Here is a 44,942-nt window from a genome sequence, read left to right as displayed (position 1 = left end):
GATAACTACCCCTACACAAAAACACTCTTCCCCACCACCACGCTGTCCGCATCTGTCCGGGGCCTCCGCGACCGCGGGCACCCCCCCCCCGGCCGTGGCGGCCGAGGCCGCCGTCGCCGGGACGGAGGTGCGGCCGGTGCCGTCCGTCCGCCGGCCCGCTCCCGCCACCGTGAACGTCCCCATGGAGGTCTCGCCCGCCCTCCGCGAGGCCGGAGGGCAGCCCGCCGGGCCGGCCGCTCCGCAGATCACCGTTCCGGCCGGCTCGCGGCTGGTGAGCGAGATCGAGCGCGAGGCGTCCCGCCAGGTCGGCGCGGGAGGCCCTGACGTGCGGGCCGTGCTCCCCGACACCCGGGACGCCCGCCCCCTGACGCTGAAGAACCCATCGGCCGCCCTGTCCCGCTCCCTCGCCGACACCCTCACCGGCGCCCTCGGCGCAGGGCGAGGCGGCACGGCGGGAGGCGGCGCAGGGGGAGGCGGCGCAGGCGCGAGGTCGCCCGAGCGGCCCGCTCAGGGCGGGGCGTTCGGCGGGGCGTCCGTGCGGACGGAGGCGGCGCGGGGTCGTGCCGCTGCGGCGGCGCCCGGGCTGACGTACCGGCTGTGCGTGGAGAGCGCCGAGGTGCCCGTGTCCTGCTCGGCCGTCCGGCCCGTGGCGGTGCCGGCGGCGGCCGACGTGACCGGCGACGGCGTTCCCGACCTGGCCGCCGACCTGGTGCCCGCCGTCCGCCCCCAGGAGGGCGCCGTGGGAGTCGGGTTCGCCGTGCGGCGGCTGCCCGGGGCCGCGGAGAAGCTCAGGGCGCGCGTGTGGGCGGAGTACGACGGGCGCGTGTCGGTCGGGTTCGACGGGCTGCGGAAGGGGGCGTCCCTGTCGGCCGCCGACCGCGGGACGTTCACGGTCGACCTGTCCGGCAAGCGGGTACGGGCCGAGGTGAAGCGCACGGACCCGGGCGCCTCCGCGGCCGTCATGGCCGGTCTGACCGGCCGTACCGCGGTCAGCCTCACCCAGACGCCCGCCACCGGGAGCCTCACCGTCGACGCCACGCTCGCCACCCCCGCGCTGGAGGTCACCGCGTCCGCCGTCGCCCGGGTGGACGCGGTGGCCGTGGACCGCAGCAGGTACATCCGCGCCGTGCTCGACCGCATGCCCACCCGCGCCCGGGTCGAGCTGACCCGGCGCGACGGCGCCGCCCGGGTGCGTTTCGCCGGGTCGAGCCCGGCCGGGCGGGCCGAGCTGCGCGGCTACACCTACAGCGACGGCCGCCTGTCCCGGGCGATGAGCGCCGAGCTGCGCGACGTCCCGCCGGCCCTGACCGCCGCGTACGAGACCGGCCAGGGACGCCACGCGCTGGAGGTGACCTCCGGCGGGGGGCGGGCGGGAGCGGCGAAGCTGGTGTACTTCGACCGGGCCTCCGCCGGGACCGTGCTGCGGGCCGAGCTCGACGGACTGCCGGCCAGGGTGCGCCTGGAGACCGACCCGGCCGCGCACCGGGTCACCCAGACCTCCGGCTCGGCCATCGGCAGGCTCGCGGTGGTGCTCCAGCGGGGCGGCGGCGCGGTGTCCAGCCCGCGCGGCGGCCACGTCACCATGATCAAGGATGGGGCCGCGCTGGGCGTATCGGCGCTGCTGTCCAAGGTGTCCGGGCTCGACGTGACGTACGGGGCCACCCCGCGTGCCACGCTGAAGGCCGCCCCGGGAGGGTCGTTCGTCGCCGCGGCGAGCCTCGACGGCGCGCGGCTGGCCCGGTTGGAGCTGTCCAACACCCCCGGCGACGTGGACGTGACCCTCGCGCCGGCCGCCCGCAAGGCCGTCTACCGGGGGGCGGGCGTGATCCGCGAGGCCCGGGTCGCCTACACCGACCTGAAGCAGGGCCCGACCGTCGACGCCACCGTGTCGGGGACGCGCGGCGAGGTGGCGGCGTCCTGGACGTTGGGGGAGCGGTCCGAGGTCGAGGTCACGGGCACGTCCCGGCTGCCCCGAATCCGGCTGTACGCCACCCGGGGCCCCCTCGGGGGCTCGGCCGAGGCCGGCGACGGGGACGACGTGCGGGCGGAGATCGCGGGTGCGGGGCGGCGCGTGCGGCTGGTGGCCGACACCGCCGGCCGTACCCTCGCCTGGACGTCCGACCGGTCCGTCGGCTCCGTCGCCGCGCTGGCCCGCGCCCGGGTGGACGGCCGCTACGTCAGGGCCTCCGCCCGCGTCACCGGCGTACCGGCCCGCTTCGACGCCTCCTGGGACGCCGGGGCGTACCGCTTCCGCGGCGTGTCCGGGCCGGTGAAGTCGGCGGAGCTGGCCGTCACCAACCACGACGGCGTCCGCGTGCCCACCGGGCCGCACCTGGCGGCCCACTACGACCAGGCCACCGGCGACCTCGACGCGAGCGTGCGGGTCACGGGGCTGAGGGACGTGGACTTCACCCCGGAGGAGGCCGGGTTCACGGCCGGGTTCGGGGCGGCGCGGCAGCGGCTGGCGCTCGACGCCGACGTCACGCGGGGTGACCTGCGGTTCGGGCTGCTGGGGCACGTCGGCCCCCTCCCGGGACGGCTGTCCGTCACGTCCGCGAACGGCGTGATCACCTACACCGGCGGCCCGGCGGGCTCCCGCGAGGGCGCCGGTGGCGCCGGCACGGGCGGGGGGCTGGACCTGCGGGCGCGGGCGTGGGCGGGCAAGGCGGGCGCTCTGCGCGCCATGGCCGCCGCCCCGGCCGTCACCGGCGGCGTCTCGCTGGTCGACGGCCGCTGCGAACCCGGCACGCCCGGTTGCCAGGAGGGGGCGTTCTGCGTCGCCGGGCGCGGCTGCTTCGGAGTCCAGGCGTACGTGGACCTGAACGGGCTGCCGGACCGCGTCACCGTGGACCCGGCCAGGAGGGCGCTCACGTTCGACGGGTTCCGGCCGCGGGGCGGCGGCCTCGACGTCTACCTCGCCAGCACGGTCCTCGCGCCCGTCCCCGTGCAGGCGCGGGCCACGCTCACCGGCCTGCCGCGCACCGTCACGAGCATGGCGGTCGGGCCGTTCGAGGTGGGTGGGCACGGGGTCGTACGGGCCGCGTACCGGGTGCGGCCGGCCGCGACGCTCGGGTCGCTCACCGTTCACGCCGAGGCGGGCGGCGTCCGCGGGCGGCTGGCGGTCGAGCCGGTGCCCGCGGCGCTGGACGTCCAGGGCACGTACGGGGCGCGCACCCGCGTGCGCGTCACCGACTCCGCGCCGGTCAAGCGGCTCAGCGCGGCGGTCACCGTGCCGGGGGCGGGCAGCGGCGAGCTCGATCTCAGTGACGTGCCGGCCGTCTTCGGGCTGGACACCGACGCGTCCGGCGGTCCCCTCCGCGTCCCCGCCCTCACCTACAAGGCCCTCCCCGCGCCCGGAGCCGGAACAGGCCGGGGCGCGGGTGGCAAGACGGGAGACGCCGCGGGCAAGGGGCTGAACGCCCTCGACGGGCGGCTGGCCGTGGAGGGCGGGCTCGTCGACCCGAGCGGGCGGCTCGGCGGCGTGGTGCTCTCCGTCACCGACCTGGCCGCCGGCACCACCATCCGTCCCGGCCCCGGCGGCCAGGGCGCCGACCTCGTGTCGAGGCCCGTGCCGACCGGACGGCTCGCGGTGCGCGCCGGGCTCACCATCGACCCGGTCGCCCGCCAGCGCCTCGCCGTCGCCAAGGACGTCCCGTACACGACCGGCTTCCTGTCCTACCAGGTCAGCGGCGAGTTCGGGCTGGAGCGCAGCGTTGTCCAGGACGTCTCCATCGCGGCGCGCCGCGTGTCGTGGCTGCGGGTGCGGCCGGGCCGGGTCCCGTTCGGGCTGAAGGCGCCGGCCGCGGCCGGCTATCTCGCGCCGGGCTTCGAGGGCGCGTACGGCCGGCTGGACCTCGCCGCCAAGGGCGTGGACCTGCGGCCCGACGTGCGGCTGGACGTGCGCCTGAGCCGCAAGCTCGGCGCGGACGTCTTCCGCGACTCGGTGCGGCTGGGCCGGACGACCTCCCTGGCGCTGCGCCGCTACGACCAGCGGATGCGGCGCATCGGCGCCCGGCAGTCGATCAGCGCCGCCGGGGTACGGCTGGCCTGCCTGACCGTGGACGCCCGGCCGGGGTTCGCCGAGGGGCGGGACGGGAACACCATCACGCTGCGCGGCGCGGACGGGCCGCAGATGGTGTCGCTGCTCGACCCGGGCGGCCAGGTGCCGGACTACGCGGTGGACCTGCTGACGCACTTCATGTCGCCGTTCCCGGACGCCGGCTGGAAGGTGGCCGGCGTCAAGGCCGGCCGCTGCGCCGCCCCCTCCGCCAGGCCGGACAGCCGCTGACCCGACCCCGGGCACTCGCCGCCCCCGGCCGGACAGCCGCCGACCGGCCCCGGTCGCGCGCCGATCAGGCGCGGGCGGCGGACTCGGTGAGGGAGCGGGTCAGGCGGCTCAGCGTCCGGTGCAGGTCGGCCAGCTCGTCCGGCCCCATCCCCGACGCCTCCATGATGCGCCGGGGCAGCGGCTCGGCCCGCGCCCGCAGCAGCGTGCCCTCGGGCGTGAGCCGTACCAGCACCGACCGCTCGTCGCCCGGGTCGCGCTCGCGGCGCACGAGCCCGGCCGCCTCCAGGCGCTTGAGGAGCGGCGACAGCGTGCCGGAGTCGAGCCGCAGCGCGACCCCGAGGTCCTTGACCGACACCTGCCCCCGCTCCCAGAGCACGAGCATCACGAGGTACTGCGGGTAGGTCAGCCCGAGCGCCGCCAGCTCACGCCGGTAGACCGCGTCGAGCGCGCGCGAGGCGGCGTGCACGGCGAAGCACGCCTGGTCGTCGAGGCGGAGAGTGTCCATGATCCCATGCTATCCGATTTGACGGTCGCCAATTCAATTGTGCACAATCGAGTTGTAATCAATCTATAGGGAGCGCAGCCATGAGCGTCCTGTACACAGCCATCGCCACCGCCAGCGGCCGCGAGGGCCGTGCCGTCACCTCCGACGGCAGGCTCGACGTGACCCTCGCCCCGCCGAAGGAGTTGGGCGGCACCGGCGCCGGCACCAACCCCGAGCAACTCTTCGCCGCGGGGTACGCCGCCTGCTTCGCCAGCGCCCTCGGCCTCGTGGCCAGGCGCGCCAAGGCCGACGTGTCGGAGGCGTCCGTCACCGCCGAGGTCGGCATCGGCCCGAACGGCGACGGCGGCTTCGCGCTGTCGGTCGTGCTCCGGGTCGAGCTGCCCGACCACCTGCAGGGGGAGCAGGGGCGCGCCCTGGTGGAGGCCGCCCACCAGGTGTGCCCGTACTCCAACGCCACCCGCGGCAACATCCCGGTCGAGCTCGTCGTCGAGTGACCCGGCGAGCGGGCGGCCTTTCGGGCCCCCGGCGGGAGCGGGTCGGGGGCGCGGGCGGCCTCGGGGCGGGGCGCCGGATCAGACCAGGGCGTCGCCCAGCCGGATGACGGTCAGGCCCGGCCGCCGCACCAGCTCGCGCACCGTCCAGATCTCCTCGTCGACCACCGACCCGTCCGGCCGCATCCGGGCCCCCACCCGGAGCGCCGGCCGTCCCGTGTCGTCGCGTACGAGCTGCGCCCGCGCCTCGGTGTCGTCCGTGAACAGCAGCAGGAAGTCACTCGGGTCCGCCGGTGCCTCCATGGCCAGGCCGGGGTGGAGGCGGGGGTGCGCGATCTTCACCAGGTGATCGTTCATTCGGCCGCACCTACCCGGGAAGCGCCCGGGGACGCTTTCACCGCCCATGGGATAGCGCTTACCAGCCCATGTGCGGTGAAATGACATCGACCTTGTCCCCAGGTTCCACAGGTTGGAGATCTTCGTGGCCCTGTTCGACCTGCCGCTTGAGCAGCTCCGCACGTACCGCCCCGAGCGTGACGAGCCCGCCGACTTCGCGGAGTTCTGGACGCGCACGCTGGAGGAGGCCCAGGGCTTCGACCTCGCCCCCGAGTTCACGCGCTACGACCTGCCGTTCGCCTCCGTGGACGTGTACGACGTGTCGTTCGCCGGCTGGGGCGGCCACCGGATCAGCGGCTGGTTCATCGCCCCGCGCGACGCCGAGGGCCCGATTCCCTGCGTGATGCACTACATCGGCTACACCGGCGGGCGCGGCTTCCCGCACGACCACCTCATGTGGCCGGCCGCCGGGTACGCGGTGTTCGTCATGGAGACCCGCGGCCACGGCGGCGCCAGCGTCGGGCACCCGGGCTCCACCGGCGACCCCCACGGCGCCACGCACCCGCACGCCCCCGGCATGATGACCAAGGGCATCCTCGACCCGGAGGAGTACTACTACCGGCGGGTCTTCACCGACGCCGTGCGCGCCGTCGAGGTGGCCGCCACGCACCCGGCCGTGGACGAGAACCGGATCATCGTCTCGGGCGGCAGCCAGGGCGGCGGCATCGCCCAGGCCGCGGCCGCCATGTGCCCGTCGCTCGCGGGGGCGCTCATCGACGTGCCGTTCCTGACGCACTTCCGCCGGGCCGTCGAGATCACCGACCGTGACCCGTACCAGGAGATCGTGCGTTTCCTCGCCAGCCGCCGCGGCGACGAGGAGCAGGTCTTCCGCACCCTGGCCTACTTCGACGGCCTCCACTTCGCAGCCCGCGGTCAGGTCCCCGTCCTGTACTCGGTGGCGCTGATGGACGACGTCTGCCCGCCGTCCACGGTCTTCGCCGCCTACAACCACTGGCAGGGCCCCAAGGAGATCACGGTCTGGCCGTGGAACGGGCATGAGGGCGGCCAGGGCTACCAGCGCGAGGAGCAGCTCCGGTACGTCCACAAGCTGCTGGCCGGCTCCTGAGTCACCCTCCTCGAACGCCGACGGCCCGGTACGGGAACGTACCGGGCCGGCCGGGGCGGGGTCCGGGCATGGCCGGACCCGCGAGAGGTCAGGTGGTGGTCTGATCGGTCACCAGGAACGACACGGCGCCCTTCTCGTCGGCCCCCGCGTCCAGCGACTTGTCGTCGAGCACGGTCGCCGCGACCGGGTCGAGGTAGACGCGCGCCCCCTGCTCCTCGACGACCGCGTCGGTCGGCTCGGGCTGGCTGGCCAGCGAAAGGGTGAGCGTGCCCGTGTCCTGCCCCTGCGACGCGATGCGGACGCCGCTCTGCGAGGGCTCCGGCGCGGAGGCCGTGAGGTCGCGGATGGCCTGGGCAGCGTTTTCTGTCAGGGTGAGCACTAGGCCCCTCCTTGTGGTTGACGTGCAGGAATGTCGTGCCATGCCCGCTTGTTCTGTGCCCAACCCTCCTTTCCCATGATTTTTCAGGATGTGGGGATGAGTCGGCGCTAAGGTATGACTCAATATCCGATCTGGTCATAGGTGGTCAGCATGGCCGTGGCGTTCACCGCCGAGGACAGGGAGCGCATCACCGCCTCCCTCCTCGACACCGCGGAGGAGCTCTTCGCGACCCAGGGGCTGAAGAAGACGTCGCTGGAGGAGCTCGTCGCGCCCTCCGGCATCGCCAAGGGCAGCTTCTACGCGTTCTACGACTCGAAGGAGGCCCTGTACAAGGACGTGATGATCCGCAGGGCCCCGCTCATCGGCGGGCGGCTGGCCGGGGCGCTGAGCAGGCCGCCGAGCACCGAGGCGGTGGCAGCGCTCATCCGGGCGGCGACCGAGGTGCTGACCGGAGACCCCTTCTACCGGCGGCTGCTTACCCACCCCGACGAGCTGGAGGCGGTCGCCCGCCGGGTGGGGCCCGCGGAGATCGCCCAGGTCACCCCGCACCTGGTGCAGCCGCTGATCCGCTACTTCGCCAAGGGCCAGGCCGACGGGGTGATCGTGCCCGGCGTGGCGCCCGAGATCCTCGTGGGCGTCGTCCGCACGGCGGGGCTCGTCGTCCTGAACCGCGACCGGTTCGGCGCCGACTACCAGCAGGTGCTGGACGCCACCATCGACGCGCTGGCGAGGGGACTCACCGCATGAGCGTGCTGAAGAGATACGCCAGGGCCGCCGGCATGACCGACGAGGCCTGGAAGCGCCACGCCAACCCGTGGAGCGTCTGGACCAGGTTCGCGGCCATCCCGCTCATGATCCTGGCCGTCTGGAGCCGGGCGTGGGTCGGCTGGTGGTGCCTGGCCGGGGTGGCGCTGGTCGTCGTGTGGCTGGCGGCCAACCCGCACGTCTTCCCGGCCGTCGAGCGGCCCGAGAGCTGGGCCGCCAAGGGCATCTACGGCGAGAAACTGTGGCTGTACGACAGGTCGCTGGTCGACGGCGACCACCGGAGGGTGCAGCGGCTGCTGATCGCCGTCGGGGCCACCGGGTTCGCCCTGCTGGTCTGGGGACTGGTCGCGCTGGAGGGCTGGCCGACGGTCTTCGGCGCCACGCTGATGGTGCTCGGCCAGCTCTGGCGCATCGACCGCCTCGGACAGCTGTACGAGCGGCACCGCGCCGCCGGCTGACCGTCAGAGCAGGTAGCGCAGCCACAGGTACGGCGTCGCCAGCGCGACCGTGGCGACCATCACGACCAGGCCGTACCTGGTGAACCGCCAGAAGCTGATCGGGGTCCCGTTGCGGGCGGCGATGCCGATCACCACGACGTTGGCGGCCGCGCCGACGGCGGTGGCGTTGCCGCCGAGGTCGGCGCCGAGCGCGAGCGCCCACCACAGCGCCTGCGCATGGTCGCCGCCTCCGGCGGCCTGGACGAGCTGCTCGACGATGGGGCTCATGGTGGCGACGTACGGGATGTTGTCCACGATGGCCGACAGCCCAGCCGAGCCCCACAGCATCGCCATGACGGTGGCCTCCGGCCGCCCCTCGGCCGCGCCGGCCGCCGCCCGCGCCACCTCGCCGATGACGCCGGTGTGCACCAGCGCGCCGACCATGACGAACAGCCCGGCGAAGAACACCAGCGTCGGCCACTCGACCTCGGCGATGGCCTCCTCCGTGGTGATCTCCGTGAGGGCGACCAGCGCCCCGGCGCCGAGCAGCGCCACGACCGAGGGCTCGTAGTGCAGCACCGGGTGCAGCACGAACGCCGCCATCACCAGCGCGAGCACGGTCAGGCTCTGCCACAGCAGCCGCCGGTCGGCGATGGCCTCCCGCTCGTTCAGCGCCATGATCTCGGCGGCCCGGTCGGGGTCGTACCGGAACGCGCCGCGGAACAGCACCCGGCACAGCAGCGCGAACACCACCACCAGCACCACGACCAGCGGCGTCAGGTGGACGAGGAAGTCGTTGAAGGTCAGACCGGCCCGGCTGGCGATGATGATGTTCGGCGGGTCGCCGATGAGCGTGGCGGTGCCGCCGATGTTGGAGGCCAAGGCCTCGGCGATGAGGTACGGCGCCACCGGCAGCGCCAGCCGCTCGCACACCAGGAACGTCACGGGCGCGACGAGCAGCACCGTCGTCACGTTGTCGAGCAGCGCCGACGCCGACGCGGTGATCACCACGAGCAGCACCATGAGCCGGTACGGCCGCCCCCGGGCGCGCTTGGCGGCCCAGATGGCGAGGTACTCGAACACCCCGGTCCGCTTCAGCACCCCCACGATGATCATCATGCCGAGGAGCAGGAAGACGACGTTCCAGTCGATGCCGGTGCGCTCGGAGAAGAACGCCGGCCCGGCGGCGGTGGCGTGGATCAGCAGCATGATCGCCGCCCCGCCCAGCGCCGCGGCCACGCGGTGCACCTTCTCCGTCGCGATCAGCGCGTACGCGCCGAGGAAGGCGGCGACCGCCAGCCACGCGGTGAGGGTCACTGCTCGACCAGCCGGTCCACCAGCGCCTGGAGGGTCACGGCGCCCCGCAGCCCGTCCGCGTCGACGACGGCCACGAGCGGGCTGTGCGTGCGCGCCATGAGCGCGGCCAGCTCCAGCACCGTCGCGTCCGGGTCGGCCACGGGCAGCTCGCGCGGCCGGGGCGGCATCGCCTCGCGCACCGTACGGCCGGCGATCGAGCGCATGAACCCGTCGGCGTGCGCCTCGTCCACCACCCGCGCCAGCGCCGGGTCGTCGATGCAGTAGCCCGGCACGGCCAGGCGCAGCACCTGGGTGCCCGGCAGGATGCCGGCCGGCAGGCCGAGCTCGTCCACCACGATCAGGCCCGGCAGGTCGTGCTCCGCCAGCAGCCGGGCGGCGTCTGCCACCGGGGTGCCGAGGCCCACGGTCGGGAAGTCGGCGACGAGGTCACGGGCACGCATGGCGGCTCTCCGGGGCACGACGACAGGACCGCCGACCAGCCTTCCCGGCACACCGGGGATCAACCTACCCGGTCCTCGGCGGTGATCCAAGAAGTGAGTTTCGGGCGCCCGTCCTGGGCGGGGCCGGGGGCGGCGGTGGGGACCGGTTTGACCCTCACGTCACGGGAGCCCCTAATGTCGCGCCGCCCGCGACGCCGCCGGGTCCGCGCCGGGGGAGGAGCGGGGCGGTGCGTCACAGCGCTGAGATGAGTGGCGTGGCGGGTGCCGCATGGACGGGAGGAGAGCTCGGCGTGGAGAGATGGCGATCCCGACGGACCTGGGGAGACCGCGGTGACAGGCGCAGGGGGGGAGGACGCCGGTGACCGAGGTGATCTGTCCCGGGTGCGGGCTGGCGGCTCCGGCCGGCGGAGGGGCGCGGCCTGACGGGTACGGGGCGTCGGCGGAGTGCTGGGGGCGTTACGGAGAGCTGCTGGCGCGCTCGTACGGCATCGCCGGCTACCGGCCCGTCCACCAGCTCGTCGTGGACGCGTACGTGGCGCAGCACCCCGGAGGTGACGGCCGGCGCGAGGTCCAGCGCATGGCCTTGTGCCTGATGACGCTGTGCCTGTTCGTCGAGGACGGCGCCGACCCCCGCCAGGGCCCGGCGTTGCACAAGCGGATGATGACCGGCCGCCCCGACTACTTCCACTGGCTGGAACCTCCACGGCTGCACGGCCTGATGACCGCCGCCGACGTGCTCACCGCCCGGGACCCGGCCGAGCACGGGCGCCTCGTCCGGGCGTGGGGCCGCGACCTGTGGCGGGCCTGGGAACCCCACCACGCCACGATCCGCGCCTGGAACGCCCGCGCCCTGACCTGACCAGGCCCCCGCGCTCGGCCGCGTTCCCGCTCGGTCTCGTTCGCGCGTTCGCCGGGTCCCCGCAGGCGGGCGTGGGAGCGGTTGGCCCGCTTCTGGGACTCGGGCTTGTTCTTGCCCTTGTACGGGGTGCGCACCGCACCTTTGGCTCCCTGATACGCCTTGCCTGTGGCGTCGCACTGTTCGGCGCCTCCACCTCTCCCGCTGTGAGCAGCCGACTGGAGACCTGAACCTCTTTGCGGTCGAGCAGTTCCCACCCCGTCCGCGCTTGCTGCCCTGTCGGGATGGCAGGACGGCCGCGCACGAACCGGCCCTTGCCCTGGTGGGTGATGATCCGATCACGATCGCGAAGGACACCGAGGGTCTTGACGACAGTCGGCCGCGCCATGCCGAACTCGGCCATGAGCTGTGTTCACTCGGCAGGGGAGCCTGGTGCGTATTCGCCGGACTCGATGCGCTTCGCTAGTTCCGCGATCAGTTGCACCTACTTGGGAGGCGTGTATTCACATGACATCGGAGCCCCACATTCAACATGCCTGTCCAGCCAAGCGGGCTATCAGCGCATGTTGCTAGCGTAGCCTCCCGTTCGGCGAGGAAGCCGTAACCGCGGGAGCGCTGAGCCCGTCACTCCAGCTCTCCGATCGCCGCCACCGCGTGCCCACCACCGCCTTTGCAGGCCCAGAGCGCTGCCCCGCCTACGTGTGCCGGATGCAACCCGAAGGAGTGTGCCGGGCAGGTCGGCCAGGCCTTCCCATCCTGCTCGGCGATCACCGCTTGGGCCAGGCCGGCGATCAGCACGAGGGTGGCCACCGGTTCATGCTCTGCGTCAGCACGCAGTCCGTGGCTGGAGTATCGCCCCTTGTACTCGACGCGCAGGTAGCCGTGCTCGTCCCACTCCGGACTGTCGAAGCCGAGGCGTCCGGCGACACCGGTCACATCCATGTCGCCCTGCACGGCGAGTACCGCGTCATCCAGCACCTTGTTGCTCGTCATCTCCCTAAGCCTGCCGCACTTCCAGTGGTTGGCACCGGCCTTTCCTCATCCTGCAGTCGCAGCCTCGTGGCCGGCCAACGGGCAAGGAGAACGGATGCATCGGTGCCTGGCAGGCCGCACGGCAGCCTTACAACGGCCTCGACCAAGAGCCCCTGGCGAACGAGAATGACAAGAGCGCAGCGGGGTCTTGATCAAAGGAGAGGCCGCCGGTGTGGTGCAGGCCATCCTCGGGCTGGCGCCGTCCACCCGTGCATCGGATCCTCACCAGACATCGCCTGCACCGCCTGGCATGGTTGGACCGGCCTACCGGCCCACATGATCCGCCGCTACGAACGCGACCGGCCCGGCGAGCTCGTGCACGTGGACGTGGACGTGGACGTCAAGAAGCTCGGCCGTATCCCCGCGTCGCCCACAGCGAGATCCACCCTGATGAGAAGGCCACCACCTGCGCCGCCTTCCTACGCCGCGCAGCCGCCTGCTTCACCACCGTGGGCATCCCCACCATCGAACGCGCGCTGACCGACAACGCCCTGGCCTGCCGCCGCAGCACCATCTGGCGCCAAGCCCTGGCCGCCCGCACTCGGGGGCCGGCCCCCCTGATCACCCGAGTCGACAACGCTGCGGGTCACTACAGCTGGCCCGAGGGGCGAGCAGGCTTGATCTCGGCGATGGCGTCCGGTGAGGGCCGGCCCGCCTCGCCCAGGCGGGCCGGCGTCGACTGGCGGCGGATGCCGGGAGGCCGCCCGCCGACGTTGCTGCCGCCCCTCCCTCGCCGACTACGCCACCCTCGCGATTTGACCTTGCCCAAAGGGCAAGCCGCAGGATCGTTCCTGACGAGATGATGAGGAGCGCGAGCATGGAGTTGCTGACCATCGGGACGTTCGCGCGGGCGTCCCGCCTGTCACCCAAGGCCCTGCGGCTCTATGACGAGCTGGGGCTGCTGACGCCCGCGCGCGTCGATCCCTTGACCGGCTACCGGCTCTATGACCCGGCGCAGCTCGAACGCGCGCGCCTGGTGGCGTGGCTGCGCCGCCTCGGCATGCCACTGGCGCGCATCCGGGAGGTGTGCGAGCTGGAGCCCGAGGCGGCTGCCCAGCGGGTCCGCGCCTTCTGGGCCGAGGTCGAGGCCGACACCGCCTCGCGACGTGACCTGGCCACGTTCCTCATCGACCACCTGTCACGAAGGGACACCAGAATGCCCGGCACCAGCATGACCATCCGCTACGCCGCCCTGAACCCCTCGACATGGGCGAGGCCCTCGCCGCCGGAGATCTCCTCAACATGCTCGAGGACGCCGTCGAGCAGGCCAACCGGGCCGTCCACGATGCCGCTGGTTCTGAGACGTCCGGCACCACCCTCACCGCGATGCTGTGGACCGGCTCCCAGCTCGCTCTCGTCCACATCGGGGACTCCCGTGCCTACCTTCTGCGCGGCGCCGAGTTCTTCCAGATCACCACCGATCACACCATCGTCCAGTCCATGGTCGACCAGGGCCGCCTCACCGCCGAGGAGGCGACCACCCATCCCCAGCGGTCGCTGCTCCTGCGCGCCCTGTCGGGCGCCGGTCAGGTCGCGCCCGACATCCGCCTCCACGACTGCTCTTGGTCCGTCTCGGACGGCGTGAGCGCGTCAGTCGCGGGCCGTGACGATCATCCGGCCGTCGTCCTCGCGCACGTGGTAGCCGGCCTCGACGAGGATCGTCCGTAACGCGAGCCGCACCGCGCCCCGGATCAGGCGGTAACGGGCCGCGTGCTCCTCGCCGGGCGCGGCGTCCGGCTCCCACGAGACGACCACGCCGCGGCCCGGCTCGTGCCACACCCGCAGGCCGCCGTCGCCGTCCGCGTCGTGGCGTTCCACGGCGAAACCCGCTTCCGAGAGCCGCCGGCGAACCCGGCTCTCCAGCATGGCGGCGTCGATGGGCGGGGGGCTCACGACGATCATGTTCCCGCCGTGGGTGCGTCCATGCCTGGCCGCCCGGTCACGCATACACCTGTCCGCATCGGCTAGAGGATCTTCCGGACACCGCCGACGACAGACGAGGAGCCGGATCGATGACCTCCGCGACCGTGGCGTCCCCCGGGGCGTCCTCCGAGCCCGGCGGGATCGCCGGCTGGGCCATGGGTCTCATGGACGCGCTCGGCGCCCCGGGCGCCGGGCTCGTCGTGGCGCTGGAGCACGTCTTCCCGCCGCTGCCGAGCGAGGTCATCCTGCCGCTGGCCGGCTTCTCGGCGGGCAAGGGCCGGATGGCGCTGTGGGAGGTGCTGGTCTGGACGACGCTCGGCGCGGTGGCGGGGGCGCTGGCCCTGTACGGGCTGGGCGCGCTGCTCGGGCGTGAGCGCGTCCACGCCCTGGCCGCCAAGGTGCCGCTGGTCAAGCCGTCGGACGTCGAGAAGGCCGAGGACTGGTTCGCCCGGCACGGCCGCAGGACGGTGCTGTTCGGGCGGATGGTGCCGGTCTTCCGCAGCCTCATCTCCGTGCCGGCCGGGCTGGAGCGCATGCCGCTGGCCACGTTCTCCGCGCTGACCGCGCTCGGCAGCCTGGTCTGGAACACCCTGCTCGTGATGGCGGGCTATCTGCTGGGCGACAACTGGTCGCGGGTGCAGGAGTACGTCGGGGCCGGCACCAACGTCCTGCTCGGCCTCGCCGTGGCGGCGATCCTGGTGTGGGCGGGCCGCCGCATCCGCGAGAGGCGCGGGGAGCGGGACGGCGACAGGAACAGGCCGTCGTCCGGCAAGCCCTCCTGAGTCAACGGATCGTCCCGGGTTCGTGGATCGCCGCGAGCCGCTGAGGAAGCCTGACCCGCCGGGGAGGTTGGTCCGAACGAGGGGACGGCCGCCATGGGCGAGGCTTTGCCGCCGCGCGGGCGACCCTGCCGGGGGACTCTGGCTACGTTGAGAGGTGTTCCGCGCCGCATGGGCGATTCCCGGGAACCCCGTCGACGCTCCGTCCGGTCCGGACCATCCGGACCACCGACACCCACGGAGTGATCCACGATGCTGAAGCACCTGCTCGTCGCCGCCGCCGTGGTGGCCGGCGCCGTCGCCGTCTCGGGCGCCGTGTCCGCGACCTCCGCTCAGACAAGCGGAAACACCACCGTCGTCGTGCCGTCGCCGACCTCGACCGGGTACTGACGAGGACAAGGGCCCGGCCGGCTGGTGAAGCGGTCGCGCCGGGCGATCTCACGGGGCGGGTCGCACCTGCCAGGGCGCGATCCGCCCCGCCACGCCGTCAGAGGCCGGCCGTCAGAGCCCGTACGTCTCCAGCAGGCGCAGCCAGATCTCGCTGACCGTCGGGAACGACGGCACGGCATGCCACAGCCGCTCCAGCGGCACCTCGCCCGTGACCGCGATGGTCGCCGCGTGCAGCAGCTCGGCCACTCCCGGCCCGGCGAACGTCACCCCGAGCAGCACCCGGCGGTCCTCGTCCACCACGGCCTTGGCCCGCCCCCGGTAGCCGTCGCCGAGCAGGTAGGCGCCCGACACCGAGCCCAGGTCGTACTCCACGGTCCGGATCCGGAAGCCTGCCTCCCGCGCGGCGGCCTCGGTGTGGCCGACCGAGCAGATCTGCGGATCGGTGAAGACCACCTGCGGCGCGCCGCGGCCGTCGGCCGTGTCGCGCAGCGCCGGCAGGTCGTCGGGCTCGCCCTTGGCGCGGGCGGCGATGACGTCGCCGCAGACCCGCGCCTGGTACTTGCCCATGTGGGTGAGCAGGTTGCGGCCGTTGGCGTCGCCGACCGCGTACAGCCAGCCGCCCTCGACGCCGGTGGCGCGCATGCTGTCGTCGACCTCGACGTACCGGCCCGGTTCGAGGCCCACGGTGTCGAGGCCGATCCGGGAGGTGGCCGGCTTGCGGCCGGTCGCGACGAGCAGCTCGTCGGCCTCCAGGGGCGGCCCGTCGGGCAGCCGGATCGTGACCTTGCCGCCGGGCTCCGGCCGCTCGACCGCGACGGCGCCGGTGCCGAAGCGCACGTCGATCCCCGCGTCGGCGAACGAGGCGGCCAGCAGCTCGCCGGCGAACGGCTCCATCCGGGGCAGCAGCCGGTCGCCGCGCACCAGCATCGTGGTCTGCCGGGCGCCGAGGCCGTGCATGGCCTGGGCCATCTCGCAGGCCACCACGCCGCCGCCGATGACGGCCAGCCGCTCGGGCACGGACGTGGCCGCGGTCACCTCGTGGCTGGTCCAGGGACCGGCCTCGCGCAGCCCGGGCACCGGCGGGACGGCCGCGGTGCTGCCGGCGGCCAGCACCACCGCGTGGCGCGCGGTCACAGTCCGCTCGGAGCCGTCGGGGGCGGTGACCCGCACGCGGCGCGGCCCGTCGAGCCTCCCGGTGCCGCGCAGGAACGTGGCCGGCACCCCGTTCAGCCACTCCACCTGCCCGGAGTCGTTGTAGTGCGCCACCGCCTCGTCGCGCCGGGCCAGCACCTTGCCCGCCTCGATGGGGCCGATCGTCAGGCCGGGCACGCGTGCCGCCTCGGCGGCCAGCTCCACGGGGCGCAGCAGGGCCTTGCTCGGGATGCACGCCCAGTAGGAGCACTCGCCGCCGAGCAGACGCTCCTCCACGACGGCGGCCGTGAGCCCGCCGCGCACGGCCCGCGCCGCCACGTTCTCCCCGGCGGGCCCCCCGCCGATCACGATCACGTCGAACTCGTCGCCCACGTCCGCCTCCCGAGACTCACCTCATACCGACTCCACCAGCCTCTCAGAACCGAGCACCGCCGGGGCACGGCGGGGCGTCGCGCGCCCCGGGCGGCAGATCCCGTCCGCCCCCCCGGCCTGTCCGCGCGATGGAGGGACGGCAACGCGCGGGGAGGGGCACGGCGCCCCGTTCGGAGGGGGCGTGGTGGCGCCCGCGGGGGAGGGGCCGACGAAACGCGCCCCGACGAGATCCGCCCCCGACGAGATCCGCCCCCGGCGAGAAGCCGAGCCGGTGAAAGGCCCGGTCAGGTGGTCTCGCCGGCGGCGCGCCGGGTGAGCGACGTGATCAGGGGCTGCACGAGCTTGGCCGCGAGCGGCCCGAAGGCCGCCAGGATCAGCACGTACGCGGCGGCCAGCGGCCCGAGGTCCGGGTGGACGCCGGCCGCCACCGCCAGACCCGCGATGACGATGTTGAACTCGCCCCGGGGGATGAGCGCGATGCCGGCCCGGGCCTGACCGGCGCGGGCGATGCCCGCCCGGCGGGCCGCGTACATGCCCGTCAGCAGCTTGGTGGCCATGCTGACCACGGCCAGCAGCGCCGCCAGGCCCGCCACCGGGAGGATCTTGGCCGGGTCGGTCTGGAGGCCGAAGAAGACGAAGAACACGGCGGCGAACAGGTCGCGCAGCGGCTCCAGCAGCGCCCGCGCGTCGTGGGCGAGCTGCCCGGACAGGGCGATGCCCACGAGGAACGCACCGACGGCCGCCGACACCTGGAGCTGCTGGGCCAGCCCGGCCACGAGCAGCGCCAGCCCGACGACCTTGAGCAGTAACACCTCGGAGTTGGGGCTGGAGACGAACGCCTCGATGAAACGGCCGAAGCGCAGCGCCACCAGGAGCACCACGCTGACCGTGGCCAGCGCGATCGCGACGGTGAGCGCCCCGCTCAGCAGGCTCAGCCCGGCCAGCAGGGCCGTCAGCACCGGCAGGTAGAGGGCCATCGTCAGGTCCTCGAACACCAGCAGCGACAGGACCGTCGGCGTCTCGCGGTTTCCGATCCAGCCCAGGTCCGACAGGACCTTGGCGGTGATGCCGGAGGAGGTGGCGTACGTGACGCCGGCCATGGCGACCGCCGCGACCGGACCCCAGCCGAGCAGCAGCGCGCAGATCGCGCCCGGCGCGGCGTTGAGCACCAGATCCACGAGCCCGGCCCGGGCGTTGCTCCGCAGGCTGGTGACGAGTTCGTCGGCGTTGTACTCCAGCCCGAGCGTGAGCAGCAGCAGGACGACGCCCAGCTCCGCTCCGGCGGAGATGAAGTCCTCGCTGGTGGCGAGGGGGAGGACGCCGCCGGTGCCGAAGGCCAGCCCGGCGATCAGGTAGAGGGGGATGGGGGAGATGCCGGCCCGCAGGGCGAGGGCGCCGAGCACGCCGAGACCCAGCAGGACCGCACCGATCTCGAGCAGGAGGATGGCGGTATCGTGCACCCGCTGCCCTACCCGTGAGCCAGGATGTCGGCCACCTCGGCGGTGCTGTCCGCGCCGCCCACGACCACGACGATGTCGTTGGCGGCGAGGACGAAGTCGGGGCCGGGGCTGGTGACGACCTGCGGCCCGCGCACCACGGCGACGACGGAGGCGCCGGTGCGGGTGCGCACGCGGGCGTCGCCCATGGGCCGCCCGGTGTACGGGGACGTGGACGGCACGGGGAGCTGGACGCTGACCAGGCCCTCGACCTGCTGGTGGAGCTGGTTGAGCCGCTGCACGATGCGGGGCGCGCCGAGCAGCTCGACCAGCGCCTCGGCCTCCTCGTCGTTCAGCTTGACCGTCTCGCAGGCCCGGTCCGGGTCACCCTTGTCGTAGATCACCAGGTCGCGGCGGCCGCTGCGGTGGGAGATCACCGCCACTCGCCTGCCGCCCTGTGTCGTGAACTCGTGCCGCAGTCCGATGCCCGGCAGCGCCGTCTGCTCGACCTCCACCCGTCTCCCCGCTCGTCCGGTCCGCTGATGACACGGAGACCGTACCATTTGGCGGCTTCCGTGCTAGATGTGCGAATCAAGCCGGGGTCACAGGAGAGCGAGCGCCTGGCGGGCGATCTCCCACTCCTCGTCCGTCGGGACGACGAGCACCGCCGTCGCGGACCCGTCCGCCGACACGAACCGCTCCCCGGAGGCGTCCGCGGCGTTGCGCTCCTCGTCCAGGGCCAGGCCGAAGCGGTCCATCCCGGCCAGCGCCCCGGCCCGCGTGGCGGCGTCGTGCTCGCCGACGCCGCCGGTGAACACGACCGCGTCCACCCGGCCGAGCACCGCGCAGTAGGCGCCGACGTACTTGCGGATCCGCCGCGTGTAGATCTCCAGGGCCAGGCGGGCCCGCCCGCCGCCGCCGGCGGCGCGCCGCCGCACCTCCCGCATGTCGCCGGACCCGGCCAGGGCGAGCAGGCCGCCCTCGCGGCTCAGCGCCTCCTCGGCCTCCTCGACGTCCAGCCCGCGCGCCCGCTTGAGGTAGCCCAGGAGCGCGGGGTCCACGTCGCCGGAGCGGGTGCCCATGACCAGGCCCTCCAGCGGCGTCAGCCCCATGGAGGTGTCGACGCTGCGCCCGCCCTCGATCGCGGTGGCGCTCGCGCCGTTGCCGAGGTGCAGCACGATCAGGTTCGTCTCCTCCGGTGACCGGCCCAGCAGCGCGGCCGCCCGCCGCGACACGTACGCGCACGACGTCCCGTGGAAGCCGAACCGCCGCACCCCCCACTCCCCGGGCACCGCGTACGTGTACGCCTCCGGCGGCAGTGTCCGGTGGAAGGCCGTGTCGAACACGGCCACCTGCGGCACGCCCGGGAAGGCGTCGCGCGCCACCCGCACGCCGGCCAGGTTCACCGGGTTGTGCAGCGGGGCGAGCGGCGCCAGCTCCTCGATGGCGGCCATCACCTCGTCGTCGACCAGCACCGCCTCCCGGAAGCGGGTCCCGCCGTGCACGACCCGGTGCCCGACCGCGACCGGGTCGAGCTCCGGGCCGGCCTTGCCGAACGCCTCCAGGACGGCCGCCAGGGCCTCCGCGTGCCCGGGGAACGCCCGCTCGGACTCGTACGGGCGGCCCCGGCCGGCGTCCGCGTGGTGGGTCAGCCGCCCCTCCTCCTCGCCGATCCGCTCGACCAGGCCCCGGGCCGCGCGCTCGCGGGACTCGACGTCGATCAGCTCGTACTTGATGGAGGAGGAGCCGGTGTTCAGGACGAGAATTCGTGCGGCCATGTCCACCCGCTGATCTCGGGAGCGTCCTCGCCGTGCTCGCGGGTGTGCGCGCGGGCCCGCAGCCTGGCGTCCGACATGCGCTGGCGCAGGTGCGCCTGCGTGGCGCCGAGGCCCGGCACCCGGTCGACGACGTCCATGACGAGGTGGTAGCGGTCGATGTCGTTGAGCATCGCCATGTCGAAGGGTGTGGTGGTGGTGCCCTCCTCCTTGTAGCCGCGCACGTGCAGGTTCGCGTGGCCGTTGCGGCGGTAGGTGAGCCGGTGGATGAGCTGCGGATAGCCGTGGAAGTTGAAGATCACCGGCTTGTCGGCGGTGAACAGCGCGTCGAACTCGGCGTCCGTCATTCCGTGTGGATGCTCCGAGCGCGGCTGCAGCCGCATGAGGTCGACCACGTTGATCACCCGCACCCGCAGCCGCGGCAGGTGCTCGCGCAGCAGCGCCGCGGCGGCCAGCGTCTCCAGCGTGGGCACGTCGCCCGCGCAGGCCAGCACGACGTCCGGCTCGGCGCCGCCCTCGTCGGTGCTCGCCCACGGCAGGATGCCGAGCCCGCGGGTGCAGTGCGCGATCGCCTCGTCCATGGTGAACAGGTCGAGCACCGGCTGCTTGCCCGCGACGATGACGTTGACGTAGTCGCGCGAGCGCAGGCAGTGGTCGCCCACCGACAGCAGCGTGTTGGCGTCCGGCGGCAGGTAGACCCGCACGACGGACGGCTTCTTGTTGACCACCACGTCCAGGAAGCCCGGGTCCTGGTGGCTGAAGCCGTTGTGGTCCTGGCGCCACACGTGCGACGACAGCAGGTACGTCAGCGAGGCCACCGGCCGCCGCCACGGGATCTTCCTCGACGATTCCAGCCACTTGGCGTGCTGGTTGAACATGGCGTCGATGATGTGGATGAACGCCTCGTAGCAGGTGAACAGCCCGTGCCGGCCGGTCAGCAGGTAGCCCTCCAGCCAGCCCTGGCACAGGTGCTCCGACAGGACCTCCATGACCCGCCCGCCGGGCGCCAGGTTCTCGTCCGTGGGCTTCAGCTCGGCGTTCCAGGCGCGGTCGGTGACCTCGAAGACCTCCGACAGCCGGTTGGAGGCGGTCTCGTCCGGCCCCATCAGCCGGAACGTGCGCGGGTTGGCCGCGATCACGTCGCGCAGCAGCCCGCCGAACACGCGGGTCGGCTCGCTGGTCGTGGCGGCCGGCGACTTGATCTCCACCGCGTGCTCGCGGAAGTCCGGCAGCCGCAGCGGCGCCAGCAGCTCGCCCCCGTTGGCGTGCGGGTTCGCGCTCATCCGGCGCGGGCCGTCGGGCACGGTCTCCATGATCGAGCGCACGGGGCTGCCGTCCGGCGCGAACAGCTCCTCGGGCCGGTAGGAGCGCATCCACGCCTCGAGCATCGCCAGGTGCTCGGGATTGTCCCGGACGCCGGACAGCGGCACCTGGTGGGCGCGCCACGTGCCCTCCACCGGCAGCCCGTCCACCTCCTTCGGCCCGGTCCACCCCTTCGGGGTACGCAGCACGATCATGGGCAGCCGGTCGGAGTCCCCCGCCTTGTACGCGGCGATCTCGTCGAACACCTCATCCAGCGTCCCGGCCATCTCCTGGTGGTCCGGGCCCACCACGTGCGGCAGGTAGCCGTAGCCGCGCATGAGCTGGAGCAGGTCCGCCTCGGGGATCCGGGCCAGGACCGTCGGGTTGGCGATCTTGTAGCCGTTCAGGTGCAGGATGGGCAGGACCGCGCCGTCATGGCGCCGGTCGAGCAGCTTGTTGGAATGCCAGCTCGCCGCCAGGGGGCCGGTCTCCGCCTCGCCGTCGCCGATGACGCACGCGACCACCAGGTCCGGGTTGTCGAAGGCCGCGCCGTAGGCGTGCGCCAGGCTGTAGCCGAGCTCGCCGCCCTCGTGGATGGAGCCGGGCGTCTCCGGCGCCACGTGGCTCGGGATGCCGCCCGGGAAGGAGAACTGGCGAAACAGCCGCCGCATGCCCTGCGCGTCCTGGGCGATGTCCGGGTATCGCTCGGTGTAGGAGCCCTCCAGCCAGGCGTGCGCCACCGCCGCCGGGCCGCCGTGACCGGGCCCCGCGATGTAGATCATGTCCTGGCCGCGCTGCCGGATGACCCGGTTGAGGTGGGCGAAGCAGAAGTTCAGCCCCGGTGTGGTGCCCCAGTGGCCGAGCAGCCTCGGTTTGACGTGCTCGGGCCGGAGCGGCTCCGTCAGGAGCGGATTGTCGAGCAGATAGATCTGGCCGACCGACAGATAGTTCGCCGCCCGCCAGTATGCGTCGATATCGTCCATTCCATGTTGGTTCCTTATGGGGGACGGCTCACACGCGTTGATTAGAACCGCCCTCCTGTGGCAGGAGACCAGACAACCGGCTGAGTGAGGCGTCATGGACATCCGGTCATCGAGAACACAGGCGTTCGCCATGACATTCACCGAGGCGGACGTAGCGGGGGCACGCGGTGCGGTCGAGCGGTTCGCGCTGGCCCACGGGCTGGCGGACGAACGGGCCGTCGATCTCGTGCTCGCCGCCAACGAGGCGGTCGTCAACGCGATCGCCTACGGCGACGGAAAGGGGGTGCTACGACTGTGGAGAGACGGCGACAGCGTGGCGTGCGAGATCCGGGACCACGGGAGCGGGATCGCCGAGCGCACGCTCGACAGGGAAGACCCGCCGCCCATGACCTCGGCGGGCGGCTGGGGCATTTGGCTCATCCGGCGCCTGGCCGATAAGGTCGCCATCACGACCGGCCCGGACGGCACCGCCGTGCGCATCGCGATGTCGCTGCCCGGCCGCAAGCGCGACGACGCGACCTGACGACGCGTCCACCCACGCAGGCCACCTCACCCCAGGCAGGCGACCCGTGAACTCCGATCGCGGCGAGGCGGACTCTCCTCCGCTGCTCGACACCTTCTTCGAGAAGGACACCCTGTCCGGCACGCGCGCCGAGGCGCAGCGGCTGGCGGAGGCCAACGGGCTCGAGTCCACCCGGCTCCTCGACTTCGTCATGGCGGTCAACGAGTGCCTGGTCAACGTCGTCGCCCACGCGGGCGGGCGCGGCCGGCTGCGCCTGTGGCACGACGGCGACCGGCTGCTGTGCGAGATCCGCGACTTCGGCCCCGGCATCCCGGCGTCCTACCTGGAGGACGCCGACCTGCCCGCCCCCTCCCAGGTGGGCGGGCGCGGCATCTGGCTGATCCGCCGCCTCACCGACGGCGCCGCCTTCTCCACCGGTCCCGCCGGCACGACCGTGCACATGGTGATGAAGACCACACGGTAGGCTGCGGCGCATGCGGCTCCGAAGCGCGCGCTGGTACTCGGGTGATGACAGGAACTCCTACATCCACCGGGCCTGGATGCGCCGCGGCCTGCCCGAGTCCGCGTTCGGCGGCGAGCGGCCGCACATCGCGATCGCCAACACCGCCTCCGACCTCACCCCCTGCAACGCCCACCTCGACGAGGTGGCCGAGAGCGTCGAGCAGGGCGTGTGGGCCGCGGGCGGCGTCCCGCTCAACCTGCCCGTCGTCTCCCTCGGCGAGACCAACGTCCGGCCCACCGCGATGCTGTGGCGCAACCTCGCCGCCATGGCCACCGAGGAGATGCTGCGCGCCAACCCCATCGACGGCGTGGTGCTGCTCGGCGGGTGCGACAAGACGATCCCCTCGCTGCTGATGGCCGCCGCCTCCGTCGACCTGCCCGCCCTCGTCGTGCCCGGCGGCCCCATGCTGACCGGCCACTTCAGGGGCGTGCCGCTCGGCTGCGGCACCGACGTGTGGCGGCTCAGCGAGGAGGTGCGCGCCGGCACCCTGTCGCGCGAGGCGTTCCTGCGCTCCGAGTCGTCGATGATCCGCAGCCGCGGCCACTGCAACACCATGGGCACCGCCTCCACGATGGCCTGCATGGCCGAGGCGCTCGGCATGACCATCCCCGGCACCGCCGGCACCCCCGCCCCCGACAGCAGGCTGCTCGAACACTCCCACGCCGCCGGCGAGCTGGCCGTCGAGCTCGTACGGCGGGAGCGCCGCCCCAGCCAGGTGATGACCCGCGGCTCGTTCCTCAACGCGATCGTCACCCTGGCCGCGATCGGCGGCTCCACCAACGCCGTCATCCACCTGCTGGCCATCGCCGGCCGCCTCGGCGTGCCGCTCGACCTCGACGACTTCGACCGCACCGGCGCCGGCGTCCCGCTGCTCGCCGACCTCCAGCCGGCCGGGCGCCACCTCATGGACGACCTGTACCGCGCGGGCGGGCTGCTGGCCCTGCTGCGGGAGGTCGAGGACCTGCTCGACCCGCACCCGGTCACCGTCACCGGCCGGCCGCTCACCGCCTACCTCGCCGACGCCGAGATCTGGGACGACAGCGTCATCCGGCGCCGCGCCGCGCCGCTGCTGCCCGACGCGGGCATCGCGGTCCTGCGCGGCAACCTCGCCCCCGGCGGCGCCGTGATCAAGCCCGCCGCAGCCTCGCCCGAGCTGCTGCGCCACCGCGGCCGGGCCGTCGTCTTCGACAGCGTCGAGGACCTGCACGCCCGGCTCGACGCGCCCGACCTCGACGTGGACGAGACCTCGGTCCTCGTGCTGCGCGGCTGCGGCCCCAAGGGCTACCCCGGCATGCCCGAGGTCGGCAACCTGCCGCTGCCCGCCAAGCTGCTCGCCAAGGGCGTGCGCGACATGGTGCGCGTCAGCGACGCCCGCATGAGCGGCACCGCCTACGGCACCGTCGTCCTGCACACCTCCCCCGAGGCCGCCGCCGGCGGGCCGCTGGCCCGGGTCCGCACCGGCGACCCGATCGTGCTCGACGTGGCCGCCCGGCGGCTCGACGTCGACCTGCCCGACGCCGAGCTGGCCGCCCGCGACCCGGTCATGACGGGGCACGCGCGGCCCGTACGCGGCTGGGAACGCCTCTACGTCGACCACGTCACGCAGGCCGACCGGGGCGCCGACCTCGACTTCCTCACCGGGTCCAGCGGCGACGCGGTGGGCCGCGACTCCCACTGACCGGTCCCCCTGCCGCGTCCCCCTCCCCGGCGCCCCCTCCCCGCAGCAAAGAGTGGCCTGCGCCGTGCGCGGAATTCGTCCCCCTGGGTACGGGGTTACGGAACCATGTGAACCGTGTGATCGGATTGACGGCACCCTTGAACGATGACGCAGGAGGAGACGTGAGCGGCGACATCACCCGCAGCCAGGAGTGGGCGGCGCTGGGCAAGCACCACGAGGAGCTGGCCGGCAGGCACCTGCGCGAGCTGTTCGCGGAGGATCCGGGGCGTGCGGAGCGGATGACGCTGACCGCAGGCGACCTGTTCCTCGACTACGCCAAGCACCGCGCCACCGGCGAGACCGTGGACCTGCTCGTGGCGCTGGCCGAGCGGGCCGGGCTGCGCGAGCGGATCGACGCCATGTTCTCCGGCGAGCACATCAACGTCAGCGAGGACCGCGCCGTCCTCCACACGGCGCTGCGCGTGCCGCCCGGCACCGACCTGACCGTCGACGGCCAGGACGTGACCCGCGACGTCCACGCGGTGCTCGACAAGATGAGCGCCTTCGCCGGCCGGGTCAGGTCCAAGGAGTGGAAGGGCGCCACCGGGCGGCCCATCGAGACGGTCGTCAACATCGGCATCGGCGGCTCCGACCTCGGCCCCGCCATGGCCTACGAGGCGCTGCGCGACTACGCCGACGCCGGCATCGAGGCCCGGTTCGTCTCCAACATCGACCCGGCCGACATCACCGGCAACCTGGCCGGCCTCGACCCGGCCACCACGCTGGTCGTGGTCAGCTCCAAGACGTTCACCACGCTGGAGACCCTCACCAACGCCAAGGTGGCCCGCCAGTGGCTGGTCGGCGCGCTCGGCGAGGAGGCCGTGGCCAAGCACTTCGTGGCCGTCTCCACCAACGCCGCCAAGGTCGCCGAGTTCGGCATCGACACCGACAACATGTTCGGCTTCTGGGACTGGGTCGGCGGCCGCTACTCCTACGACGGCGCCATCGGCCTCTCCCTCATGATCGCCGTCGGGCCGGAGCGGTTCCGCGAGATGCTGGCCGGCTTCCACACGATCGACGAGCACTTCCGCACCGCCCCGCTGCACGCCAACATGCCGGTCCTGCTCGGCCTGCTCGGGGTGTGGTACACCGACTTCTTCGGCGCCGAGACCCACGCCGTCCTGCCCTACAGCCAGCGCCTGCACCGCTTCCCCGCCTACCTCCAGCAGCTGACCATGGAGTCCAACGGCAAGTCGGTGCGCGCCGACGGCGAGCCGGTCACCACCGGCACCGGCGAGATCTTCTGGGGCGAGCCCGGCACCAACGGCCAGCACGCCTTCTATCAGCTCCTCCACCAGGGCACGCGGCTCGTGCCGGCCGACTTCATCGGCTTCGCCGAGCCGTTCGAGGACCGCGAGGGCATGCACGACCTGCTGTCGGCCAACCTGTTCGCGCAGACCTCCGCGCTGGCGTTCGGCAAGACCGCCGAGGAGATCGCCGCCGAGGGCACGCCGGCGCACATCGCGCCGCACAAGGTGATGCCCGGCAACCGGCCCAGCTCCACCATCCTCGCGCCCAAGCTCACCCCGTCCACGCTGGGGCAGCTCGTCGCCCTGTACGAGCACATCGTGTTCGTCGAGGGCACGATCTGGGGGGTCGACTCCTTCGACCAGTGGGGCGTCGAGCTGGGCAAGAAGATGGCGCTCGACCTCGCGCCCGCCCTCACCGGCGAGGAGCCGCCGAGCGACCTGCCCGACCCGTCCACGGCGCAGCTCGTCCGCCGCTACCGCGAGCTGCGCGGCCGGCGCGCCTGACCGGCCTTCCGCTGAGCCCCCGGCGGCGCGATCGACGTGGCGGGTGACCGGCCCCCCGGGTGAGCCCCGGCCGCCCGATTGACGTGGCGTGCCGGGGGACCGGAGGATCTCTGCCATGCCAGTCATCCCGGTTCCCGGCCGTCACCACACCTGGGCCGCTCTCACCCCTGCCACCACGTACGTCTTCGGCGTCGAGAGCGGCGACGACACCCGCGTCGTCCAGCACTACTGGGGGCCGAGGCTGCCCGGCGCCGCCCTGGAGGAGGTCGCCGGCGACGCCACGGCCTGGTTCGTCACCGGTTTCGACGACCCGTCGGACGTCGCCGAACTGCTGCCCGTCGAAGGCGGGCGCCGCTGGGGCGTGCCGTCGCTGCAGGCCGTCTACCCGGGTGGCGTCCGTTCCGTCGAGCTGTCCTTCGACCAGGCCGTCGAGCACGGCCCCGGCGAGCTGGAGCTGGTGCTGCGCGACCAGGTCTACGGCCTGCGCGTCGGCCTCCACGTGCGCGTCCACGACGACACCGACGTGATCGAGCGCTGGACCGAGGTGACCAACGACTCCGGCGAGCCCGTCCACCTCCGGCGGCTCGACTCGGGGGCGTGGGCGCTGCCCGAGCAGGCCGGCGACCGCTACACCGGCGTGGCCGGCGCCTGGGGCCGCGAGACCCGGCTGCACCGGGGCGAGCTGCCGGTCGGCGAGACCACGTTCACCAGCAGGACCGGCACGACCTCGCACAAGGCCAACCCCTGGATCATGATCGGCGACGCCACCGAGACCTCCGGCGAGGTGTGGAGCGTCGCGCTGGCCTGGAGCGGCTCGTGGCGGCTCACCGCGCAGCGCCGCCCCGAGGGCGACGTGGCCGTCACCGCCGGGTTCGGCCACGAGGGCCTCACCTGGCCCCTCGCGCCGGGCGCGTCCCTGCGCACGCCGTCCGTCCTCGGCCTGCACACCACCGGTGGGTACGGCGCCGCCAGCCTCGCCTGGCACGCCTACGCGCGCGGGCACGTCCTGCCCACCCCGGCCGAGCAGCGGCCCGTCCTGTACAACTCGTGGGAGGCCACCGGCTTCAACGTCACCGAGGACGGCCAGCTCGCCCTCGCCCGCCGGGCCGCCGAGCTGGGCGTCGAGCTGTTCGTCGTGGACGACGGCTGGTTCGGCACGCGCACCGACGACAGGCGCGGCCTCGGCGACTGGTGGCCCAACCCCGACCGCTTCCCGCAGGGGCTCGGCAAGCTGTTCGACGGCGTCCGCGATCTGGGCATGCAGGCCGGGCTCTGGGTGGAGCCCGAGATGGTCAACCCCGACAGCGACCTCTACCGAGAGCACCCCGACTGGACGCTGCACTACCCGGGCCGCCGCCGCGACACCATGCGCAACCAGCTCGTCCTCAACTTCGCCCGCGAGGACGTGCGCGCCTGGGCGCTCGCCTGGCTGGACGGGCTCGTCACCGAGTACGGCCTGGCCTACCTCAAGTGGGACATGAACCGCAGCTTCAGCCAGGCCGGCTGGGCGGAGGGCGGCGACCTGCTGTGGATCGAGCACACCCGCGGCGTGTACGCGATCATGGACGAGCTGCGCGCCCGCCACCCCGCCCTGCGGATCGAGTCGTGCTCCGGGGGCGGCGGCCGGGCCGACCTCGGCATCCTGCGGCGCACCGACCAGGTGTGGACCTCCGACAACACCGACGCCCGCGACCGCCAGGTCATCCAGGAGGGCTTCTCCTACCTGTACCCGGCGAGCGCCATGTCGTGCTGGGTGACCGACAGCCCCAACCCGATCACCGGCCGGGAGATGCCGCTGCGCTACCGCTTCCACGTGGCCATGGCGGGCACGCTCGGCATCGGCGGCGACCTGACCCGCTGGAGCGAGGAGGAGCTGGCCGAGGCGCGGGAGCTGGTCGCCGCGTACAAGGCGGTGCGGCCCGTGGTGCAGCACGGCGAGCTGCGCCGCCTGGACGGCTCGCCGGGCGCCACCGCCTCGGCCGTGCAGTACACGCTGGGCGACCGGGTCGTGGTGCTCGCCTACAACCCGTACCGGCTGGACGAGCGGCTGCCCCGGCGGCTGCGGCTGGCGGGGCTCGACCCCGAGGCCGTCTACGAGGACGAGGCGGGGGTGCGCCGGCACGGGGCGGCGCTCATGCACCACGGGCTGGCCCTGCCCTCGTGGTCGCCGTTCGGGCTCGACCACCGCAGCGAGATGGTGGTGCTCCGCCGCGTGCAGGGCGGATCATGACGGGATGGACATCAGACAGCTCATCGAGAAGTCCGGGGACGCCGCGATCGTGAGGCGCGTCTTCGGTGAGCCCGTGCGCCAGGGCGATGTCACCGTCGTCCCGGTCGCCCGCGTCGCCGGAGGCGGAGGCGGCGGCGAGGGCAGGCGCGAGGGAGCGGAGGGGGAGGAGAGCGGAACGGGCAGCGGCGGCGGTTACGGCTACGCCGCCTGGCCCGCGGGCGTGTACGTGATCAAGAACGACGACGTGCGCTGGCAGCCCGCCGTGGACGTCACCCGCATCGTGGTGGGCGGCCAGATCGCCTTCGTCGTGCTCGTGCTCGCGCTCCGGTCCATCCTCAACAAGCGCCGCCGCCGCTAGACGGCTCTCCTCCCGTACGCGGCGGAAGGCGTGCGGGAGGAGCGGGCCTTGTCCGGTGTGAGGAAGCGGCCCCGCCACTCTTTCGCGGAGGTGGCATAGGGGACAGGTGTGGCGAAAGAGGCATGTCCTTCATCCCCTTCGTGAGAGCATGGCCGCGAGTCGGCGATCATGCCGACTCGCTGTAACGGCCGCTGTCACGGCCGGTCTCGAAAGGGTTGGAACGAATGCGCAAGACGGCGAAGGCTCTCGGCCTGGCTGCACTGCTGAGTGCCGGGACGATCGTCATCAACCCCGCCCCCGTCCTGGCCGCGGCCTACACCCCGGAAGCCGCCTGCGCCAAGCAGTCCGGGTACGGCGGCTGGACCCACGTCAACGACAACAGGCGGACGCTGAAGAACGGCAGCTCCGTCTGGGGCTACGTCTACCTGATGTGGAACCACAGCCACCTGACCAACTGCGTCACGGTGATCAAGACGGCCTACGCCGGCACCCCCACCTACACCCAGGCGATCCTCAAGCTGCAGGGCGGCGGCGCCTACCGCGACCCCGGCACCCTCACCGCGAAGAAGTACAAGTACTTCGCGGCCGCCATCGGGTACGGCAAGAAGCAGTGCGTCGACTTCGAGGGCATCACCACCGACACCCGCAGGGACTACGGGATCGCCTCGGCCAAGCGCGGGCGCTTCGCCAACTGCGGCTGACCCCGGCGTCCGAGCGGGCCGCTAGGCGACCGTGACGCCCAGCAGGTGGCCGAGGCCGAAGGTCACGGCCGCGGCGCCGACGCCCAGGGCGAGCTGGCGCAGGCCGCCCAGCCACCACGGGCGGGCCGTCATGCGGGCCACCACCGCGCCGAACCCGAACAGCGCCAGCACGCTCAGCACCACCGCCACCGCCAGCCCCGACGCCCCGAACAGGAAGGGCGCCAGCGGCACCAGCGCGCCCGCGGCGAACGCGCCGAACGACGAGGCGGCGGCCAGCCGCGGCGAGGGCAGGTCGTCGGGGTCCACACCCAGTTCCTCGCGCACGTGGACGCGCAGCGCCTGCTCCGGGTCCGCCGACAGCCCGGCCGCGACCTGGCGGGCCAGTTCGGCGTCCAGGCCGCGGGCCCGGTAGAGGGCGGCCAGCTCGGCCTGCTCGCCCTCCGGGTTGCGGTCGAGCTCGCGGCGCTCCACGGCGATCTCGGCGCGCATCAGCTCGGTCTGCGACTTGACCGAGGTGTACTCGCCGGCGGCCATCGAGCACGCGCCCGCGACCAGCCCGGCGAACCCGGCCAGCACCGCCCCGCGGCCCGCTCCCGCGGCACCCACCACGCCGGCGATCAGTGCGAAGTTCGAGACGAGTCCGTCCATGGCTCCGAACACCGCCGGCCGCAGCCATCCGCCGGTCACGTCCCGGTGGGTGTGGTGCTGCTCGGGGGAGTACGGCTGGGCGAGCTCGACGGTCATGACAAAGCCTCCAAATGCCTATTTCTACGTGAAATTTAGGCATAGATCCGGAAGGGCCGCAACGAAGGGGAGGCTTGCCTGACCTGCGGCGTTACCGGGGAAGCGGGCGAGGACGACCGCGTGAGGGCCGGTGCGTCCGGCGACATGAGCGCGGGCGCCGTCGGCCGCTCGGCCGTGGGCGCCCGCGCCGTGGTGGATCGGGCCTTCGGACCCTAGAGGCCGGTACGCAGGACCGGCCGCGCCCGGTCCTCCGCGTCTCCTCCCGTGGCGGGCTCGGCCGCGGGCCGGGGCGCGGGCAGGGCGGGGCCGTGGATGAGCGCCGAGCAGTCGGCGATCGCCTCGGTCAGCAGCTCCCGCAGCAGCGTGTCCGGGTCGGAGATGCACGCCTGCACGATCCCCACCACCGACAGCTGCACCGCGTTGGGCGCGGCGTAGCGGCGGAAACCCTTCTCCGTGATCCGCGCCGCCCGGCTGAACTTCCTGGCCTGCTCCGCCGCGCGCGGCACCTGCGCCATGGCCCATGCGCTGCGTTCGCTCACCCGCCCCGACGGGACCCCGTCGAGCCGGCACAGGATCTCCTCGGCCGCCAGCACCGAGACCGCCAGGGCGAGCTGCCGCTCGGCGGCGGCCACCGGCAGCGCCGTCGTCGCGCACCTGAGGGAGATCTGGGCGTCGACGCGCAGGTCGTCGCTGGCCAGGCCGATGATGGACGGGACCAGTTCGATGAGCTCGCCCCGGTTGTCGTCGCTCGTGTTGTCGTTGACCAGGCGCGCGAGCGCGGCCAGCAGCGGGTGCGTGCAGGCCGGGTGATCGCTCCAGCGCTCGCCGGCGAGATAGGACGCCAGCTCCATGAAGCAGGCACCGCGCTTCGGGTTGCGATGTCTCCCTCGGGACAGGACCGGCATGTGATCAAGGTGATTGTCCACGGGTGCTCCAACTCGACGGATCGCCGTGATTCCAGTCTGCGCCGTCGACCGCGCGAGCGCCAGTGATGGGAGGTATCCCGGCTCCTGGCTCGCAATGATGCCGGCGGCGCGAACATGGGCGGCAGACATCGGATGACTGGCCCCTTGAGGTCGGTGGTCCGTTCCCGCCGGTTCGAGCCCGGATCGCCGGGTACGTAGCTGCTCGGAGACCTCTCTCGGCGAGACGTCCGGCACAGGCGCGGGGGCGCGAGGAAACCCCCGCCACCATGCGGATCCGCGGTCAACGGCATGATCACACGTGATCGAAAAGGAGAGCGCCCGGGGACGGGCACGTGCTAGGTTTCCGACACTTCCCGACTCGAGCGCCGGGCGGCGGCCGGGGTTGTCACAGCCGCGCGGAGCACATCATCCGGATGGGGGCACCGACGGTGAGGTGGGCGCTGCTGCTCGCGGCCGCGACGACGCTGTGGCTGGCACAGCCCGCCGCGGCGCATGCCATGGACGCGGCCCAGGCTGTGGACGCGGCTCGGACCACGACCCAGGCCACGGCCACGACCCGGACGACGCGCCAGGCCGCCGACGGGCGGGTCGTCTTCATCGGCGTGCCCGGCCTGCACTGGAACGACCTCGACCCGGCCCGCACCCCCCACCTGTGGCGGCTCGCGGGCGAGAGCGCGCTCGGATCGGTCTCGGTCAAGACGGTCGGCACCGTCGCCTGCCCCTACGACGGCTGGCTGACGGTCTCCTCCGGCGTCCGCTCCGCGGTCGGCCACGGCTGCGGCCTGCCGCCCGAGCCCGAGACGCGCGGCACCGGCGCGGTCGTGCCCGGCTTCCAGGACCTGCGCGGCCTGCGCGACGGCACGTACGCGGGCACGCTCGGCCAGGCCGTCCACGCCGCCGGGCAGTGCACGGCCGCGGTCGGCCCGGGAGCGGCGCTCGCCCTGGCCGACCTGGAGGGCAAGGTGGACGTGTACGCGTCCGAGCCCGCCGTGCTGGCCGACTGGACACGCTGCCGCGTCACGGCCGTCGACGTGGACGAGCTGATCACCCCGTACCTCTCCGGCGGCGGGTTGCCCGCCGAGCCCGAGGCGCTGGCGCCCGCGCGGCGCGAGGAGGCGGCGCGCGCCGCCGACGCGAAGGTCGGCGAGGCGCTGGCCAAGGTCCCCGCGGGCAGTGACGTGGTGCTGGCCGGTGTCGGCGACCACGGCACCGTGCCGCACCTGCGGGTGGCCATGTGGAAGGGCGCTCAGGCGAAGCCGGGGGCGATGCTCGGCACCACCTCGACCCGGCGCGACGACATCGTCATCCTGCCCGACATCGCCCCCACCGTGCTGGCCGCCGCCGGCATCGGGGCGCCGCCCACCGTCGTGGGCGTGCCCTGGCACCCGGGCGCCGTCCTGCCGCTCGACGAGGCCGCCGCCCACCTGCGCGAGTCCGACCTGACCGGCACCACGGTGCGCTCCACGACCGGACTGTTCTTCACCGGGTTCGCCATCCTGCAGGTGTCGTTCTACGTCATCGCCTACCTCCTGCTCTCGCGCCGCAGGCGGCCCTACGCCGTGGGCGTCGCCGCCCTGGGGGTCGCCTCGATCCCCGTCTCCACGTACCTCGTGAACCTGCTGCCGTGGGTGCGCGCCGGTGTGCCGGTCGCGGCCCTGGTCGGCGGGGTGCTCGGGCTGGCCGCCCTGATCGTCCTGACGGCCCTCGCGGGCCCGTGGCGGCGCCATCCGCTCGGCCCGCCCGCCGTGGTCGCCGGCGTCACCGCCGCCACCCTGGTCGGCGACCTGCTGAGCGGCACGACCCTGCAGTTCAACAGCCTCATGGGCTACACCGCCGTCGTGGGCGGCCGCTACTACGGGCTGGCCAACATCCCGTTCGCGCTGCTCGCCACCGCCGTGCTCATGGTGACCGCCCTCGCCGCCGACCACCTCGTACGGATCGGGCGCCGGACGGTCGCGGTGGCGCTGGTCTCCACGCTCGGCCTGATCGCCATGCTGCTGGCCGGATGGCCGGGCGTGGGCAGTGACTTCGGCGGCGTGATCGCCTTCGTGCCCGGGATCGCGGTGACGGCGATGCTGGTGGCGGGACGGCGGGTGTCGCTGATGAAGCTCGCCGGGTTCTGCGTCCTGGGCGGTGTGGCGGTGACGATCATCGCGGTGCTGGACCACACGCGGCCCGTCGCGTCGCAGACGCACCTCGGCCGGTTCGTCGGCCAGGTGATCGACGGGACGTTCCTGCCCATGATCGGCCGCAAGCTCGGGGCGATGCTCAGCACCATGCTCTCGCCCAACCTCATGCCGATCGTGATCGTCGGACTGGCGTTCCTCGTGTTCGCGCTGCTGCGGCCGGCCAAGGTGAGCGCGGGCCTGGTGCCGCAGGCGTTCGCCCGGGCCCCGATGCTGCGGGCCGGCCTGGTGGGCGCGCTGGTCAGCGGCGTGGTCGGCATGCTGGTCAACGACTCGGGCACGGCGGTGCTGTCGATGGCGGTGTCGCTGGCCGTGCCTCTGGTGCTGTACGCGGGGCTGCGCTCCCCGATGCCCGAGCCCGAGCCCGACGCCCAGCCCGGCACGCTCGAACCCCACGGCGCGGCCCACACCCCCGCCTGACCCCGCGCGGACGGCCCAGCCGGCTGGGGGCGTCAGCGCCCGCCAGCTCTTGAAGTTTTCTTTTAGTTCATCGCCAAGACTTGAAAGTTATAGCCACGAGCGATTGAGTTCGGTCGTGCAGACCCTCCGTTACGTGGCCGCCGCCGCGTCCGTGCTCCTGTTAGGAGTCGCGCTCCCGGCGCAGGCCGATCCCCAGCCCCCCGCCGAGGACGCGCTCCAAGCGTCGTCCTACCCTCCGGCCTCCACGCTCCTCGCCGACGCCACGGCCGCCGCCACCGCCACGCAGCGGCTGGAGACCGACAAGCGGACCCGCCCCGTCGCCCCCGGCGTCTCGCTCACCTCCTTCGACCGCTACGACGCGCTCGGCTGGCTGCGCGGCGACGCCGTCACCGCCGACCTCGGCGGCGCCAAGGCCGACTACGTCTTCTCCGGCGAGGTCACCAGGACCGAGCCGCTGTCCGGCCCCGCCAAGCGCGCCCGAGCCGTCGTGGCCGTCAACGGCGACTTCTTCGACATCAACGCCTCCGGCGCCGCCCAGGGCGTCGGCGTCCAGAACGGCACCCTGATCCAGTCGCCCGTCGCCGGCCACGAGAACGCCGTCGCGATCACCGGAGACGGCGTCGGCCGGGTCCTCAAGGCGTACTTCGAGGGCACCGCCACCCCATCCGGTGGCACGCCGATCCCGCTCACCCAGTTCAACCAGGTGATCCAGAAGGACGGCGTCGGCCTGTTCACGCCGCTGTGGGGCTCCTACACGCGGGCCCGCGCCGTCGAGGGCGCCTCCGCCGTCACCGAGGTCGTCCTCAAGGACGGCGTCGTCACCGAGGTACGGCAGGCGGCCGGCACCGGACCCGTCCCGGCGGGCACGACCGTCCTGCTCGGCCGCGACGCCGGCGCCGCCGCGCTGGCCGCGCTCAAGGCCGGCGACAAGATCGACGTCGCCTACCGGCCCAAGGCGTCCGACGGCAGCACGCTCAAGGCCGCGCTCGGCGGCAACTACGTGCTCGTCAAGGACGGCGTCGTGCAGAACTCGTCCGACCAGGCCGCGCACCCGCGCACCGCGGTCGGCTTCTCCGCCGACGGCCGGACGATGTACCTGCTGACCGTGGACGGCCGCCAGGCCGACAGCCGCGGCGTCACCCTCAACGAGCTGGCCGCGATGATGGCCGAGCTGGGCGCCGCCAACGCCCTCAACCTCGACGGCGGCGGCTCCTCGACGATGCTCGCCCGCGAGCCCGGCCAGGCCGACGTCCAGGTCGAGAACAGCCCGTCCGACGGCGGCGAGCGGCACGTCCCCAACGGCCTCGCGCTGTTCGCCCCGGAGGGCAGCGGCAAGCTGAAGGGCTTCTGGCTGGAGACCGCCGGCGACCCGTCCCGCGTGCCCGGCGCCGGCCCGGTCGCGGGCGGCCGGCCCGACCGCGTCTTCCCCGGCCTCACCCGGCGGCTGACCGCGGCCGGCTACGACGAGACGTACGGCCCCGCCGCCGGCACGCCGGCCTGGCGCTCCGAGCCGGCCGTCCACGGCGTCGTCCGCGACGGGAAGTTCCACGCGCTCGTGCCCGGCCAGGCCACCGTCACCGCCTCCCGCGGCGCCGCCAAGGGCACGCTGGAGCTCACCGTCCTGCAGCCGCTGCAGCGGCTCGGCCTCACCACCGACCGCGTCGGCCTGCCCGGCGCCGCGGGCAGCGCCACGTTCGGCGTCGTCGGCTACGACCGCAACGGCAACTCGGCGCCCGTCGAGCCCGCCGACCTGACCCTGTCGTACGACAAGGACCTGTTCGAGGTGGCACCCACCGACCAGGGGTACTTCACGGTCAAGGCGAAGAAGGAGACCGGCTCCGGCCTCATCACCGCCAAGGTCGGCTCGATCAGCGCCGCCGTGCCCGTCACCGTCGGCTTCGAGGACAAGCCGGTCGCGGGCTTCGACGACGCCGCGTCCTGGACGTTCGCCGCAGCCCGCGCCACAGGCTCCCTGTCGGCCACGACCGGCCAGAGCGGGGGCGGCCTCAAGCTGGCCTACGACTTCACCCAGTCCACCGCCACCCGCGCCGCGTACGCCAGCCCGCCCCAGCAGATCGTCGTGCCGGGGCAGCCGCAGGCGTTCGGGATGTGGATCAACTCCACCGGCAAGGGCGAGTGGCCCAGCCTGGAGTTCTACGACGCGCTCGGCCAGTCGCAGATCCTGCGCGGGCCGTACATGACGTGGACCGGCTGGAAGTACGTCGAGTTCGCCGTGCCGGCGGGCGTCAACTACCCGCTGAAGCTGCGGCGCTTCTACGTGGCCGAGACGCGCGCCGACCAGAAGTACGCCAACGAGATCGTCATCGACGGGCTCGTCGCCAAGGTGCCGCCGTCGGTGTCCGCCCCGGCCGCCGCCAAGGTCGCCGACCCGGTGGTCAGGCCGGACGTGGCCGCGATGCCGTGGCGGTTCGCGGTCATGTCGGACGCCCAGTTCGTCGCCCGCGACCCCGACAGCGACATCGTCCGCAACGCCCGCCGCACGCTGCGTGAGATCAAGGCCGCCAAGCCGGACTTCCTGCTCATCAACGGCGACCTCGTGGACGAGGCGTCGCCGGAGGACTTCGCGCTGGCCAGGCGGATCCTCGACGAGGAGCTGGGCGGCGCCCTGCCGTACCACTACGTGCCCGGCAACCACGAGGTGATGGGCGGCAAGATCGACAACTTCAAGGCCGTCTTCGGCGACACGTACAAGACGTTCGACCACAAGGGCACCCGTTTCGTCACGCTCGACACCTCGCGCCTGAACCTGCGCGGCGGCGGCTTCGAGCAGGTCGCGCTGCTGCGCGAGCAGCTCGACGCGGCGGCCCGCGACGCCTCGGTCGGCTCGGTCGCGGTGCTGTTCCACGTGCCGCCGCGCGACCCCACGCCCGGCAAGGGCAGCCAGCTCGGCGACCGCAAGGAGGCCGCGCTGGTCGAGCAGTGGCTCGCCGGCTTCCAGCGGACCACCGGCAAGGGCGCCGCCTACATCGGCGCGCACGTCGGCACCTTCCACGCCTCGCGGGTGGACGCGGTGCCGTACTTCATCAACGGCAACTCCGGCAAGAACCCCGCCACGGCCGCGGACGACGGCGGGTTCACCGGGTGGTCGCTGTGGGGCGTGGACCCGGTGACGGCGAAGGAGGCCGAGCAGGTCCGGCGCAACTGGTTCGTGGACGCCCCGGCCTGGATCGGCACGCAGGTGCGGCCGCACGTGGACGAGCTCACGCTCACAGCCCCCGCGACGCTCGCCGCCGGTGCCACCGGCCGGGTCGCGGCCGAGGTCAAGCAGGGGACGCGGACGGTTCCGGCGGCGTACCCGGTGTCGGCCGCCTGGTCGGGCTCGCCCAACCTGCACGTCGGCCCGGCCCGTACGGCCAAGCCGTGGCACGTGGCGGTGCTCGACCCGGAGACGGGCACGCTGACGGCGCGGCGCGCCGGACAGGTGACGGTCGCGGTCACGGTCAGCGGGGTCACCCGCCAGGCCACGGTCGCGATCACGGCGAAGGCCGCCGCCTGACGTCCCGGCACCTGACACGTCCGGGCGTCGTGACGCCTCGGACGTGACGCCTTGAGGGCGCCCGCTCGGACACGGGCGGGTGCCCTCGTCCATGCGGCGGCCCGCATGGGGGGACGGCGGGCGGGTACGGCGGCATCCGACGGATGCCGGAACCCAGGGGAGGAACGCCGATGGCCGTCGACCTCACCGAGCTCATCGACGACCTGCCCCTGGTGGACCACCACGTCCACGGCGCCACCGCGCACGACCTGTCCCGCCGCGCGTTCGAGGAGCTGATCACCGAGTCGGACCGCCCGGTGCCGGCCTGGATGACCACGTTCGACTCCCAGCTCGGGCACGCCATCCTCCGGCACTGCGCCCCCGAACTGGGGCTCGACCCGCACGCCTCGCCCGAGGAGTACCTGGCGCGCCGGGCCCGGCTGGGCGCCGGCGAGGTCAACCGGCGGCTCCTCGGCGCCACCGGCGTCGGTCACTACCTGCTGGAGACCGGCCACCGGGGGGAGGAGATCCTGGGTCCCGGCGGGATGGCCGAGGTCACCGGCGTTCCCGTGGACGAGGTGGTGCGGCTGGAGCAGGTCGCCGAGCAGGTGGCGGCCTCCGGCTGCGCGGCGGGCGCGTTCGCGCGGCGCTTCGCCGAGGCGCTGTGGGAACGCACCCGTACGGCGCGCGGCCTGAAGACCGTCGCGGCCTACCGCCACGGCCTCGGCTTCGACCCCTCACGGCCCTCGGCGGCCGAGGTCGCGGAGGCGGCCGGCCGCTGGCTGGCGGAGGGCGAGGCGGCCGCGGACCACGCCGCCGGGGAGCCGGACGGCGGGCCCGGCGCGGGACCGTACGGGGGATCCGGGAGCGTGCCGGAGAGACGGCTCGGCCTGGTGAAGGACGCGGGCCCGGGCACGGCCGGGTGGCGGGTCACGGACCCCGTCCTGCTGCGGCACCTCATCTGGACCGGCCTCGACCGGGGACTCCCGCTCCAGTTCCACACCGGCTTCGGCGACCCCGACGTGGACCTGCGCCGCGCGGACCCGCTCCTGCTGCGCGGGCTCATCGAACTCGCCGAGCCGACCGGGGTGCCGATCATGTTGCTCCACTGCTATCCGTACGTCCGCGGCGCCGGGCACCTCGCCCACGCCTACCCGGCCGTCCACTTCGACGTAGGCCTCGGCGTCACCTACACCGGCGCCCGCGCCGCCGCCCTGGTGGCGGAGAGCCTGGAGGTGGCGCCGTTCGCCAAGCTGCTGTTCTCCTCCGACGCGTGGGGGCCGGCCGAGCTGCACCATCTCGGCGCGACGCTGTGGCGGCGCGCGCTGGCGCGGGTGCTGGGCGGGTTCGTGAACGAGGGGGAGTGGTCGCCCGCCCAGGCGGCGCGGGTCGCGGCCATGGTGGGCGCCGGGAACGCCCGCCGCGTCTATGCCCTGACCGCCCCCCGCCCCTGACCTGCCCGCCCCTGACCGGCCGGCCCCGCACGCTCCCGCCTCACCTCCCCGCCCGAGCACGTCGTCCGGGATCGCCGGCGCCGGCCCGCGCCTCTCACTTCGTGCCGCGCTCCCGGCTGAGGGAGCGCAGGGTGTCGGCGCGGCGGACGCGCTGGGCCAGGTCGTGGTCCAGGGCCGGCATCTCGCGGGCCGGGCAAGGCTCGTCGCGCAGTTCGGCGGCGAGAACGCGGTCGAGGCGGAAGCCGCGCCCGGCCCGGCGGCTGCGGCACCAGCCGATGAGGTACCACGAGCCGGAGGCGGTCAGCAGGCCGCCCGGCTCGACCTCGCGCTCGCTCTCCCGCTCCGCGGAGTCGGCGTACCGGATCCACACGACGCGCTGCCGGGCCACCGCCTGCTCGATGACCGGCAGGACGCCGGGGGCGGTGCGGGCGGGCAGCACGTGGATGCGGTCGGTCAGGGCGCGCACCTCCTCGGCGGCGGACTCGCCCAGCGCGGCGGCCAGCTTGCGCATCGCGGCCGGGCCCGCGGCCGAGAACGGCGTGCTCTGCTCGGCACCGGCCAGCGCGGCGGCCACCGCGAGCGCCTCGGCCGCCGTGAGGTTGATCGGCGGCAGGGCGGTCTCGCGGTCGATGAACCAGCCGCCCGTCCGCCCCGCCTCCATGCGCACCGGCACGCCGGTCTCCATCAGCGCCTGCAGGTCCCGCTGCACGGTGCGACGCGACACGCCGTACCGGCTAGCCAGCCAGCCCACCGTGCGCGGCCGGGGCGCGGCGGCGCGCAGCTCCTCGACCAGGGCGTAGAGGCGTTCGGTACGGTTCATGGCGGTGTTCAGACTAGGCGGCGTCCAGATGAGGCCGCCCACCGGCTCGGCCGGCCGTGGCGGCCGGGGTCAGCTCGTGGGTGTCGTGTGCGGGGGGCGTCCGGCGGCGCCGACGTCCGAGGCCTGCCCGGCTGCTCGTCCCGCGCTGATCGTCATCACGGCGAGGCCGGCCAGGACGAGTCAGCGCGATGAGCTCGACGGGCATGCGCCGGCTGCCGTTTGCCTGATGTGTCACCCGGACATCATCCACCGGCCCCCGAGGCGGCCCGATCGCGGGCGTCGTCGTTCAGGCGGACGTACTTCCGCCCCAGCCGGCTGAGGCATCGATCATCAGGCGCCGGACCGTGGCGGCATGCCGGGGTGTCGTCCCGGTGCGCGCGCCGCCTGCCGCCACGGGACCGGCGGTGACGGTCTCACTCCGTGACGGACAGCCGCTGGACGTCGGCGCCGTCGAGCTTGACGGGGTTGTCCGGCATCGCCGAGTAGGTGCCCGCCGAGGTGACGACGTACTTGGCCTGCTCCGGGTTGAGCAGCGAGGCCGGCGAGTCGGGATAGGTCTCCAGGAACATCATGTAGGTGACGCCCGACTTCAACGGTGTCACGTCCGCCTGCTCGTAGGTCACGCCGTCGAGCGTGCCACCGAGCTCCTTCACCTGGATGATCTGGCCCACCCGGGCCGGCCCCTTGCGCACCCTCAGCACCTCGACGGAACTGACCGTGATGACGGTGGGCGACTCGGCGGGCGGGGCCGCCGCCGCGTCAGGGGTGGCGCCGGCGTTCGGATTCAGCTGCGGATCGGTCTCGGTCTCGTCGACCGGCGGCTCGGCCACGGCCATGACGCGTCTGTCTCCGGTCAGCCGGCCCTCGATCACCAGCTTCGCCCCGGTGAACAGCGCGTCGGCGCTGTTGTACACCGGATAATCGGCCGCGTAGACGACCGTCTTCTCCTCCGCCGAGCACGCGGACAGGAACAGCACGGCCAGGGCGGCCGCCCCGAGCCTTCGCATTGCGACCTTCATCGGCTTCGACTCCCGTTCTCCTCGTGAATGTTCTCGGTCGAGGCCGCTCAGTAATAGGCGTTGACGTCGGAGACGTCATGGGCCTGCGGTTTGGTCATCGTGTCGCGATTTCTGCCGTGGTTCATGATGGACGTGGTGCTGTTGTGCGCCAGATTCAGCGCGTGTCCCAACTCGTGCACGAAGATGCTGGTCACGTAGTTGGAGAAGTTGCCGGCGTCCCGATTGATGGTGCGCGAGTTCAGCTTGATGTAGAGGCAGCTGTCCCCGCACCTGGTGTACTTGCCGTACCAGGTGTCCCGATACGACTTCACGGTGATCGTCGAGCCGGAGTTCCGGTTCTTGTAGATGTCGGCGGGGGACGACGTGGCGTTCCAGTTGGCCAGCGCCTTGTTCATCGGCTTCTGCCAGGTGTCGTTGTAGCTGTAGGGGTAGATGCCGATGCGGGCGATGAGCTGGCCGGTCCCGTTCCAGTGCGCGGACGCGGGGGTGGCGCCGACGCTCACGCAGAGGACCCCGGCGAGGGTCACGGCCAGCAGTCGCGAAGCTTTCTTTTTCGCGCTCCCGGCGCGGGGGTCTGACAATGCCACGATCCACTCCGATTCTTTCTCGGGCAGGGCGGAAAAGCGTGACGGGCGGAGGAAATGACGCGGTCACCGGTCGCGCCCGGACGGGCGGCCGGCACGGTTTCACCGAGGCGTCGTGACGATTATCGGTTCACATCGGCGGAAACCGTTTACACGCTGCGACGGTACTCGACGCGCAGTTATACGCACAAGATCAACGCAGAGTTCCGGAAACCATCGTCTCCGTCATATCGGCCGGTCCTCCCATGCGCGGGGAGGCTGCCCGGATATGGACGCGGGAAAAACGCCGGTGGCGCGCCGCCGAGGGCCGCGCGCCACCGGTTCCGTCTCAAGGCCGGCGGTCAGGGGCGAGGGTGTGGATCAGCTCGCCCACGAGGTGCTCCGCCAGCGCCACCACGGGCAGGTTCGTGGTCGCCCGGGGGATCACCGGCATGACGGAGGCGTCGGCGACCCACAGGTTGTCGGCGCCGTGCACCCGCCCCTGCCCGTCCACCACCGCGCCGGCCGCGGGGTCGGCGCCGATCGCGCACGTGCCCACCGGGTGCCAGTAGTGGGCGGCGACACGGCGCAGCGTCTCGTCGTCCGCGGCCGGAGTCGCGCTGAACGCGTCCAGAGGCTCCCCGAGCAGCGGGCCCAGCGCGGGGGAGGCGGCCATGGCCCGGCACAGCTCCACCCCGGCCCGCAGCGCCGCCAGGTCGGCTCCGTCCGGGTCCGACAGGTACGCGTGGTCGATGACCGGCCGTACCTCCGGGTCGGGGGAGACCAGCCGGAGCGTGCCGCGCGAGCGGGGCGTGAGACACGCCGCGGGCAGCACGCAGGTCCATCCGCCTTCCTCCGAGGCGCCCGTCCACGGCAGCAGGTGCAGGTCGTACGGGGCGCGCCCGCCCCGCGACAGCGCCTTGCCGATCACCTGCTCGTCGGGCACGGGCCGCACCCGCGCGTAGGCCGCCAGCCGCCGCCTCAGCTCCTCGCCCGCGGCGAACCGCAGCTCGGCCAGGGGATGGTCGTGCAGGTTGCGCCCCACCCCGGGCAGGTCGAGGCGCGGCTCGACGCCCAGCGCCCGCAGCTCGCCGGCCGGTCCCACGCCGCTGCGCAGCAGGATCTCCGGGCTGCCGTACGCGCCGCCGCACAGCACGAACCGATCCGCCTCGACGACGACCGCGCGCCCCCCGCGCCGCACGTGCGCCCGCCGCACCGCCGAGTTCCGGAACTCCAGCCGGTCGACGAGCGCGTGGTCGAGCACCTGCAGCCGCCGCTCACCGCGTACCGGGTCGAGATAGGCGAACCCGGTGTTCCACCGGATCCCGCCGGGGTTGTTCACCGGTGACGGGCCGCAGCCCGCGCCGCCGAGCAGGTCGTCCAGGTCGTCGGTGCGCGGGATCCCCGACTGGACCATCGCCTCCATGGCCGCCGCCTGGAACGGCGTGAGATCCTCGTCCGCGTCGCGCCGCACGCGCAGCCGGGCCGCGGCGCGCTCCACGAGCCCGGCCAGCGACTCGGACGTCCAGGACAGTTCCCACGCGCGGTAGTCGTCGGCGTGGCCGACGGTCTGGGAGCAGCCGTTGTGGGAGGAGCAGCCGCCGACGACCCGGGCCCGCTCGAACGGCAGCTCACGGCCGGGCGCCGCGCCCGGACCCCGGTAGCCCCAGTCGTGGGTGGAGGGCAGCGTCGTGCTGTCGAGCAGTTCCCCGGGCCACCGCCCCGAGCCCGCCGGGCCGTAGTCGGGCCCGGCCTCGACGACCACGACCGACAGAGAAGTGCAAGCGACCAGCCGGCCGGCGACGACCGCGCCGGCGGTCCCGCCTCCGAGCACCGCGACGTCGGCGCGGACGGGCTGGTCATAGGGGCTCGCGAGGCTTACCATGAAGCTGAGTTTAATCGAACGGTCGATAAAATCAATGAAGGGGGCAGACGGACATGGACGTCGCCATCCTCGTCTACGACGGGTTCACCGCACTGGACGCCACCGGGCCCTTCGAGGTGCTGAGCCGCCTGCCGGACGTCCGCGTACGGTTCGTCGCGGCGACGCCGGGCACGACGGCGGCCGACCAGCCGGGGTTCGCGCTCGCGGCCGGGCCGCTGGAGGACATGGACCGGCCGGACGTCGTCGTGGTTGCCGGGGGCAGCACCACCCAGGGCTTCCTCGGCGACGACGCGATCCTGTCGTGGCTGCGCCGGGTGCACGGGACGAGCAGGTGGACGACGTCGGTGTGCACCGGCTCGCTGCTGCTCGGCGCGGCCGGCCTCCTGCGGGGCCGGCGGGCCACCACGCACTGGTACGAGCTGGAGAGCCTGCGCCGCTTCGGCGCCGAGCCCGTGCCGGAACGGGTCGTGGAGGACGGAAGGATCATGACGGCCGCCGGGGTGTCCTCCGGCATCGACATGGCGCTGCACGTCGTGGACCGGCTGCAGGGCCCCGCCTATGCGCAGGCGGTGCAGTTGGGGATCGAGTACGACCCTCAGCCGCCGCACGACGCCGGGTCGGTCGCCAAGGCCCCCGCCGAGGTGGTGCGGCTGATGACGGACGCCATGCGCCGCTCGTACGGCCCGTCCTGGGCCGAGCTCACCCCCACGACCACCTGAGATCGCCAGGGCCGGCCCCCGCGAAAACCGGGGCCGGGCCTCCGCGCCCAGGACCGGGCCCCCGCGATTCCGGCGCATGAACGCGCGTCCTTCCAGCTCGGGCTCCATCGGTGTGGCTGGAGCCCCGCAGGCGCGCGCTACGAGGCGGTGGGCCAGGGGAGATGACAGCGGACCCGCGACCCGTCCCGCACCGTGTCCGGCGGGGCGGCCTGCGCGCAGAGGCCGGCGGCCACCGGGCAGCGCGGGTGGAACCGGCAGCCGGCGGGCAGGCGCAGCAGGCTCGGCGGCTCGCCCGCCGGCGCCGCCACCCGCCGCCGCTCCCGGGAGGGCACCGCGTCCAGCAGCACCCGCGTGTACGGGTGGCCGGGCCGCCCGAACACCTCCTGCACCGGTCCCTCCTCCACGATCGACCCCAGGTACATGACGGCCACCCGGTCGCACAGCCCGCTCACCGTGGCCAGGTCGTGGGAGATGAACAGCACCGCGAGGCCCAGCCGTTCGCGCAGGTCGAGCAGCAGGTTGAGCACCGCGCCCGCCACGGAGGCGTCCAGCGCGGCCACGGCCTCGTCCGCGACCAGCACCTCAGGCTCCACGGCGAGCGCCCGGGCGATGGCCACGCGCTGCCGCTGACCGCCCGAGAGCTCGGCGGGCCGGGCGTGCAGGGTCCGGGGACCGAGCCCGACCAGCTCCAGCAGCTCGTCCACGCGCCGCGCCACCTGGTCGGGCGACCGGCGCCCGCGCAGCGGCTCGGCGAGCGTCCAGCCCACCGTGCGGCGCGGGTCGAGCGAGGCGCCCGGATCCTGGAAGATCATCTGTATGCGGCGGCGCGTGGCCGGTGGCC

At 73.5% G+C, this 44,942-nt stretch carries 39 protein-coding genes and 3 pseudogenes; 22 read left to right on the top strand and 20 right to left on the bottom strand.

Translation table 11 applies throughout. From position 1 onward, the window contains the following. The first annotated feature begins 94 nt into the window (after positions 1 to 94). Positions 95 to 4,288 (top strand): hypothetical protein, encoded by a 4,194-nt coding sequence (locus AB0H81_RS21365; protein ID WP_358377080.1) that lies wholly within the window; start codon positions 95 to 97, stop codon positions 4,286 to 4,288. 64 nt (positions 4,289 to 4,352) lie between these two features. Here the strand turns inward: AB0H81_RS21365 and AB0H81_RS21360 are convergent, their stop codons facing one another. Continuing rightward, positions 4,353 to 4,793: a MarR family transcriptional regulator gene (locus AB0H81_RS21360; RefSeq protein ID WP_358377077.1), complete on the bottom strand. Its 441-nt coding sequence runs from the start codon at positions 4,791 to 4,793 to the stop codon at positions 4,353 to 4,355. 80 nt (positions 4,794 to 4,873) lie between these two features. On the opposite strand from AB0H81_RS21360, the gene AB0H81_RS21355 reads away from it, so the two are divergent. Then, positions 4,874 to 5,287, top strand: coding sequence for an organic hydroperoxide resistance protein (locus AB0H81_RS21355; RefSeq protein WP_358377074.1), 414 nt, complete (start codon positions 4,874 to 4,876; stop codon positions 5,285 to 5,287). Between the two features lie 78 nt (positions 5,288 to 5,365). Here AB0H81_RS21355 and AB0H81_RS21350 read toward each other — a convergent pair whose 3' ends face one another. After that, on the bottom strand, positions 5,366 to 5,641 hold the full coding sequence (locus AB0H81_RS21350) for a hypothetical protein (RefSeq protein ID WP_358377072.1): 276 nt from the start codon (positions 5,639 to 5,641) through the stop codon (positions 5,366 to 5,368). A 112-nt stretch (positions 5,642 to 5,753) separates the two neighbouring features. On the opposite strand from AB0H81_RS21350, the gene AB0H81_RS21345 reads away from it, so the two are divergent. Next, the gene (locus tag AB0H81_RS21345) at positions 5,754 to 6,746 is read left to right on the top strand and encodes an acetylxylan esterase (RefSeq protein WP_358377069.1); all 993 of its coding nucleotides are present in this window, start codon (positions 5,754 to 5,756) and stop codon (positions 6,744 to 6,746) included. Positions 6,747 to 6,834: 88 nt separating this feature from the next. On the opposite strand, the gene AB0H81_RS21340 is transcribed toward AB0H81_RS21345, so the two are convergent. Continuing rightward, a complete protein-coding gene (locus tag AB0H81_RS21340) occupies positions 6,835 to 7,125 on the bottom strand; it encodes a Fe-S cluster assembly protein HesB (protein ID WP_358377066.1) in 291 nt (96 codons plus the stop codon). 150 nt (positions 7,126 to 7,275) lie between these two features. Between AB0H81_RS21340 and AB0H81_RS21335 the strand changes: the two genes are divergently transcribed. Together AB0H81_RS21335 and AB0H81_RS21330 are read left to right on the top strand one after the other, a co-directional pair. Then, positions 7,276 to 7,872, top strand: coding sequence for a TetR/AcrR family transcriptional regulator (locus AB0H81_RS21335; protein WP_358377063.1), 597 nt, complete (start codon positions 7,276 to 7,278; stop codon positions 7,870 to 7,872). Continuing rightward, entirely contained in the window at positions 7,869 to 8,348 is a 480-nt protein-coding gene (locus tag AB0H81_RS21330) for a DUF6653 family protein (RefSeq protein WP_358377060.1), read from the top strand. The genes AB0H81_RS21335 and AB0H81_RS21330 overlap by 4 nt, the downstream gene beginning before the upstream one ends. Before the next feature lie 3 nt (positions 8,349 to 8,351). On the opposite strand, the gene AB0H81_RS21325 is transcribed toward AB0H81_RS21330, so the two are convergent. Continuing rightward, positions 8,352 to 9,644, bottom strand: a complete 1,293-nt coding sequence (locus AB0H81_RS21325; RefSeq protein WP_358377057.1) for an ArsB/NhaD family transporter — start codon at positions 9,642 to 9,644, stop codon at positions 8,352 to 8,354. Next, a complete protein-coding gene (locus AB0H81_RS21320; protein WP_358377054.1) occupies positions 9,641 to 10,084 on the bottom strand; it encodes a CBS domain-containing protein in 444 nt (147 codons plus the stop codon). The genes AB0H81_RS21325 and AB0H81_RS21320 overlap by 4 nt, the downstream gene beginning before the upstream one ends. Before the next feature lie 358 nt (positions 10,085 to 10,442). Here AB0H81_RS21320 and AB0H81_RS21315 point away from each other — a divergent pair, with 358 nt between their 5' ends. Continuing rightward, on the top strand, positions 10,443 to 10,943 hold the full coding sequence (locus tag AB0H81_RS21315) for a DUF5946 family protein (RefSeq protein ID WP_358377051.1): 501 nt from the start codon (positions 10,443 to 10,445) through the stop codon (positions 10,941 to 10,943). A gap of 38 nt (positions 10,944 to 10,981) precedes the next feature. Here the strand turns inward: AB0H81_RS21315 and AB0H81_RS21310 are convergent. Together AB0H81_RS21310 and AB0H81_RS21305 are read right to left on the bottom strand one after the other, a co-directional pair. Next, a pseudogene (locus tag AB0H81_RS21310) lies at positions 10,982 to 11,077 on the bottom strand (IS5/IS1182 family transposase); the annotation flags it as partial. A 487-nt stretch (positions 11,078 to 11,564) separates the two neighbouring features. After that, a complete protein-coding gene (locus AB0H81_RS21305; protein ID WP_358377048.1) occupies positions 11,565 to 11,933 on the bottom strand; it encodes a hypothetical protein in 369 nt (122 codons plus the stop codon). Between the two features lie 248 nt (positions 11,934 to 12,181). Between AB0H81_RS21305 and AB0H81_RS21300 the strand changes: the two are divergent. The 3 genes and pseudogenes from AB0H81_RS21300 to AB0H81_RS21290 all read left to right on the top strand — a co-directional run. After that, positions 12,182 to 12,335, top strand: a pseudogene (locus AB0H81_RS21300) (IS481 family transposase); the annotation flags it as partial. 436 nt (positions 12,336 to 12,771) lie between these two features. Continuing rightward, positions 12,772 to 12,945: pseudogene (locus AB0H81_RS21295) on the top strand (MerR family DNA-binding transcriptional regulator); the annotation flags it as partial. A gap of 233 nt (positions 12,946 to 13,178) precedes the next feature. Next, positions 13,179 to 13,640, top strand: a complete 462-nt coding sequence (locus tag AB0H81_RS21290; protein WP_358377045.1) for a hypothetical protein — start codon at positions 13,179 to 13,181, stop codon at positions 13,638 to 13,640. Here AB0H81_RS21290 and AB0H81_RS21285 read toward each other — a convergent pair. Next, a complete protein-coding gene (locus AB0H81_RS21285) occupies positions 13,563 to 13,865 on the bottom strand; it encodes a hypothetical protein (RefSeq protein WP_358377042.1) in 303 nt (100 codons plus the stop codon). The genes AB0H81_RS21290 and AB0H81_RS21285 overlap by 78 nt on opposite strands. A gap of 119 nt (positions 13,866 to 13,984) precedes the next feature. Here AB0H81_RS21285 and AB0H81_RS21280 point away from each other — a divergent pair, with 119 nt between their 5' ends. Further along, the gene (locus tag AB0H81_RS21280) at positions 13,985 to 14,677 is read left to right on the top strand and encodes a DedA family protein (RefSeq protein ID WP_358377039.1); all 693 of its coding nucleotides are present in this window, start codon (positions 13,985 to 13,987) and stop codon (positions 14,675 to 14,677) included. 249 nt (positions 14,678 to 14,926) lie between these two features. Next, positions 14,927 to 15,064, top strand: a complete 138-nt coding sequence (locus tag AB0H81_RS21275; protein WP_358377036.1) for a hypothetical protein — start codon at positions 14,927 to 14,929, stop codon at positions 15,062 to 15,064. A 111-nt stretch (positions 15,065 to 15,175) separates the two neighbouring features. Here AB0H81_RS21275 and AB0H81_RS21270 read toward each other — a convergent pair whose 3' ends face one another. The 5 genes from AB0H81_RS21270 to AB0H81_RS21250 all read right to left on the bottom strand — a co-directional run bounded on the left by AB0H81_RS21270 (position 15,176) and on the right by AB0H81_RS21250 (position 22,084). Beyond that, positions 15,176 to 16,588: an NAD(P)/FAD-dependent oxidoreductase gene (locus AB0H81_RS21270; RefSeq protein WP_358377033.1), complete on the bottom strand. Its 1,413-nt coding sequence runs from the start codon at positions 16,586 to 16,588 to the stop codon at positions 15,176 to 15,178. Positions 16,589 to 16,872: 284 nt separating this feature from the next. Beyond that, the gene (locus AB0H81_RS21265) at positions 16,873 to 18,048 is read right to left on the bottom strand and encodes a cation:proton antiporter (protein WP_358377031.1); all 1,176 of its coding nucleotides are present in this window, start codon (positions 18,046 to 18,048) and stop codon (positions 16,873 to 16,875) included. Positions 18,049 to 18,056: 8 nt separating this feature from the next. Next, complete coding sequence (locus AB0H81_RS21260; protein WP_358377029.1) at positions 18,057 to 18,539, bottom strand: cation:proton antiporter regulatory subunit; 483 nt, start codon at positions 18,537 to 18,539, stop codon at positions 18,057 to 18,059. Positions 18,540 to 18,626: 87 nt separating this feature from the next. Further along, positions 18,627 to 19,802, bottom strand: a complete 1,176-nt coding sequence (locus tag AB0H81_RS21255; protein ID WP_358377026.1) for an acetate kinase — start codon at positions 19,800 to 19,802, stop codon at positions 18,627 to 18,629. Beyond that, positions 19,778 to 22,084, bottom strand: coding sequence for a phosphoketolase family protein (locus tag AB0H81_RS21250; protein WP_358377023.1), 2,307 nt, complete (start codon positions 22,082 to 22,084; stop codon positions 19,778 to 19,780). Before AB0H81_RS21250 ends, AB0H81_RS21255 begins: the two co-directional genes overlap by 25 nt. 130 nt (positions 22,085 to 22,214) lie before the next feature. Here AB0H81_RS21250 and AB0H81_RS21245 point away from each other — a divergent pair, with 130 nt between their 5' ends. The 7 genes from AB0H81_RS21245 (at position 22,215) to AB0H81_RS21215 (ending at position 29,869) form a co-directional block, all read left to right on the top strand. Further along, positions 22,215 to 22,607: an ATP-binding protein gene (locus tag AB0H81_RS21245; protein WP_358377020.1), complete on the top strand. Its 393-nt coding sequence runs from the start codon at positions 22,215 to 22,217 to the stop codon at positions 22,605 to 22,607. 46 nt (positions 22,608 to 22,653) lie between these two features. Then, positions 22,654 to 23,070 carry an ATP-binding protein gene (locus tag AB0H81_RS21240; RefSeq protein WP_358377017.1) on the top strand — a complete coding sequence of 139 codons (417 nt, stop codon included), beginning with the start codon at positions 22,654 to 22,656 and terminating at the stop codon, positions 23,068 to 23,070. Positions 23,071 to 23,080: 10 nt separating this feature from the next. Then, on the top strand, positions 23,081 to 24,787 hold the full coding sequence (locus tag AB0H81_RS21235; protein ID WP_358377014.1) for an IlvD/Edd family dehydratase: 1,707 nt from the start codon (positions 23,081 to 23,083) through the stop codon (positions 24,785 to 24,787). A gap of 161 nt (positions 24,788 to 24,948) precedes the next feature. Continuing rightward, positions 24,949 to 26,580, top strand: coding sequence for a glucose-6-phosphate isomerase (gene pgi, locus AB0H81_RS21230; RefSeq protein ID WP_358377011.1), 1,632 nt, complete (start codon positions 24,949 to 24,951; stop codon positions 26,578 to 26,580). A 115-nt stretch (positions 26,581 to 26,695) separates the two neighbouring features. Continuing rightward, positions 26,696 to 28,810, top strand: coding sequence for an alpha-galactosidase (locus AB0H81_RS21225; protein WP_358377008.1), 2,115 nt, complete (start codon positions 26,696 to 26,698; stop codon positions 28,808 to 28,810). A 4-nt stretch (positions 28,811 to 28,814) separates the two neighbouring features. Then, positions 28,815 to 29,168, top strand: a complete 354-nt coding sequence (locus AB0H81_RS21220; RefSeq protein ID WP_358377005.1) for a spore germination protein GerW family protein — start codon at positions 28,815 to 28,817, stop codon at positions 29,166 to 29,168. 224 nt (positions 29,169 to 29,392) lie between these two features. Then, complete coding sequence (locus tag AB0H81_RS21215; RefSeq protein WP_358377002.1) at positions 29,393 to 29,869, top strand: hypothetical protein; 477 nt, start codon at positions 29,393 to 29,395, stop codon at positions 29,867 to 29,869. A gap of 21 nt (positions 29,870 to 29,890) precedes the next feature. On the opposite strand, the gene AB0H81_RS21210 is transcribed toward AB0H81_RS21215, so the two are convergent. Further along, on the bottom strand, positions 29,891 to 30,613 hold the full coding sequence (locus AB0H81_RS21210) for a VIT1/CCC1 transporter family protein (RefSeq protein ID WP_358377000.1): 723 nt from the start codon (positions 30,611 to 30,613) through the stop codon (positions 29,891 to 29,893). A 212-nt stretch (positions 30,614 to 30,825) separates the two neighbouring features. Continuing rightward, entirely contained in the window at positions 30,826 to 31,464 is a 639-nt protein-coding gene (locus AB0H81_RS21205) for a hypothetical protein (protein WP_358376997.1), read from the bottom strand. Between the two features lie 488 nt (positions 31,465 to 31,952). Between AB0H81_RS21205 and AB0H81_RS21200 the strand changes: the two genes are divergently transcribed. The 3 genes from AB0H81_RS21200 (at position 31,953) to AB0H81_RS21190 (ending at position 39,095) form a co-directional block, all read left to right on the top strand. Further along, positions 31,953 to 34,145 carry a hypothetical protein gene (locus AB0H81_RS21200; protein ID WP_358376994.1) on the top strand — a complete coding sequence of 731 codons (2,193 nt, stop codon included), beginning with the start codon at positions 31,953 to 31,955 and terminating at the stop codon, positions 34,143 to 34,145. 115 nt (positions 34,146 to 34,260) lie between these two features. Next, the gene (locus tag AB0H81_RS21195) at positions 34,261 to 37,662 is read left to right on the top strand and encodes a phosphodiester glycosidase family protein (RefSeq protein ID WP_358376991.1); all 3,402 of its coding nucleotides are present in this window, start codon (positions 34,261 to 34,263) and stop codon (positions 37,660 to 37,662) included. Positions 37,663 to 37,832: 170 nt separating this feature from the next. Then, positions 37,833 to 39,095 carry an amidohydrolase family protein gene (locus AB0H81_RS21190; RefSeq protein ID WP_358376988.1) on the top strand — a complete coding sequence of 421 codons (1,263 nt, stop codon included), beginning with the start codon at positions 37,833 to 37,835 and terminating at the stop codon, positions 39,093 to 39,095. Positions 39,096 to 39,189: 94 nt separating this feature from the next. Here the strand turns inward: AB0H81_RS21190 and AB0H81_RS21185 are convergent, their stop codons facing one another. From AB0H81_RS21185 to AB0H81_RS21170, 4 genes are all read right to left on the bottom strand, one after another. Further along, positions 39,190 to 39,915 carry a WYL domain-containing protein gene (locus tag AB0H81_RS21185; RefSeq protein WP_358376985.1) on the bottom strand — a complete coding sequence of 242 codons (726 nt, stop codon included), beginning with the start codon at positions 39,913 to 39,915 and terminating at the stop codon, positions 39,190 to 39,192. Between the two features lie 413 nt (positions 39,916 to 40,328). Further along, a complete protein-coding gene (locus AB0H81_RS21180; protein ID WP_358376982.1) occupies positions 40,329 to 40,922 on the bottom strand; it encodes a hypothetical protein in 594 nt (197 codons plus the stop codon). A gap of 59 nt (positions 40,923 to 40,981) precedes the next feature. Then, on the bottom strand, positions 40,982 to 41,521 hold the full coding sequence (locus AB0H81_RS21175; RefSeq protein WP_358376979.1) for a hypothetical protein: 540 nt from the start codon (positions 41,519 to 41,521) through the stop codon (positions 40,982 to 40,984). A gap of 325 nt (positions 41,522 to 41,846) precedes the next feature. Further along, the gene (locus AB0H81_RS21170; protein WP_358376976.1) at positions 41,847 to 43,382 is read right to left on the bottom strand and encodes a GMC family oxidoreductase; all 1,536 of its coding nucleotides are present in this window, start codon (positions 43,380 to 43,382) and stop codon (positions 41,847 to 41,849) included. A gap of 53 nt (positions 43,383 to 43,435) precedes the next feature. On the opposite strand from AB0H81_RS21170, the gene AB0H81_RS21165 reads away from it, so the two are divergent. After that, positions 43,436 to 44,101, top strand: coding sequence for a DJ-1/PfpI family protein (locus AB0H81_RS21165; protein WP_358376973.1), 666 nt, complete (start codon positions 43,436 to 43,438; stop codon positions 44,099 to 44,101). Positions 44,102 to 44,238: 137 nt separating this feature from the next. Here the strand turns inward: AB0H81_RS21165 and AB0H81_RS21160 are convergent. Then, positions 44,239 to 44,942, bottom strand: a 704-nt coding sequence (locus tag AB0H81_RS21160) for an ABC transporter ATP-binding protein (protein WP_358376970.1), incomplete at its 5' end; no start/stop codon positions are given.

Origin of the sequence: Nonomuraea sp. NPDC050691 (assembly GCF_040654455.1) — a bacterium.
GTDB lineage: Bacteria > Actinomycetota > Actinomycetes > Streptosporangiales > Streptosporangiaceae > Nonomuraea.
This window is presented reverse-complemented; position numbering and strand designations above follow the sequence as displayed.

What these genes read in the sequence shown, in the direction of transcription:
- AB0H81_RS21360 (WP_358377077.1), bottom strand. Translation starts at nt 4,793, where the DNA reads ATGGACACTCTCCGCCTCGACGACCAGGCGTGCTTCGCCGTGCACGCC.
- AB0H81_RS21355 (WP_358377074.1), top strand. Translation starts at nt 4,874, where the DNA reads ATGAGCGTCCTGTACACAGCCATCGCCACCGCCAGCGGCCGCGAGGGC.
- AB0H81_RS21350 (WP_358377072.1), bottom strand. Translation starts at nt 5,641, where the DNA reads ATGAACGATCACCTGGTGAAGATCGCGCACCCCCGCCTCCACCCCGGC.
- AB0H81_RS21335 (WP_358377063.1), top strand. Translation starts at nt 7,276, where the DNA reads ATGGCCGTGGCGTTCACCGCCGAGGACAGGGAGCGCATCACCGCCTCC.
- AB0H81_RS21330 (WP_358377060.1), top strand. Translation starts at nt 7,869, where the DNA reads ATGAGCGTGCTGAAGAGATACGCCAGGGCCGCCGGCATGACCGACGAG.
- AB0H81_RS21320 (WP_358377054.1), bottom strand. Translation starts at nt 10,084, where the DNA reads ATGCGTGCCCGTGACCTCGTCGCCGACTTCCCGACCGTGGGCCTCGGC.
- AB0H81_RS21305 (WP_358377048.1), bottom strand. Translation starts at nt 11,933, where the DNA reads ATGACGAGCAACAAGGTGCTGGATGACGCGGTACTCGCCGTGCAGGGC.
- AB0H81_RS21290 (WP_358377045.1), top strand. Translation starts at nt 13,179, where the DNA reads ATGGGCGAGGCCCTCGCCGCCGGAGATCTCCTCAACATGCTCGAGGAC.
- AB0H81_RS21280 (WP_358377039.1), top strand. Translation starts at nt 13,985, where the DNA reads ATGACCTCCGCGACCGTGGCGTCCCCCGGGGCGTCCTCCGAGCCCGGC.
- AB0H81_RS21275 (WP_358377036.1), top strand. Translation starts at nt 14,927, where the DNA reads ATGCTGAAGCACCTGCTCGTCGCCGCCGCCGTGGTGGCCGGCGCCGTC.
- AB0H81_RS21255 (WP_358377026.1), bottom strand. Translation starts at nt 19,802, where the DNA reads ATGGCCGCACGAATTCTCGTCCTGAACACCGGCTCCTCCTCCATCAAG.
- AB0H81_RS21250 (WP_358377023.1), bottom strand. Translation starts at nt 22,084, where the DNA reads ATGGACGATATCGACGCATACTGGCGGGCGGCGAACTATCTGTCGGTC.
- AB0H81_RS21245 (WP_358377020.1), top strand. Translation starts at nt 22,215, where the DNA reads ATGACATTCACCGAGGCGGACGTAGCGGGGGCACGCGGTGCGGTCGAG.
- AB0H81_RS21235 (WP_358377014.1), top strand. Translation starts at nt 23,081, where the DNA reads ATGCGGCTCCGAAGCGCGCGCTGGTACTCGGGTGATGACAGGAACTCC.
- AB0H81_RS21225 (WP_358377008.1), top strand. Translation starts at nt 26,696, where the DNA reads ATGCCAGTCATCCCGGTTCCCGGCCGTCACCACACCTGGGCCGCTCTC.
- AB0H81_RS21220 (WP_358377005.1), top strand. Translation starts at nt 28,815, where the DNA reads ATGGACATCAGACAGCTCATCGAGAAGTCCGGGGACGCCGCGATCGTG.
- AB0H81_RS21215 (WP_358377002.1), top strand. Translation starts at nt 29,393, where the DNA reads ATGCGCAAGACGGCGAAGGCTCTCGGCCTGGCTGCACTGCTGAGTGCC.
- AB0H81_RS21210 (WP_358377000.1), bottom strand. Translation starts at nt 30,613, where the DNA reads ATGACCGTCGAGCTCGCCCAGCCGTACTCCCCCGAGCAGCACCACACC.
- AB0H81_RS21205 (WP_358376997.1), bottom strand. Translation starts at nt 31,464, where the DNA reads ATGGAGCTGGCGTCCTATCTCGCCGGCGAGCGCTGGAGCGATCACCCG.
- AB0H81_RS21200 (WP_358376994.1), top strand. Translation starts at nt 31,953, where the DNA reads ATGGGGGCACCGACGGTGAGGTGGGCGCTGCTGCTCGCGGCCGCGACG.
- AB0H81_RS21190 (WP_358376988.1), top strand. Translation starts at nt 37,833, where the DNA reads ATGGCCGTCGACCTCACCGAGCTCATCGACGACCTGCCCCTGGTGGAC.
- AB0H81_RS21185 (WP_358376985.1), bottom strand. Translation starts at nt 39,915, where the DNA reads ATGAACCGTACCGAACGCCTCTACGCCCTGGTCGAGGAGCTGCGCGCC.
- AB0H81_RS21180 (WP_358376982.1), bottom strand. Translation starts at nt 40,922, where the DNA reads ATGCGAAGGCTCGGGGCGGCCGCCCTGGCCGTGCTGTTCCTGTCCGCG.
- AB0H81_RS21170 (WP_358376976.1), bottom strand. Translation starts at nt 43,382, where the DNA reads ATGGTAAGCCTCGCGAGCCCCTATGACCAGCCCGTCCGCGCCGACGTC.
- AB0H81_RS21165 (WP_358376973.1), top strand. Translation starts at nt 43,436, where the DNA reads ATGGACGTCGCCATCCTCGTCTACGACGGGTTCACCGCACTGGACGCC.